Below are 57671 nucleotides of genomic sequence, written 5' to 3'. Positions count from 1 at the left end.
GCGCTTGGCGAGGCGCTTGACCTCGGTTCCGCGCATCGACTACCCCGAGCTCATCCTGGAGGTCGCCGAGCGTACCGGCATGTTCGAGGAGTTCAGCCACGTCCCCGGCCTGGACGCCCGCCCCGACGACCTCGACTGCCCTCGCGGCGGTACTCGTTGCGTACTTCTCGGCGACCAAGCGACGCACTGGCGCGACCTGCCTCAACGTCGTCTCCGACAAGGTCATGAGCCTGCAGTACAGACCAGAACCCGTGCAGTCCTTAGCGTTCTATCCAGCAGCATTTCCGGCGGGACCCCCTGATCGTCAAGTGCCGTTGCTGCAGGGGGAAAGAACGGGGGCGTCAGCGCATGCCGCCGGAAGCGAGGATGACATCCCCGGTGATCCAGCGTGCGTCGTCGGAAGCCAGGAAGGCCACAAGCGGGCCGTAGTCGTCGGGGGTGCCTGTACGACCCAGGGGGGTGGCGGCGATCGCCTGCGCTTCCTGATCCGACCCGGCGTATCCCATGGTCCTGGTGCCCTCGGTGTCCGACGGTCCGGGCATGATCGCGTTGACACGGATGCCGCGCGGGCCCAGTTCCTTGGCCGCAACGATGGTGAAGGCGTTGACAGCGCTCTTGGACGCAACCTAAAGCGAGGCGTATGGAGGGTGGCTGACCGTGCCAGCCGTCGAGACGTTGATGATCGACGCGGCGTCAATGTCGTCTTGCGCGGCAAGGGCCTGCGTAGTCAGGATCGCGCCCAGAAGGTTCGTGGTCATCTCGCGCTGGAACTCGTCCTCGGTGATGCTCGACAGTGGCGCGAATGTGAAGACGGCCGCATTGTTCACGAGCACGTCGACCGGGCCGTACACCTCGCGCGCCCGGTCGAAGAGACGGCGCACGTCGTCGCTGTTGGCCACGTCCGCCTGGACGGCGATCGCCCGGCCGCCCTTGGCGGTGATGCCCGCGACGACCCGCTCGGCGCGAGAATCTCCATGCGCATCTTCGTCACCGGCGCTTCCGGCTGGATCGGCTCGGCCGTCTTCCCCGAAATCATCAGTGCCAGCTGTCAATGGCGGCTGAGTTCAACCGCCGCTGACGACCAGCCCTTGCCGACAAGTAGCCGTGCTACTCGGTAGTTCGCACCTCGTCCGACCGGCCAGCGGCGGCCGGCCAGCGGTCTCGGATCAGATCTACGTTCGCCGTGAATGCCGCGGCGCTGGCCTCACGTGAGGCCAGCAGGGTTTCGAGCGTGCTGACCTCGGCCTCGACGCTGGCCATGGTGTAGTCGGTTGTGTAGCCGAGCTGGGTGTTGACGCGGATCATGTGGAGGTTTTCGGTCGCCGTCACTGTGCGCACCTGTTCCAGTTGGGGCAGGTCGGCGGTGAGCCACCGCATCATCGAGGCCTTCATGGCCCGGCCGAGCCCGAGTCCGCGGAATTCTGGCAGCACGGCCGTGTCCCCCTGGTCGCAGTGGCTCAATTGTCCGGGGACGATCGCGATCTCGGTGAAGCCCGCCACCGCCCCGCTGAGCTGGTCCACAGCGATGACGTACCGCTGTGACTTCCCGACCGCGAGCATCTCGGCCTCGTGTTGCCGCACTCGCTCCACATTCCAGGTGGGGTGCCGATAGCTCGACTCGCCGATCGGCTGGTCGGCCATGGCATTGCGTGCCCGGGCAAATCCCTGCACCAGGTCGTCTGGTGCGGTGTCAATCCACTGGTGGAGCCGGAACCCGGGCGTCGGCTCCACCTGCCACCGGGCCGGGTCCACGCTCTTGATGTCCAGGTGGTGTGAGGAGAGTCGCAGGACCGTCTGGAAGCCGAGGGCGCGGGTCCACCTCTCACCGTCCGTACCGGCCTTGACCTCACCAGAGATCGTCCGGCGGCTGCGTTCGTGGACCTGCGGTAGCACTGCCCGGAGCAGCTGTGTCCCGACACCGCCTCTGCGGTCCTGGGCCGGCACGCGCACTGCGATGAAGACGTCCTCGCTGTTCTCGTCCGTCGGGAAGAAGGCGCTCACTGTGCCGAGCAGCCGCCCGTTGTCGCGTGCGTCCCACCGCAGCCCGGGGGACGACGTGGTCGTACACAGCTGCTGCACGAAGTAGTCGTACGGCGGCACCGGGTTGGCCGGGAAGTCCGCGACGGATACCGCGACGAAAACCTCGTACCAGGCGCGCAACTCGTCCGGCGATGCGAGTTCCGGTGCGAACGGTGCCGTTTCCAGGCTCACGACGACGTCCTTTTTCTAGACCTCGATGGCAGGGACTTCTGCCGAGTATGGTCACAAGTCGAACGGACGGCCGGCATGTCGGCACAGGCGGCCAGCACGAGGGCGACCCAACCGACCAAGGTTGCCGCGGTGACCCGGGCCGCAACGACCGGTAGGTCGTCTTGCTTGTCACGAACAAGCACGGTGGCCCGACAGGAGAACTCTCCCGCTGCAGGTCAGCCTGCAGCCGCATTCGAGCGGTATGCCGAACAGTGGTTCCGCTATCCGGTGTCACACCGGCAAGGCCTGTAGGGCCGTGGTTCTCGTGGCGGCTTCATTCCAGGCCTTGGGCCGGTCCGTCACCATAGAGCGTGGCGAGGTCGATCAGGAGCAGGTCGGTGCGTCGGGCGGCGGCCTGTTGGACGTCGGGATGGAAGCCGTGGAGGGAGCACAGGGCCAGGGCAGTGTCCCCGGTGTGGTGGCCCAGGTCGGCCAGGCGGGTGCGGATGTGTTCGAGGCGTTCCACGTCGTGCAGGCCGCGCGGCTGGATGGTGACCTTGGCCTCGCCCGATCAGGGAGATCCGGGCGTGGGCCGACTGGGGGCGCTCCCCCGGCGCGAGCACCAGGACGTCGACCTCGTGCTTGGTCCGCCCGGCCGGGTCGGGCACCTCGGTGGAGCCCTCTGCACCGATGCGAAGCGAGGTCTCCTCAGGGGCGAAGACGCGGGTCCAGTGGCGGGCCAGTTCCTCGAAGTGCGGTCCGAGGATCTTGGAGTGGAACGTCGGGCGGGACTCCTGCCAGGGCGGTGCGGCATTGCCCGCGACGCTGCCCCCACGTGCCGGTCGGCCTTAGCCGCCCTCTGTGAACAGGGCCGCGTACCGCGTCAGGTACAGCGGCCAGCCTTCGTCGTGGGCTACGCCGTCGCTGACGGCCTGCCAGCCGGGGCCGTGCCGGTCGATATGGCGGTGCTCCAGCTCCACCCTGGTGCGGTGCGGGGTCTCGGCGACGAACGTGACCTCGACCTCGCTGGTGTTGTCCGGGTCGGTCTCGATCTGCCATTGCGGGCTGATGTCCCAGCTGAAGACGACCCGATCCGGCGGTTCGAAGGCCAGGACGCGCGCCCAGCGGCACTCGCTGCCGTCGACGCCCCGGTCGTAGATGTGACCGCCGACCTTTGGTTCGAACACTGTCTCGGCGATCGCGACGCCGAGCAGGTTGTGCTCCGGCGGTTTGAAGTCGCCGAACCGCTCGGTGAACACGGTGAAGGCCCGCTCGATCGGCGCCTCGACGACGATCTCCCTGCGAACAACGGCAGCCCCTGCTTGGTTCATGACTTCTCCTCGGTCTGTTGGTCCACGACGTCCTGGTAGCTGTCCAGTGCGCGGTTCCAGAACGTCTCGAGCTGATCACGCAGCGCGGCCACGCCCGCCGGATTGAGCCGATAGACCCGACGGGTGCCGACCGCACGGTCGGTGACCAACCCGGCGTCCTTGAGCACCTTCAGGTGCTGGGATACCGCCGGCCGACTGATCGGCAGCTCGTCCGCCAGCTCACCCACGGCGTACGGCCGCCCGGCCAGGCACGCGACTATGGAGCGCCTGGTGGGATCCCCCAAAGCGTCAAAACCATCGTCAGCTCGGTAAGTATCCACGAACGGAAAGCTACGACTTACGGATGCTCGAGTCAAGATCCGGCGGTGTGGACACCGGTAAATTTGTCGATGGCCGTGAAGTTCTCCCCGTAGTGTCCTTGCGCGGCGCTGCACAGGCCCACTGGCGATCGAGCATTGCCGTGGGCATCTCGTCGCACGGATTCTGTGCGCTGCGTCAATCAGTTCGTCGACGGGGCGTGCCACCCGACGAAGTCGACCAGGGGCTGTGGGAGGTGTCATATGACCCGGCACCCGGGCGCGCGATAAGGGAGAGGCACGCTGGTACCCGACGGCGCCGCAGCGGAACGGCTTGTGGAGCGGGATGGCCACGCCGCCGTGATCGACGCGGCGGGGAGTCCGCCGGCGAAACGCTGGGTGCCGGCGGCACAGGGGCCGAATGGCGGTGGCGCCGACGGCGAAGCAACGTGATCATCAAGCGAGGCGGCGGCAGTGCAGCCGGAGAGGAGCCGCACGGTGAGAGCTGACGGCGAACGCGCAGAGGAGTCCGCATCGGCGCACCGAGCCGCCGTGCCGGACGCGGATCGTTTCCTCCGAGGTCGTCCGAGCCCCGTACCGCCAGGGCGGTCCGCGGTGAAGACGCCGCCTGCACTGCCGATCCGGCAGGTGCTCGGTCGTGCCGACAGCCGGGCCGCCACCGACGCGCTGCTCACAGTCCTCCACCGCGACGGCTGGGCCCGGTTTCTGATCGCTGCCGGGCAGCGGTCGGCGTATCAGGCCGCTTGCCGCCCAGGTGCGTTGCTGGAAGTCACCGCGCTGCACGGGCTGATGCTCGGACGGACCCCGGGCCGAAGGAAGGCGTGGGTCGCGGCCAGCTGGATCTTGTGTGCGACGCATCTCGGGCTGCTGGAGGAGCGGCGGCACCTCAGCGTCGCGGATTTGATCACACTGTGCCGGGGCAATCTTCCAGCGCTGTTCCCGAAGGCCGGCAGGTGGGTCGTCGTAGGTGCTGTCCTTTCCGATTGCGCGGATGGCCGTCTTGCCCGGCGCCTGGGCACGGTGTCGCCCTTCGGCGCGTACGCGGACACGTTCGCGGACGCCGCGTTCTGGACCCGGCTGGCCCTGCGCCACGAACCGGACCCGCGTTGGCGGCGCGCGGCCCTGGTGGCCTGGGCGGCGCCGGTGGCGGCGGTCGCCGCGGCGAGCATGGCGCGCGGGCGCATGCTGGATGCCCCGCACCCCGTCGTGGTGCGGCCCGCGGCCGCGATGCAGGTCGTGCTGGCGGTGCGGCGCTGGCGCTCCGCGAGTCGCGGCAACGGTTTACCGGAAGTGTGAGCGCGGACACCGAAGCCCAGGCCGGGCGCGGCCTACCCTCGAAGCCGAGGGGAACCAGCGAGGGAGCAGTCATGACGCGTGCCGTATGGAACGGTGTGGTGCTGGCCGAGTCGGAGCACACCGTGGTCGTCGAGGGGAACCACTACTTCCCGCCCGAGACTCTGCACCGCGAACTCTTCGCTGACAGCGGTTCACGGTCACTGTGCCCGTGGAAGGGCGTGGCCCATTACTACGACGTGACCGTCGCCGGGCAGACCAACCGGGACGCGGCCTGGTACTACCCCAGGCCCAGCCCGCTGGCCCGGAAGATCAAGAATCATGTGGCGTTCTGGCACGGCGTGGTCGTCGAGGAGAGCAGCGTCTGCGCCGCGGAACGGCGGGGCTGAGGCGTGGGCTGGCCGCTGCGGATTGGCCTGGGCACGGTCGCCTCACTGGGCGTCGCCGCCGCCGGCTACTGGGGACTGGTGAGCGGAGCGCTGCCGGTCGACGTGGGCGCCGGACGGCGCCTGCGTCCGCTGGGCCCGCAGGCGATGGAGATCGCCGCACCGCGGGAGTTGGTCTTCGACATCCTCGCGCAGCCCTACCTCGGGCGGGCCACCCGCGCGCAGCGCGAGAAGGTGCGCGTGCTGGAGCGCGGCAGCGATCTCGTGCTGGCGGCCCACACCACCGAGGTGGCGGGCGGTCGGCTGAGCGCGGTGACGGTGGAGACGGTCCGGTTCACCCGCCCGGCGCGGATTGACTTCCGCCTGGTGCGCGGCCCGGTCCCGCATGTGGTCGAGTCCTTCACCCTGACCGAGCGGGACGGCGGCCGAACGCGGCTGGAGTACGCGGGCGAGCTGGGTACCGACCTGTGGGGGCTGGGCGAGCAGTGGGGCCGACTGGTGGCCGCCCGCTGGGAGGCCACTGTCGCCGCCTCTCTCGCCTCGGTCAAGGCCGAAGCCGAACGCCGCACCCGCCCGCGCGACTGAGCATGACCACCCATGCGGTCACTGGCCGGCTCAGGGATGTGCTGGGCGCGCCGGATCGCGGCCGACGAACGCCAGCGCCTCCCGCGCCAGGGCCTGCCAGTCCAGTTCCGAGTCTCCGGCGAGGGACAGCCACTCCCGCATGGGGCGGTCCCGACCCGCGTCGAAACGCTCACCCTCGGCGGCGTCCACCAGCTCGTCCACCCGGCCGCGGGGTAGTTTGACCACGAGACGGCCGCGCACCAGCATCGCGAAGATCCTGCCGTTGATCTTCAGCGCGGCGCGGCCGAATCGGCCCTCGCGCCCCGGCTCGTCCACCGGCTCGGTCACGCCGTCGAGGCCGCTGAAGGCATCAACGAGGTCGGCGAACCGCTGCTCCACGGGGACAGGGTTATCCATCGACCCGCACCTCCTTGCATCCGAAGGGCGCCAGGGCGCGCACCCTCCTGCCAGGAAACCAGCTCTCGGGCGGACCTGCCCTGCTGTCCGCGTAGATGGGCGCGCTTGCAGACGCCCGCCACCGCACGCGCTTACGGTGGCGTCATGGTGGTCCTACGGATCGTTCTCGGCCGCGGTGGTCTCGGCGATGGGCCTGGGGCAGTCGCTCACTGGCCCGGATGCCCGCCATCCTGGCCGCCTACAGCCTGGTCCAGGGAGCGGCGGCCGCGACCGCTGCCGGGGCCCTGATCGCGGGCGAGGTGGGGTGAGCGCTGTGGTTCCTGGCCCGGTCCCGCTCCCGCGCCGCCGCACCGGTTCGGGTGTAGCGCTGTCTCCGTGACCTGGACCGCCCTGGCGGTTCAGGCGTACGTGCACGGGCTGGCGTTGCTGGACTTCACGAGCAGGGAGTTGCGATGACTGTGGACGAGACCGCGTCGACGACACCGGCCACACCGGTCAAGCGCGACCGGGAGGAGGTGTTCGTGGAGTTCACCAAGTCGGTCTGCCCGCTGTGCAAGACCGTCGTGGACGCCCAGGTCAACATCCGCGACCAGAAGGTGTACCTGCGCAAACGCTGCCCGGAGCACGGCTGGTTCGAGGCCCTGGTCTACGGCGACGCCCAGGAGTACCTGGACTCGGCCCGGTTCAACAAGCCCGGCACCATCCCGCTGGTCTTCCAGACCGAGGTCAAGGACGGCTGCCCCAGCGACTGCGGCCTGTGCCCGGAGCACAAGCAACACGCCTGCCTGGGCATCATCGAGGTCAACACCGGCTGCAACCTGGACTGCCCGGTCTGCTTCGCCGACTCCGGCCACCAGAGCGACGGCTACGCCATCACCGTCGAGCAGTGCGCGACCATGCTCGACGCGTTCGTCGCCTCCGAGGGTGAGGCGGAGGTGGTGATGTTCTCCGGCGGCGAGCCCAGCATCCACAAGCACATCCTGGACTTCATCGACCTCGCCCAGGCCCGTCCGATCCGCAACGTCAACCTCAACACCAACGGCATCCGCCTCGCCGCCGACACGAACTTCGTCGCCGAACTCGGCAAACGCAACCGGGTGCCCGGACGGTCGGTCAACATCTACCTCCAGTTCGACGGCCTGACCGAGCGCACCCACCGCGAGCTGCGCGGCCGGGACCTGCGCACCCTCAAGCAGCGTGCCCTGGACAACTGCGCCGCACACGGACTGACGGTCACCCTGGTCGCCGCGGTCGAGCGTGGCCTGAACGAGCACGAACTCGGCGCGATCATCACCTTCGGCCTGGACCACCCCGCAGTGCGCTCCGTGGCATTCCAGCCGGTCACCCACTCCGGACGCCACATCCCCTTCGACCCGCTGAACCGGCTCACCAACCCCGACGTCATCAAGCTCATCAACCAGCAGCTGCCGCAGTGGTTCCAGCCCGGCGACTTCTTCCCGGTCCCCTGCTGCTTTCCCACCTGCCGCTCCATCACCTACCTGCTCACAGCCGGCGAACCGGGCCACCGCACCGTCGTCCCCATCCCTCGCCTACTCCAAGTCGAGGACTACCTCGACTACGTCTCCAACCGGGTCATGCCCGACCCCGCGATCCGCGAGGCCCTGGAGAAGCTCTGGTCCGCCTCCGCGTTCATGGGCACCGCCACCACGGACGACAAGCTGCGCACCGCCGTCGAGGCGCTGGACTGCGCCGACGCCTGCGGTGTCGACCTGCCCGCGGCGGTCAAGGACCTCGGCGAGCACGCGTTCATGATCGTGGTCCAGGACTTCCAGGACCCCTACACCCTCAACGTCAAGCAGCTGATGAAGTGCTGCGTCGAAGAGATCACCCCCGACGGGCGCCTCATCCCCTTCTGCGCCTACAACTCCGCCGGCTACCGCGAACAGGTCCGCGCACAGATGTCCGGCATCCCCGTCGCCCCGGTCGCCCCCAACGCCCTGCCGCTCACCGACCGGCTCACCGCCACCCGCTACGGCTCCAAGACCCTCGCCGACGGAGAACCGGTATGACGGACGACCGCGACCCGAACGACGTGAAAGCCTGCTGCGCCGCCGCGTACTCCACCGATGTGGTCGTGCTGCTGCTCGGCGACACCTACCACCCCGGCGGGGTCGCACTGACCCGCCACCTCGCCGCCTCCCTCGCCCTCACCCCGGGCGCCCGAGTGCTCGACGTGGCCAGCGGCCGCGGCACCACCGCCCTCCTCCTCGCGGACGCCTACGAGACACAGGTGGATGGCATCGACTACGCGGACGCCAACACCGCCCTGGCCCTGGGCTCGGCCCAGCGGCTCGGCCTCGCCGACCGGACCCGCTTCACCACCGGCGATGCCGAACAACTGCCCTACCCCGATGCCTCCTTCGACGCCGCCGTGTGTGAGTGCGCACTGTGCACCTTCCCCGACAAACCCCGCGCCGCCTCCGAGCTCACCCGCGTGCTGCGCCCCGGAGCGCGCCTGGGCATCACCGACGTCACCGCCGACCCCGACAGGTTGCCCGGCGAACTGCGCGGGCTCGGCGCCCGCATCGCCTGCATCGCCGACGCCCGCCCCCTGGACGCCTATGCGGCCCTGCTCGAACACGCCGGCCTGCGCGTGCTGCGCACCGAACGCCACGACCACGCCCTGCTCCGCATGATCGACCAGATCCAGGCCCGCCTCGACCTGCTCCGCATGACCGCTCCCGACGCACTCGCCAAGACCGGACTCGACACCGACACCGCCCCCACCGTCCTCGCCGCCGCCCGTACCGCCATCAACGACGGGCACCTGGGCTACACCCTCATCCTCGCCGAGAAGCCGCGGCACAAGCCCGCCAGCAAGTCAGCGCGCTCACACATACCCAGGCACGACACCGCCTGACCCACCGGCAGATCGCGGCCCGCTGGACCGTGCACTGGACCCCGCCGTCCGTCGGCCAGGTACTGCTCGGCGGATGCGGTGTCCACTCCCCCGACCGGGACCAGCGGAAGCTGAGGGAAGAGGCCGCGCAGGTCCCGCAGGTAGCGGGGGCCGCCCAAGGCGGTGGTGGGGAAGACCTTGAAGGCGGTGGCTCCCAGCCGTCACGCTTGAATGATCTCGGTGGGAGTCATCGCTCCGGCCAGGACAGCCAGTCCGAGCTCGCGAGCTGTGGGGATCGCATCCGAGACGGCCGGGCCGACGATCAAGTCCGCCCCGGCCCGGTGTGCGGCTCGCGCGTCCTGTGCGGACAGCACGGTGCCCGCGCCGAGCGGGGCGTCCGGCCCGAGCTCGGCGCGGACCCGGGAGGTGACGCCGAGGGCCTCGCTTCCGGACAAGGACACCTCGATCAGGGGGATCCCTGCCTCGGCCAGGGCCAGGGCCGCCGCCACCGCCCCGTCGGGGGAGGCGCTGCGAACGATGGCAAGGATGCGGTGGGCGCGCAACACGGCCGGCAGGTCCATCAGCCTTCCTTGCCGAAGGGGCTGGTCAGGAACGAGGTCACGGGCGGCGCCTGCCCGTGATGGTCAGACGCCAGCGCACTTGTCCGCTCGCCGGAACTCGGGCGGCGTCGTCGTGGCCGGCTCCGGCCAGGTCGAAGACGCGCCCGAGCATCGGCTCCACGCCGACCGACCGGTAGGGCGCTTGCTGCGGGAAGCCGTGGAGGTTGCGCCACAGCGCGACAGAGGTGGGCTGCTGGTGGGCCTCGAGCTCCAGCAGCAGCTCGTCCTGCCGGTCGACGACCGTGACCCGGGAGGTGGCGATGACGGCGCCGACCGCGGTGCCGTCCTCGGGCTGCAGGCGGTCCAGGGCGTGGCCCTCCAGGAGGGGCCAGCGGCCGGGAATCCAGTCGGCACCCTCGTCCGGGTAGAGACGGGTGGGAGTCCCGTCGCGGATTTCGATCCGGGCGCTCGGGGAGAGGTCCAGTAGGGCGTGAGCGGCCCACAGGAACCGGTAGCCGGGGTCGGCAGCCAACGTGTAGTCCACCGTCGCGGTCGAGCCGCTGGTGCGGATGCGGCGGGTGAGGTGGAACTGCGGGCACTCCACGCTCTCTTGGCCGTTGCCGCGCTGCCAGGGCCTGGACCAGGCGTCTCCGTGGTCCGGTCGGCCGCGAACGGTCGGCAGGCACTCCTCCAGACCTCCGGCGTCGGCGAAGTCGTCCGCAGGGCGGACAGTGGCGCGGCGCGGGTTCGTCGCGGTGCCACAGCCATTCGCGGCCATGGGCGTGCAGTGAGGTCCAACGGCCCCCATGGTCAGGATCGGTGCAGATGCGCATGCCGCGGTCCGGTGTGGCGTCGGTGGGGCTCACCACTCGGCGAAGGAGCCGTCGGCGTGGCGCCACACCGGGTTGCGCCAGACATGGGCGCTGCGGTCCGCAGCGCGGACAGCCTGCTCGTCCACGGTGATGCCGAGGCCGGGCAGGCTGGTGCGGTGGGCGTGGCCGTCGGTGAAGCGGAACGGTTCGGCGTCCACCAGGTAGGACAGCAGGTCGGCGTCCTTGTTGTAGTGGATGCCCCGGCTCTGCTCCTGGATGAGGAAGTTCGGTGTGCTGAACGCGACTTGGAGACTTGCGGCCAGGGCGATCGGTCCGAGCGGGCAGTGCGGTGCCAGGTGTGCGCCGAATGTCTCGGCGAGGGACGCGATGCGGGTCACCTCGGAGATGCCTCCGGCGTGGGAGAGGTCGGGCTGCGCGACCGCGATGCCGGCCGTGAGCGCGGGCAGGAAGTCGGTGCGCGAGTACAGCCGCTCACCTGTGGCCAGGGGTACGGGCGTGGCGTTGACCAGGTCGGCGAGCAGGTGGGACTGCTCGGGCAGCACTGGCTCCTCGACGAACAGCGGGTGCAACGGTACGAGTTCGTGCAGAACCCGGCGGGCGTTGGCGGCGCTGAAGCGCCCGTGGAAGTCGATCGCCACGTCGCGGTGCGGTCCGAGGACCTCGCGAACGGCAGCGACTCGATCGACGACCGCGGTGGTCTGCGCGGGCGTGGTGATCGGCGCGGTACGACCGGCGCCGTTCATCTTCACCGCGGTGAAACCAGCCTCGACCTGGGCCTCGACCTGTTCGCGCAGCTCTGCGGGTTCGTCCCCGCCGACCCACGCGTAGACCCGCACCCGGTCACGGACCGGGCCGCCGAGGAGTTGGTGGACGGGCACGCCGAGGGTCTTGCCGGCGATGTCCCAGAGCGCCTGGTCGATGCCGGCTACGGCGCTGGACAGAATGGGGCCGCCTCGGTAGAAGCCACCCTTGGTCAGCACCTGCCAGTGGTCCTGGATTCGCAGCGGGTCCTGGCCGATCAGGTACTCGCTGAGGACGTCGACCGCGCTGCGGACCACTTCGGCGCGGCCCTCGACGACCGGTTCGCCCCAGCCGACGACGCCGTCGTCGGTCTCGATGCGGCAGAACAGCCAACGGGGCGGGACGAGGAACGTGTCGATGCGAGCGATCTTCACTGGTCCTGGGTGTCCTTGTCGTCGGAGCTGCCGTGGATCTTGTCCAGATCGCGCATGGCCTGCGCGAGCAGAGATTTCATGGCCTGTTCGGCGGCGTCGGGGTCACCGGCGCGGACCGCGTCCAGGACCGCCTGGTGGCTGGGCACCGGGTCCTCGCTGTGCGGGGCGCTGTGCACGATCTGGTCGCGGTGTGCCAGCCCGGACTCGATGACCATCTCCATGCGCTCCAGCAACTCGTTGTGAGTGGCTGTGAGCAGCGCGCGGTGGAACGCGAGGTCGGCTTCGATCGCGTGAGCGGCATCGCCCTCGCGTCCCATCGCCTCCAGGGCGGTCGCGAGGGCCTGGAGGTCGGCGTCGGTGCGGCGTTCGGCGGCGAGCCGGACTGCGGCCGGCTCCACGATGCCGCGGACCTCGCCGAGGTTGCGCAGCAGCGCGACATCGACGGCAGAGCCGGTGCTGCTGGCGAACTGCCAGCGCAACACGTCGGCGTCGAGCAGGTTCCATTGGGCGCGGGGGCGTACGAACGTGCCGCGCTTCTGCCGGGCGTCGACCATGCCCTTTGCGGCGAGCACCTTGAGTGACTCGCGCAGCGCGGTCAGGCTGACGTCCATTTCTTGCTGCAGGGCGGGCATGTCGAGCGTGGCTCCCTGGGGGAGCGATCCGCTGAGGATCTTTCGGGCCAGGGTTTCGACGGTCTGACCGTGCACTCCGCGGCGTGCGTATGGCTGCATCTGTCTGCCTTTCTCGGGATCGGGTCGGAGGTGGTGCGGTCAGGCCGAGGCTTTGACGACGCTCCAGCCGCCGTCCACGAGCAGGCTGGATCCGGTGATGTAGGAGGCCTCGCCGCTGGCGAGGAACGCGATCGCGGCAGCGACCTCCTCGGGGGTACCGAAGCGGCGTGCCGCGGTCTCGGCCACGCTGCGGGCACGGTCCTCCTCGGACACCCGGTCCCAGGCGGCGGTCAGGATCGGTCCGGGCAGTATCGCGTTCACACGCACCCGGGGCCCGTATTCGACAGCGAGTTGCCCGCACAGCGACAGCAGCGCGCCTTTGCTGGCCGCGTAGGCGGGGTGTCCCGGGATGCCCTTGTGCGCGTGCACCGAGGAGGTGAGCACCACCGCTCCGTCGTGCCCGGCGAGGTCGGGCAGGGCGGCTTTGAAGCCGAGGAAAGCCCCGGTGAGGTTGACCGCGAGCTGCTGCTGCCAGGAGGCGAGGGACGTGGCGTGGGCCGGGGCGACGTGCACCGTGTAGGCGTTGCTGACCAGGACTCCGATAGGCCCGAACCCGTGGGCAACTTCCACCACGCGCTCCCAGTCCCTCTCCTGGGAGACGTCGGCCCGAACGAAGCAGGCCCGGCCGCCGTCCTTGCGAATGCCGGCGGCGGCGTCCTCGCCGCGATCGGCGTCGATGTCGGCCAGGACGACCGACGCGCCCTCGGCGGCCAGACGCGCGGCGCCGGCCGCGCCGATGCCGGATGCGGCACCGGTGACGACGGCGACGCGGTCGGTGAAGCGGGCCGCGATGTTCATGGGAGTCGGGTCTCCTTCGGGAGCGGGTGATCCGGGCGAGTTGACGAAGGGTCATTGTGTCCGTGCAGCTATGTACGTACCAGGACCGTCAGCTCCGCGTCGCGGTCGGCGGTCCATGCGTAGGGCAGGCCGGCGTGCATGAGGTGGGCTCCGCTGAACCGGGTTCCGCTCTCCTGGTCCAGGTAGGTGGCCGAGGGGTCCAGGTCGCGCAACCGCAGCCGGGCCGGTCGCCCCGGAACCAGCGGAGCGCCGTCCAGGACGCCGGTGCTCCAGGCGGTGACCACGACGCGGTCCCCGGCCGACGTGTGGAACTGAAGCCCGCAGGTGGGGTCGGCGGGGCTGTTCAGCAGGTGTACCTCGCCGTGGTGGACGATGTCCCGCACCTGCTTGTAGCGGGCGATCCATCCGGTCGCCTCGTCGCGCTGCTGCTTGGTCCAGGCGCGGATGTCGGCGCCGATGCCGAGCACGCCGGCGATCGAGGTCACGAAGCGGAAGGCGAGGGAGCGGGGTCTGGGATCGAACAGGCCGGGCGCGTCGGTGACCCACGAGCTCATCGTGTGGGCGGCGTGGGCGTGCAGGTAGCCGTACTGGATCCGCAGCCGGTCCATGGGCCCGGTGTTGTCGCTGGGCCAGGCCACGTCGGTGCGGGCGAGGGTGGCGTGCTCGACGCGGCCACCGCCGCCGGCGCAGCCTTCCACGGTCACGTGCGGGTACACGGTGCGCAGATGGTCCAGGACGCGCAGATAGCCGGCGACGTGGGCTGCGTCCAGGTCCTGGTATTCGACGTCCTCGGGTGGTGCCTGGCCGGGGCGGCCGCGTTCGGTGGGCGGCCGGTTCATGTCCCACTTGAGGTAACTGATGTCGTGGCTGTGCAGCAGCCTGTCCAGGGTGGCCAGGACGAACTCCTGTACGTCGGCGCGGCCGAGATCGAGCAGCAACTGGTTGCGGACGAGCGTGGCCGGCCGACCGTCGATGCGGTACACCCAGTCCGGGTGCTCGGCGTACAGCCGCGAGGCCGGGCTGACCGCCTCCGGTTCCACCCACAGTCCGAAGTCCAGTCCCAGGGACCGGACTTCGTCGATGAAGTGGTCGAATCCTGCCGGGAACTTCTCCGGATCCGGATACCAGTCGCCCAGGCCGCCGGTGTCGTCGTGCCGACCCAGGAACCAGCCGTCGTCCACGACGAACAGCTCCGCTCCCAACTCGGCTGCGATGCGCGCGAGTTCGAGCTGGCTGGCGGCCTGGACGTCGAAGCCGGTGGCCTCCCAGGAGTTGTAGAGGACCTTGCGAGGGTGCAGCAGGCGCTCCCCCGCCAGGATGCGCTCGTACCGGTGCCACACCCGGGCCAGACCGTCCAGTCCGTCGGGGCTGAACGCGCAGGCCAGCACGGGTGTGGTCAGCGAAGCTCCCGGAACCAGACGGACCGCGCCCTCATGGGGAAGCCGACCGGCGCGCACCCGTAGTGCGCCCCCGGGTTCGGCGTCGGCGCTGATGCGCCAGTTTCCCGGCCAGGCCAGGGCGATCCCGTACGTCGCGGTGGGACCGTGGGCGGGCAGGGCGGCGTCCTGGACGGCGAGCCAGGGCGCGTACGCGTGGCCGGGAACGCCTTGTGTGCTCGTCATCTCGAAGCGTCCTCGCGCCAGTTCCACCTGGGTGAGCTGGAACTCCTGCGACCACTGGCCCGCAAGGTACGTCAGCCGCGCCTGACTGACGGGGACGTTCACGGCTGCCGAATCGAAGCGCTCCAGGCGCACCTCCCGACTTCCGGTGCAGGACAGTTCGATCCACCGCTGGATGACGTCGGTGCCGGCGACGACCCGGTAGTGCAAGGTGGTGCGCAGCCCGAGCAACTCGTCGTCGAAGTGCAGTTGCAGGGCCCGGTCGCGCTCCAGGTCGGCGCCGCCGAACTCGCACCAGCTGCCCCGGGTGTCGCCGGGGTGGTGGGCGATCAGGTCGCCGCCGGTGAAGGCCCGCAGCCCTTGGGGCAGGTACTCGGCCGGCGCTGCGTCGGCGGGGGTGAGGAAGTGCGTGCGGCGGGACCAGTACATAGGTGATGGACCTGCCTCGATGCCGTGCGGCCCCCAGGCGAACAGCTCGGCCCAGCGGCCGCTCTGGTCCAACACGACTGCGTAGGTGGTGTGTTCGGTGCGCAGGATCCATGGATCGGGGGGACTCATTTGACGGATCCCAGGTTGAGACCGGCGACGAAGTGGCGCTGGAAGCGAAGGAACACGGCGACGGTGGGGGCGGCGGCGATCACAGATCCGGCGGCGATGACATTCCACAGGGAGACGTACTGGCCCTGCAGACCGATCAGCGACGCTGTGATCGGCATTTTGCTGTCGGTGCGCAGCACCGTGATCGCCCACAGCAGATCGTTGAAGATCCAGGTGAACGACAGGGCGGACAGGGCTGCCAGCGCGGGCCGGGCCAGGGGCAGGATGATTCGGGAGTAGATCTGCCAGGGTCCGGCGCCGTCGATGACGGCGGCCTCCTGGATCTCGGAGGGGATGGCACGCATGAAACCGTGGAGCACGAAGACGTAGAAGCCGACGCCGAAGCCCACCTGTACGCCGATCAGGGCATCCAACTGGTCGTAGATGCCGACTACTTCGCTCAGCTTGGAGACCGGGATCAGCAGGATCTGCGGTGGCAGCAGGTTCCCTGAGAGCATCACCAGCAGCAGGGTGCGTCGCAGTGGCAGGTCGTAGCGGCTGAGCCCGAATGCGGCCATGGAGGCCAGCAGCAGCGACAGCAGCACTGTAGGCACGGTCACGATCAGGCTGTTGACCATGGCATGGCCCTGGCCGCCCTCGTTCCACGCCTGCCCGAAGTTGGCCAGGGTGAACGAGCGGGGCCAACTGCCCATGCCGTGAGCGGCGATGTCGTCGAACGACCGGGTGCTGGTGACCAGCACCAGTGCGATGGGCAGCAGCCACAGCACCGACAGCAGGCCTGCCGTCAGATGGAAACCCGTGGTGCGGGCTCTGCGGGTGCGCACCGCGCGGGCGTTCGCGTCCGACGGCGGATTGGTCCCCGTCGGGCCGCCAGTCGTTCGGGACGGGGCCTGGGTGGCGGCCATCAGGTTGCCTCCTTGAAGGCCCGGACCAGATAGGTGGCGATCACGCCGAAGGCCAGCACGAAGATCACAGCTGCCAAGGCGGAGCCGTAGCCCAGCCGCAGCGACTGGAACGCGGTGGAGTACATGTAGGTGCTCAGCAGTTCCGAGGAGTGGTACGGGCCGCCGCGGGTGAGAGCCCACACGACGTCGAAGGAGCGCAGCGAGTCGATCACGATGACGGAGAGCACCACGGCGTTGACACTGGCGAGCTGAGGCAGTGTGACGTGGCGGAACTGCTGCCATCGCGAGGCCCCGTCGACGCGTGCGGCCTCGTACAGCTGTGGGTCGACGCCCTTGAGCCCGGCCAGGTACAGCACCATGACGTAGCCGATCTCCCGCCATAGTGCGGGCACGATCACGGCGTAGAAGGCGGTGCTCTGGTCGGCGAGCCAGGCGTGCCGCCAGCTGCCGAGACCGATCGCCTGCAGAGTCTGGTTGATCAGGCCGTCGGGCTGGTACATGCCCTGCCACACGAGCGCGGTGGCCACCAGTGAGAAGACCACCGGGAGGAACAGTGCGGCCCGGTAGAAGCCGATCCCGCGGCGCTCCTGCTGGAGCAGCAAAGCGGTGCCCAGGCCGAGCACGGCGGACAGGCCGCCGAACAGCAGCAGCCACAGCACGGTGTTCCACAGGGCGGTGCGGAACACGGGGTCGTGCACCATCGTCGTGAAGTTGCCGAGGCCCACCGACCTCGGGGCGGACAGGCCGTCCCAGGAGGTGAACGCCAGATAGAAGCCCTGCAGCGCGGGCCAGAACACCCACGCCGCCTCCACCAGCAGCGGCACCAGGACGAAGGCCAGGACCAGCGGCGGCACCCGGGTCGCCCCGGAGCGCCGCCGGGGCATGGTCAGCACCGCCACGTCACTTGCTCCAGATCTGCTGTGCGTCACGCTGCCACGTGGTGAGGATCGTGTTGACCTCTTTGGGCTTGGACAGGAAGTGCACGAGCGCGGTATCGGCGGTCGGTTGCAGGGCGTCGCTGGAGTCCCGGTTGAAGAACTGGGTGATCTGCGCCGCGGAGGCGATGAGCTTGCGTCCCTTGACCACCAGGGGCGTCCCGTTGTCCTTGGCATCGGGGTGGGTGGGCAGGACGGTGCCGGAGGAGTTCTTGATGTACAACTCCTGCGCCTCGGCGGTTGCGAAGTAACCGAGAAGACTCTTCACCCCGGCGGCGTGCGCGCTCCGGGAGCTGGCGAAGAAGCCGTCAGCGGGCGCTTCCTCGGCCAGCGGAACCTTCGGGTCGATCACGGGGAAGCGGAAGAAGTCGAGGTCGCCGAGCGCGTCCTTGGGAGCGGCGTCGGCGAAGAACGTGCCGATCAGCATCATGCCGGTACGGCCCTCCAGCAGCGAGGTGGTGGCGTCCTGGAACGCCAGCGCGGTGCCGTTGGGGTCGAAGAACGGCAGCGCCTGTCCCCAGTAGTCGAAGACCTTGTGAACCTGCGGGTCGTTGAAGCTGTGCTTGCCGGCCAGCAGCTCGCGATGGTAAGTCGCGCCGTTGACACGGATGTTGAGGTAGTCGAACCATGCGGAGGCGACCCAGGCGGTGCCACCGCCTGCTCCGAGGCCGATCGGCGCGACGCTCTTGCTCTTGAGGGTCTGGCACAGGGCCAGGAACTCGTTCCAGGTCGTCGGCTCCTGCACGCCCCACTTGGCGAAGTTGGACTTCCGGTAGAAGAAGCCCCACCAGTAGTAGTCGGTGGGAACGAAGTCCTGCTTGCCGGTCGAGGCCGAGGTGCAGAGGTCTCGCATCGCGCTCGAGTACCGGGACAGGTCCGGCCCCTGCCACAGGTCGCTCAGATCCAGCAGCAGGCCCTGCTTGGCGTACGCCTCCGCGACCGAGCCCGGGTACCAGGTGTAGGCGTCCGGCGGGTTGGCGGAGGTGAGGTAGGTCGGCAGCTGAGTGCGGAACGTCTCCGACGCCACGGTGTTGAGCTGCGCCCGGGAACCGCCCTTCTTGTCGTATGCGGCGATGACGGCCTCCAAGGCCGCCTTGGCCTGCGGGGACGAGAGGTTGGACTGGAGGGTGACCGGTCCGCTGCTGGACTGGCTGGTGGGTGAGCTGCTCGAGCTCTGGGTGACGCATGCGCTGAGCAGAGCGCCGGCACCCACGGCGCCGACGCCGGCGAGGAAGTGGCGGCGGTCGGTAGAGAAGGGGGTCATCTTCGATCTCCTTGGTTGCGCCCGCGAAACGGAGGGGCGGCGGCCCTTGGCGGCCCGGTCCCGCGGCGGCAGGCACAGCCTGTCGCAACGGCCACCGGACCGTCAAGATTAATTCCTAATTTATTATCTAGAGGATGTGCTGCGGTCTGAGAGCTCGCCCGGTCACAGCGCGGTCTGGAAGACGCGGCCGTCGACGCCGCGGAACGCGGCAAGCACACTGCCGCCCGGCCCTGAGACCGCACCCAGCGCCCCGGAGAACGCGTTGCTGGCGAACCCGGCGTGCGGAGTCCAGCCCTGCCACCCGCCGACGGCGGTGTAGCTGCGCTGCCAGAGCGTGTAGTCGCCGGCCCGGGCATACAGGTGCACCGTGTCCGCGGAGGCGACCAGGGTGGGGCTGCCGCTGATCGTGCCGCCCAGCGAGGTCCAGTCCGACCAGGAGCCGGAGGTGTCACGCAGGCGCCACCACACCGAGTCGTCCGGCGTACGCACAGCCATGTGAAGGTTGCCCGCACTGTCGACGACGGCCGAGGGCCGCCCGTAGATCGACTGGTCCACAGGGGCGCCGAGCGACGTCCAGGCCCGCTGGGGTCCGCGCGACCACACGCTGCCGTCGGCGCCGCGGGCGAACAGTGTCCACTGGTCGGCCCCGGAGAACGCCACGGTCGGCGCGTCGGTCAACGAGCCTCCCAGGTCCTCCCAGCCGCCCCAGTGGCCACCGGTGAGCACGCGCCGGTAGGCCCGGTTGTCGGTACCCCGAACGAACAGGTCAATCCGTCCGGCCGCCGAACCGTAGGCGGCGGGCTGACCCAGGAACCGGCCGCCGGTCGGACCGCCCAGGTCCCGAGCCGCGGACCAGGCGCCGTGCTGTCCGGTCCGCGCCAGTAGAGAGCCGTTCTTGCTGCGTGTGAAGACGGTGAACGTGGTGCCGTCGGCGACCAGGGCGGGGCTGGCCGTCGACTGACCGGGCAGTTCGGTTCCGGTAGCCGTGTCCGTACCGCTGAGGCGCAGGAATGCGGTGCCGTGCGCGGGCACCTCCACCGTGTAGGAGTCGGTGAACCCTCCGCGGTCGGCGCGGGCCCGCAGGTCCCGCACTGCTACCTTCCCGGTCAGACCCGCGTCCGCGAAGCGGATGGTGCGCTGTTGGGGCTGGTCGGAGCGGTTGAGCAGGACCACCGCGCGCTGGCCCGAGCCCTGGAGGACCTTGCTGTAAACGTCGCCGACCGAGTCGGTGGCAACCCGCACGCCCTGGATGTCGAGCGGGTCCTGGTCCACCGCGACGATTTCGGGGTTGCGCAGTGTGTCGAGCATCGACTGCGGCAGCGTCCGCGGATCGCTTCCGAGTATCAACGGTGAGGCCATCTCCGCCCACATCACGAACTGGGTGGTGGACTCCTCCTCGGACAGCTCCAAACCGCCACCCGCCAGCTGGCGCATGGGAATGAGGTAGTCCGGGTCGTTGTAGTGTCCCGGCCCCTGCGCTTCGGGGTGCCAGGCGTTGGCGTCCATGTTGCGCAGTATGTTCGGCCACTCGCCCGCTGTCGGGGTACCCCAGGCGATGTCGGTCCCGGTACGCCACGAGTCGGCCGTGGTCGGTCCGTAGACGTAGGCGTTGTGGGCGTCCTGCGCCGGAGTGTGCGGCAGCCCCCAGTCGTCGGTCAACGGATTGCACAGGTTCAGCAGCATGGGGCGCCCGGACTTGGCGACCGCGGCGCTGAACTGCTTGAACGCAGCCCCCGGGTCCAGCTTCTCGGCGATCCCGCAGAGGAAGTCCACCTTGACCGCGTCGATCTTCCAGTCAGCGAACTGCTCGGCATCCTGGGCGTAGTGGCCACCACTGCCAAGCCCGCAGTCCTTCCCGTCGTACACGCCGGCGTCGGTGTAGATCCCCGCCCGCAGGCCGCGCTGGTGCAGGTAGTTCACCAGCGCCGGGATCCCGGACGGGAACCGGGTCGGGTTGGCCACCAACTGCCCAGTGACCGGGTCCCGTGGCGTGTCGGCCTGCCAGCCGCCGTCCAGCCACACGATGTCGTAGCCGCTGTCGCGTAGTCCGCTGCTTACCAGGTAGTCGGCAACTCCCCTGACCTGGGCCTCAGTTGGCGCTCCCAGACCGTAGTAGGTGTTCCAACCCATGTACGGGGTCGGAGCCAGACCGCTGTTGTAGAACTGCGGCGCACCCTGGTCGTCCGCGGCGTGAGCCTGCGGCACTCCCAGAGCCACCAGCACAGCAGCACCGAGCAGTGCCGCTGCCCGCCGCCCTCGTGTCGTCCCAGCACGATTTGAAGTCACGTATGCCTCCCGTGAGTTGAGGTCTCTCGACGCCGCATCCACACCGAAGGTCGGCGGCGGCGTCACGGCGAAGACTGTGACTGGACCGCCCAAGCTGTCAATATTTATTGCTAATTAACTTAAACTTCCGAGGGCAGACGTCTCGACTCCGACCCCGGGGCGCTCTCCACCGCTCGGAAAGTCATCGCATCCGGTGAGCAGTGGGGTTCATGGCTGCCCGCGATGGCTGGGATGCTGTTGTGATGACCGTCTCCGACCCGGCCCTCGGGGCCGACCCGGCGCTTCCCGTCACCGGGCCTCGACCTACCGGCCCGTTGGCCTCCCGGATGCGAGCAGTGTTACATAGGCGTATGGGCCGGTTCTGGGGCCGCTCCCGGGCCCCTGCGGGACCCGGTTCCACCGGTGGAAACCCGAGGGACCCGGCCCGCCCGCGCCCCGGGCGGGATCAGGAGAGCGACGGGCGCCCGGACCGGAGACTTCCGCCGGAGCGACGCCGCCGGGCGATCCTTGGCATGCGCAGCGTCGCCGGGCAGGTGTTCGTCCTGCAGGTCGTGATCATCCTGGTGCTGGTGGTGGCCGCGGGCATCGAGGTCTTCGTCCAGGCCCGGCACGACACCACGGTGGAGGCCGGCAACCGCTCGCTCGCGGTGGCCCAGACCTTCGCCAACTCGCCCGGGATCGTCGCCGCGATGGAGTCGGCGCACCCGACCGCGCTCCTCCAGCCGCGCGCCGAGGCCACCCGCCTGGCGACCGGGGTCGACTTCGTCGTGGTCACCGACGACCACGGGATCCGTTACACCCACCCCATCCCCAACCGGATCGGCAAGAAGTTCGTCGGCGACATCGGCCCTGCGCTGGCCGGGCAGACGGTCACCGAGACCATCAAGGGCACCATCGGGCCCCTGGTGCAGGCGATCGTGCCGGTCTTCGACAGTCGCCACAGGGTGATCGGCGCTGTCTCCGCGGGCATCACACTCAAGAAGATCAGCAGCACCTCCCAGCATCGGCTGCCGGTCGTCCTCGGGGCGGGCGCCCTCGCTCTGGGGCTCGCCACCGCCGGGACGTGGCTGGTCGTGCGACGCCTGAGACGCCAGACCCACGGCCTCGGCCCGGCCGAGATGACCCGGATGTACGAGCACCATGACGCGGTGCTGCACGCGGTCCGCGAAGGCGTGCTCATCATCGGGGACGACAGCCGGGTGCTGCTCGCCAACGACGAGGCCTGCCGACTGCTCGACCTGCCCCTCGGCGAGTGGGACAACCGGCTCGTCGCCGACCTGGGCCTGGACCAGTGGCTGACCGACCTGCTGACCTCCGGACGGGCCGTCACCGACGAGGTGGTCAGCGCCGGCGACCGACTGATCGCGGTCAACATCCGGACCACCGACCGCAACGGCGGCCCGCCCGGCGTCGTCGCGACGCTGCGCGACTCCACCGAACTGCGCGCCCTGTCCGGCAAGGCCGACCAGGCCCGCAAGCGCCTCAAGCTGCTCTACGAGGCCAGCGCCGCCATCGGCACCACGCTTGACATCACCCGCACCGCCGAGGAGCTGACCGAGGCGGTCGTCCCGAGATTCGCCGACTTCGCCAGCGTCGATCTGGCGGAACAGCTGCTGCACGGCGACGAACCCGTCCCGGGCCGGGTGGTGAACCTACGCCGCGCCGCGCTCCACGGTGCCCGGCTGGACACGCCGTTCTACCCGGTCGGAACGTCGATCCCCTTGGCGTCCGGCACGCCGCAGGCCGAAGCCCTCGAAGGGCACTCGGTCCTCGAGGCAGACCTGTCCAACCCGGCGTCCAACTGGCTGCTGACCGACCCGGCACGAGCCGAGCGGATCGTGGGGCAGGGCATCCACTCGTTGATCACCGTGCCGCTGCTGGCCCGCGGCATGCTGCTCGGCGTAGCGCACTTCTACCGCTCCGAGAAACCCGAGCCGTTCGACACGGACGACCTGTCGGTCGCCGAGGAACTCGGGGCACGCGCCGCGGTGTGTATCGACAACGCCCGCCGCTTCACTCGTGAGCACCGAATGGCGGTCACCCTGCAGCACAGTCTGCTGCCCGGCGGCCTGCCCGAGCAGAGCGCCCTGGACGTGGCCTACCGCTACCTGCCCGCCCACGCCGGCGTCGGCGGCGACTGGTTCGACGTGATCCCCCTGCCCGGCGCCCGGGTCGCGCTGGTCGTAGGCGACGTGGTCGGCCACGGCCTGCACGCCGCGGCCACCATGGGCCGCCTGCGCACAGCCGTGCACAACTTCTCCACCCTGGACCTGCCGCCGGACGAGCTGCTCGGCCATCTCGACGTCCTGGTCAACCAGATCGACCAGGACCGCGCCGCCACGGACGGCGAGACCTCCATCACGGGCGCGACCTGCCTCTACGCGATCTACGACCCCGTCTCGCGGCGCTGCAGCATGGCCCGGGCCGGGCACCTGCCGCCCGCGCTGGTGCGCCCCGACGGCTCGGTCGAATTCGTCGACCTGCCCGCCGGGCCTCCGCTCGGCCTGGTCGGCCTGCCCTTCGAGACGGTGGAGCTGGAACTACCCGAGGGCAGCCGGCTGGTGCTCTACACCGATGGCCTGGTCGAGGACCGCACCCAGGACATCGACGTCGGCCTCGACCGGCTGCGCACCGCGCTGGCTCAGCCCCACCGCAGCCCGGAGGAGACCTGCCAGGCGGTGCTCGACGCGGTGCTCCCCACCAACCCCACCGACGATGTCGCCCTGCTGGTGGCCCGGACCCGGGCGCTGCCGGCCGACCAGGTCGCGGCCTGGGAGCTCCCGGCCGACCCGGCGGCCGTCGCCCGGGTCCGGGCGGACGTGGCCGAGCAGTTGACCGACTGGGGACTGGACGAACTGGCCTTCACCACCGAACTGATCATCAGCGAGCTGACCACGAACGCGATTCGCTACGCGACCGGGCCAATCCGGGTGCGCCTGCTGCGTGACCGCGGCCTCATCTGCGAGGTCTCCGACGGCAGCAGCACCTCCCCGCACCTGCGATACGCGGCCCCCACCGACGAGGGCGGGCGCGGACTCTTCCTGGTCGCCCAGCTCTCGGAGCGCTGGGGAACCCGGTACACCGCCGACGGCAAGGTGATCTGGGCCGAGCAGCCCTTGCCGTGACGTCGCCGACACCACTGCGAACCCGAGGGGAGCGCGGTGCGGCAGCTGTCGGGGTGTTCGCAGTGGAGCCGACGCGGCGTGCGCGGGCCTGTCAAGGTGTCGGCACGGGATGGCGCGGGTAGCGTCTGCGGGGTGATGCGCCTCGCCGATGGGCGAACCCACCAGCGCCGGGAGCTGCGGCCCGCGCGCGGCAGCCTGCTGCGGTCATGCGTCCACCTGACCTGCGACGGCGGGACGGTCGCGGCGACCGACCTGCGCGTACTGCTGGTCGGGGATGTGTTGGTGCGCGCCTTTGAGGCCGAGGGAGTGCAGGTACTGCACTCCGCGGCCATCCCGGAACTGCCGCCCGAGCAGATCAAGACCCTGGACCGGGCCGTGACGGTGCTCGGAATCCATCCTCCCGAGGCCGACCCCGGAGCGGTAGCGCAGGTGCATGTGTTCGGTGGCGCGCGCCGCGACGCCGAGTCAGGGCTGTGGGTGGAGGTCGGACCGGTGCGGGAGGAGTCCGTACCCCTGCCCGTGCTGCACGAGGAAGACGGCCGTGAGACGGAGCCGCTGGCGTTCCGCCTTGCACTGCTGTCAACTCCCTACCAAGAGCCGGTCCGGCTGACGGCCTCCGAACTGGCCGATGCCGAGCGCACGCTACGCGACTGGCGCCGGCGGACGGCCGTGTGGGCGCTGGCGCCGTCCCGTCCGGTCCCCGCCGAAATCCACGGGCGGCTTCGCGCCGCGCTCGCGGAGGATCTGGGAACAGTCGCTCTGCTGGCCGTGCTGCGAGGAGTCGGGGCAGACCCCGGCGTCCCGGACGGTGCCAAGTTCGAGACCTTCGCCTATGCCGACCGGTTCCTGGGCCTGGAGCTGGCCCGCGAAATCGGGCAGGGATAACGCCGCGTCTCCCCACCTACCCAGTTCTGCACCGGCCCAGCAGATCGTGCCGCGGCACGCCGAATCCGCCTGGCCGAAGGTCGCGGACGCGCAACGGCCGCTGGCCGCGCGCGGGCGGCGGGACGCGCCGCGGGTCGGCGCGTTGGCTGCACGCCGCAGGCTTCGTACCGGACCTGGTGCTGCGCTCCGCCGCCCGGCGCACCCGCGAGACCTGGGAGTTGGTCGCACCACCGCTGGGCCGCGCTCCGCAGGTCGTATTCGAGCCCAGGATCTACGGCGCGGACGGGTAGTAGGTGTAGTCAGGGTAGTTGGGAGCGGGCATGGCCTGCATCGGGGTGCCCTGCGGAGGGGAATCCCAGGTGAGGGCACCCCAGTCGGCTGTGCCGTCGAGTGGTTCCGGAGCCGAGAAGGGTAGCGGTGCGGGTGGGTACGGCGTGGCGAACAGCTCGCCGGGGACGGCGAAACCGTTGGGTGGCGTCTCCACCAGCGCAGGATGTGGCCGGCCCTGGCTCTCGCCCACCCACGGCGACGGCACATATGGCGGCTGGTACTGGGGGACGTACTGTGCCACAGGTTCAGGCATGTACTGCGGTTGGTACTGCGGTTGGTACTGCGGTTGGAACTGCGGGCCGGACTCAGCCTCATACGGTTGCGCGTACTGCGGAGCAGGGCGCACCCCGATGGGCACTGCGGAGGTTTGCGCGAACGCCGCGTACGGGATCGCCACGGTGGGTTCGACATTGGGTGCCGCGCTGATCGTCGCACCTGCGCCGGGCTCCACTGCGAGCTCCGCGGAGGTGGCGAGGGGGATCGGCTCCTGTTCGGCGAGGCCTGCTGTCGATGCCGGCGGGGGTTCGTATGCCTGGAGTCCCTGTTCGGTCCGCCGCTGGGCGGAACTGCGTCCGGCCGCGGTGAGCAGGCGGACCAGCAGCGCCAGCGCGATCAGGGCGGCGCACAGTCCGTAGCCCCACAGCACGTAGGGCGCCGCTTTCCGTCCGTCCGTCAGTCCGTGGACCACGGCGATCGGCCAGCAGACGTACGCGCCGCTGTGCAGCAGCCGCCACAGCCGGGGGCGGGGGCTGCTCACGAATCGTCCGCGTACCGCACCGGTCGCCGCCGTCAGCACCAGCAGGTCCGAGGCGATCGTGCCCAGTCCCAGGGCGAAGCTCGTGCCGCCGCCGAAGGGGAACACCACGGCGAGCGGGCCGGCGTGCTGCTCGGCGACCTTGACGGCTATGTGCGTGACCAGGAATCCGAGCGCCGCCACGGATGTGGCCCGGTGTGCGGTCTGCATCGCGACCCGCTGACGAATCGTCAGCACCAGCCGGTCGGTCGCGGCGAGCCCGCAGACCACGGCCGCGGTCAGCGACAGCAGGGTGAAGACGCCGGCGAAGTAGTCGAGGAACGCCATCAATCGCCCCGCCGTACCGGTGAACGCAACGCCCGAGGAGGGGGCTGCGGTGCCGGTGAGCGCGCGGAAGGACGTGGCACCGATGGTCACCGCGGCGCCGACCACTACCAGGAGCAGCACTAACGGTATGGATGACGCACGGGCGGTGCGGTTGTTACGGGCAGTCATCGTACGGCCTCCGACTCGTGATGCGGTCGTGCAGGGCCCCCGAATCGTGATCTGGCCGTGATGCTAGCGAAGCACGCCAACGGTCCGGCGGGTGCCGCGAGAGACCGTAGGAGGCTGAGTGCCGTTGCCCGGCGTGCGCTCACCCGGCCCACTGGTATGCCCGTCCGGTGATCTACCCGCCGTGAGCTTGGCGCCATGCCGCGCATGCGGGTGAACCGCTGGGCGGGCGGTTCGCCGCTGCGCCCTCGTGCAGGGGGCCTCTTGCCGCCATCAACGTCCAGAACCGCCGACTGCTGCACACCGGCGTTCTCGGAGGAGCGATCAACGAGTACCGCATCAACGAGTACCGTTATGCCGCTTGAGCTGCTGCGATGAATATATGAGCCCTACAGGCTCGCTGAGATCCTCCCCACCCGAACGTGCACGCCGGGGATTCGAGCGACCAATCGCTCGCCGAGAGAAATGCACTCATTTGCGAGGGCAAAAGCCCAGGGCGCGGGTTTTCCTGACGCGGAAGGGGCTCCATTACCACTGTCTTACGCAAGGCTCCCGGGGCGGACTCTCAGGCTTGCGGCAGGGCAGTCTGTATCTCGCCCAAGCGAAAAGGAGCAGAAATGCCCGGGATGCGAATCAAAGTCAGGGATCGTGCGGCGCGGCGCAAGCGCCGACTCGTGATCGGTATCCCGCTGGCGCTGGCAGTCGCCGCGGCTGGCGGGCTGGCCTTCGCGGATGTCACGCCGCAGTCGACTCCGGTCAACGGGACCATGTCCAACACGTCGGGTCCGACCAACGGGGCAACCCTTGCCCCGGCCTCCGCGGCCATCACCGCGCCCAACATGATGAACAGCAGCGCCCTCACGACGAACATCTCCGTCACGACGGTCAAACTCGGCTCTGCCTTCAGCTACCTGTCCCCGTCCACCAACGGCATCCCGACCTGGACGCGTACCGTCACCGCGGTCGCGCCCAACGGCACCCTTGAGGTGGCCTGGCAGGCGTCCAACTCGATCCACGTCACGCCCGTCAACCGGGACCTGCAGCGGCGTGGCCCGGACGTGGTGATCAACGGCGCCTGGGAGATCGGCGGCCTGGTCGCCTTCAACAACGGCTTCACCCTGCTCACCCGCGTCGCCGATCACAACAGGTACGGCGAGACCGCCACAGCATTGATCCGGGTCGCCAACAACCACGTGGTCTTCTTCGTCAGGCTGACCGGTTCCTCCAGCCACGACACCTCACCGGCGCTCAACGGCCAACTCGCCTGGAACGGCAGCCAGTACACGACGTACTTCACCGTGCACGGCACCAGCGGCTCCAACGCCGGGCAGTGGGGCGACAAGATGGTCCCGGTCAGCGGTTCCGGGCGCATCCTCTCGGGGGGCTGGGAATGGGGCTGCCGGGGCGACGTCGGACGCTCCCTCTCCTCGGGCTCCAGCTCGTCCTACGCGACCTGCTACGACGACGGCAGCTCCGGGTCCTCGAAGAGCAGCAACGTCGACCAGATGAGGACCGCCAACGGCAACCAGGTGGTCGCCCTCTCCGCGCGCGGCCCCGTCACGTACAAGAAGAACAACCTCACCTGGAGCGTGAGCCCGCGCTGGAAGACCAACCAGGTCGTCATCGTCTTCCTCAGCGGCAGCCACTGGAAGAAGGCGAACTCGGTCTTCATGACCAGCGATCAGTCCACCCAGCACCTCAACGTCCACATCGCGCCCTACGGCCAGAGCGCAATGCTGGTCACCTGGGACTCGTACCGCAACGGGCAGTACACGGGCACGCACTTCCGGCTGATCGACTCCCAGGGGAGGTTCCTGACGGCGGATCTCGTCCTGACGATCCATGTCTCCGGCAACATCGTGGTGCTCGGCAACGGGGACTTGGCCTGGGCGTTCGTCCAGCAGACCCCGGCCTTCTACCACCGCGGCGGCAGCTGGCCGACCACCACGCACCTCTTCCTGGCCCGTCTGCGGGTCAGCTTCTCGGGCTCGTCCTCCTCGCCGACGTCCACACCGGGTATGTCCGCTTCACCGACACCTTCGCTGATGACGGGCGGGGCGCCGACCACCACACCCTGGCCCACCTCCTCCGCCACCAACAACGCCGGCTCCCACTGGTGACCTACTGATCAGTGGTAAGTAGCAGCACAGGACAAGGCACCGGGTCCCTCGAGCAGACGCTCGAGGGACCCGGTGCCTTTGTCACGAGCCGGCGGTCGGGGAAGGCAGGTGCGCGGCAGAACAGTGCGCACTGATAATTCACCTCCATATGAGTGGGAAATAACGTAGGACGCTCAGTTCCATCATGCCTCGTTCAACAGAATCCGCACCGAATTGACATCCCACGCCTTGATCGTCGGATGCAAGGCTGATCTAAAATTTGGTCAAAGCTTTGAAGCTGTATACGTACTGGCATTTGCAGCCGAAGCCGTTCGCACCGCGCAGCACAACCGCTGACCGGACGCCTTCTCTGGTACGTGCAGTTGCAGCGCGGTGGAGGTCTGGGCACGAAACTGAGCTGGATCGGGAATGACGTCGCGGTGACATCGGCACTGCGGTCGTCCCTGTCCTCCGAGCGCCGTCGAAGTGGACACAGCCGGAGCGTTGTTGACGACGGCAGCGCTCCTCTGGAAGCCGTCGGACCAACTGCTCGTGGCGCTGGAGGCGAGCGACCGTGCCCGGGCTGACTCTCATTGGGCTGAGACCACGCAACGGTGCCGCAAGCTCATCGAGCCTGCGGCACCGTTCATGCGGTGAGGACGGGTTGGATCACATGTGGTGGTGATGGTGCTTCATCCCGCGACCACCGCCGAAGGTGGCGGTCGGCATGGAGGTTGCCTGGGTGGTCGCACCGCCGCTGTTGCCGGCTGCTGGGGCGGAGGCGGCAGCGGTGCAGGTGCTGGTTGCCGACGCGGTGGCGGCACCGGCTGCCGACGCGCCGGTACCAACTGCCGCAGACGTGGTGGCGGCGCCCGCCGCTGCCGCCGACGTCGCGGTACCAATCCCCGCCGACGCCGTGGCAGCACCCGCTGCTGACGGGGCGCCACCAACTGCCGCAGACGTGGTAGCGGCACCCGCCGCTGCCGCAGACGTGGTGGCGGCGCCCGCCGCTGCCGCCGACGTCGCGGTACCAATCCCCGCCGACGCCGTGGCAGCGCCCGCTGCTGACGGGGCGCCACCAACTGCCGCAGACGTGGTAGCGGCACCCGCCGCTGCCGCCGACGTCGCCGCGGTACCAACTGCCGCAGGTGTGGTGGCGGCGCCCGCCGCTGCGGCCGGCGTGGTGGCGGCACCCGCCGCTGCCGCCGACGTCGCGGTACCAACTGCCGCCGGTGTGGTGGCGGCGCCCGCCGCTGCGGCCGGCGTGGTGGCGGCTGCGGCCAGCGTGCAGGTGGCGGCTGCGGTCGGTGTCTGGCCGAGCGGGGTGAAGGTCGCCGCGGTGACGACGCCGTTGCCGTTCATGGTCAGCGTGATCGGGTTGGCCACGTTGAGCAGGCCGCCGCAACCCAGGTTGGTGAAGCTCTGATTCGCCCGCATGGCCAGGAAGGTGAAGAGGTTGGTCGCCATCGCCGCGTCCACCGAGGGGGCGTTCTGGAAGATCGCCTGATCCTTGAAGACTCGCTGGATGCCGTTCGGGGAGCCGAAGAAGTTCTGGCAGTACGTGGTACCGCTGCCGGCGTCGGCACCGCCGATCGCGGCCTGGTCCACGCCCTGGCGGTAGAGGTTGGCCTTGTTCGGGTCCTGGTTGTTGTTGTTGAGGACCATCGGGTCGTTCAGCGGCACCATGGCGATCGGCGCCTGCTGGTTGGCCGCGGCCGAGAGCTCGTCCAGCGGAAGTGCCGCGGACGCCGCGCCGTCGCTCGACTGGTCGGGGCGCGTCCATGGCGTGCAGCCCAGGGCCGGGTCGATGAACTGGGTGAGCAGCAGGTTGTCACTGCCGTTCGCCAGGTCGACGAGGTTCTGGTTCTGCAGGGCGGCCTTGCTGGCGGCGTTGTTCTGCGCGATCGTGCCGTTGCCCGTTGCGACGTAGTGGGTCACCACGTTGTCGCTCTGGTCCTGGTCGACCACGGAGAAGTCACGCACGGTTGGGCAGGCCTGCCCGTCCTTGGCCGTTCCGGTGGCCGGGACCTGCAGCATGTTCGCCTGGATCTCCTGATTGGCCGTCTGGAAGAACGACGGCGCATTGCAGTAGGAGAACTGGCCGAATATGGAGCCTTGGGCACCGTTGATGCAGTTGCCCTGCTGGAGGGCGGTCGAGCCGTTGGCCGACTGCAGGGTGAGGTTGGTGCCGTTGAAGCCGAACCAGATGCCCACGGTGGATCCGGCGGGCACCTGCGGGGTGACGGTGGCTGCAGCGGGCTGGGTGCCCTGGTCGATCACCAAAGGGTCGTAGAGCGTCAACTGACCGTTGTTGGTGAGGATCGCCGCCTCGACGAACGCGGACTGGTTGGCGTTGGCCTCGTTGCACGGGCCGCCGGCCGCGCTCGTCGCGGTCAGCTGAAAGGGCGTGGCAAGGCCCTGTGCCGTCAACGGATTGGCCGGAACGATCAGCGAGCAGTTCGGGTTGGGCGCCGCCTGCGCGGCGTTGTTCGCCGCGAGGGCCGTGGCCAACCCGCCGGCCACCACGGTAAGCACCACCGTCAAGACCGCCCACAAGGAGCGCCTCTTACGTTGTTTGCTTCGCTGTTGCCGTGACCGGCGTGTGCGCGGGGGCTCCATGCGTAGGGATTGCGAGCGCCTGTGTAGTGATCGGTGGCCGTTCATCGAACCAACTCCTATCCGACTGCCGTGTCCTGCTGCATTCGCGGTCCGCACTCGGGGACGGCAGTTCCTCTCCTTACGGGTGGCGCCGCTCTGGTGGCCGATAGTTGCAGAACCGGAGTCCGGTGTTCTAGCGCCGGATATTTCGCCTGTAATCGGATGAAAGTCCGCCGTGCGATCAGCCCTCACTACCGCCCCAGGCGACGCGGCTGCAGTCTCCACAGCACTGAACCCCCTGGTGGGACCGGCCCGTGCACATGCCTCCGAACTCCCGGCAGAGGCCCGTCGGTCCCTGCTCCCGCAGACGCTCAGGGACTCCTTACGAGGTCGTTACAGGTCGCTTCGCCCGGATCCGCAGGCCCCCCGAAACGCGTCCGAAAAGGACCCGTGAGCACCAAGGTGGCACCCAACCTCCGGTCTGATCGCCGGCCTGTTCTCCCGCAACCGGACCGGCAGCGCGACGACGCCGTTGCTGACGAAGGAGGGGACGGCGGTCCACGGCACCGCTCCGGAAAGCGCCAGCGTCCGCTGGTCCGGGTTGGCCGACAGCGCGCAGACGGCGTTGCCGAGCAGGTTGAGGGTCGTGCCGTGGCCGGCCACCAACAGCATCGTCATGGTGCCGACCAGCTCGGCCTCGGAGGTGGTCACCGTCGGCCTCGGCGACCGCGATCAGGGCACTGGTCAGGTCGTTCCCCAGGGCCCTGCGCCGGTCCTGGACCACGGCCGCCATGGTCCCGGCCATGCCGCGCTGGTCCTCCAGGGTCTGTTCGCGGGTGGCGGAGCTGCTGACCAGGCTGCGGGAGTGGGCGTGCAGGGGACCGAGGTGCTGCGGGAGTATGCCTGTGGCGTGTGGCCTACCGGCTGGACCTGACCGAGGGCATCCTGCTCTGGCGGGCTGAACTACGCGGCGGTGTCGTCCCACTCGGCGAGGTGACCCGCGTCCACCGCAGGACACTCGGTTCGAAGACCGTGGCCTTCGAGTTGGGAGCGGCCAACCGCTGCTGGTCATGGCCGGGCCCGGCTTCGCTGAGTTCTGTGAGGAGATCGCTCGCGCGGCCCCCGGAGTGCGAATCGAGTGCCACGGCACATCCGCAGCCAACCGTTGACAAGCGATTCCCGAACCGATCGGCACGTCCCACGCCACCCTCAGCGGACTTCGCCACCAGAGTCAGGGGTAGCGATGGCTTCCAGGGTTGAGTGGTGGCCCGGCCCCGCGAGGATTCGGGCCACCACTGGTTGAGCGGATGTACTACTTCCCGGCAGTGCCGGTGGACCACAGCGCGGTCCCGGTCGCACTGTAGATCACGACGTTGCCGTCGTTCTGCACCTGGAGGTAGGCGCCGCTGTTGCCGCTGGTCTTGCTGGACCACACGGACGTGCCGGCGCTGTTGTAGGCGACGAAGTTGCCGTCTCCCTGCATGATCGCCAGGCTCGCCACCGCGCCGGCGGTACCCGACGACCAGAGCGCGGTGCCGCTCCGGTACAGCACGAGGTTGCCGTCGCCCTGCAGGTCGAGGCTGTAGCCGCCGTTGCAGGAGACGAGCGAGTGGCCGGAGTTCAGCTGCTGGTTCGCGGTCAACGTGCCGCAGGCCGGGGCCGTGCCGCCGCAACTGGCGGGCGCGGCGGTGCCCGACGGTACGGCTCCGGCCACGACCGACCACTTGGTCAGCGAGGCAGCCGTGAGGCTGGCCGCGGCGCAGATGCCGCCGGCGACGGCCTTCTGCGGAATCACGGTGCCGCCGGCGTTGACCAGGTGGTAGTTGCCAGCAGCGAGGCCCAGTCCGACCGGGTCGATGGTGATCGCGTTGTCGTAACCGGTGCTGGAGTTGATGTTGGCGATGGTGAGCTGCGCGCTCGTCTTTGCGGCGGAGACGACTGGGACGATCTGCACGATGCCGCTGTTGGCCAGGGTCGCGTAGGCGGGGGCGTGCTGGGAGAGCTGCGAGACGGCCGTCAGCAGGCTGCCGCCGGCGTTCTTGTACGCGGTCAGGTTCGCGTCCACGCCGTTGATCGGCAGGACCGCCTGGTACTGCGAGAGCTTGACGATCCCGGTGTTCACCTCCTCACTGGTGACCACGCTGAAGCCGCCCTGGTACTGGTGCCATGCGGCGGCGATGTTGTCCTCCGGCGCGCCCAGGCCGCCTCCGGCGGTGTTGCCGAAGGCCAGGGAGTCGTCCAGGTAGACGGCGACCGGCTGCTGCGGGTAGGACCCCGACAGGCTCTTGAGGTTGGGCAGCCAGTTGGTGTAGATCGGGTAGACGACCGTGTCCTTCTGTGTGCCGTCGTGGATGAAGAAGTCGGTGCCGCCGCCTTGGGGCAGCATCATCCCGTAGTTGTCGATCCACTGCACGCCCTGCGCCGCCAGTTGCGTACTGTCGGTCGGCGCGGTCCACTCCGTGGCGACGTTGACCCCGTAGGCATGGCCGAGGCTGCCGAAGAGGAGGTCGATGCCCGAGGATCCCGAACAGTCCTGGATGATGGTGACGTTGTACTGCTTGGCGAGGGCGAACAGCACCTCAGGTACGTTCTCGTAGTTCGCGAAGTTGCCCACGTGACCGCCGAAGTAGTAGTAGAGCGGCGTGCTGGCGGTGACCGCGCGCACGTCGGCGGCCAACTGCCCGTAGACCTGCTGCACGCTCCACAGGCGGAACAGCTGGTAGACGCTCGCCAGGGCCTGGCCCGGCCTGGCCGCCGGCACCTGTGAGAACGAGGTGTACGAGGTCTTGTGCGCGGTGTTGAACGCGCTGATGCTGCTGTAGGTCCGCGGCAGGTAGACGTTGTGGAACTCGTTGATGTCGGCCTGCGCCCAGCCGTCGACGTTGCCGCTGACGGTGCTGTCCCAGAACGAGTCCAGTCGTCCGTAGTCCAGGATGCTGCCGCCGTATCCCGCCGAACCCGCTACGTGCTTGACGGTGTCGGTGACATAGGTGAGGTAGGCCGGCTCGTCGGTGGGGTCCCACCAGGCGGGGGTGGCGCTCTGCGCGCCGGTGTTGGTGACCTCGTGGCTGGTGGCCCAGGACGCGGGGCTGCCTCCCCACCCGGAATACCAGAAGATGGGCACCAGGCGGATGCCTGCGGCGGCGGCGTTGGTCATCTCCTGGTCGAGTTCCGTGAAGTTGAACTTCCCGATCGCCGGTTCGACGGTGTTCCACGGCATGTCGATCGCGGCGGTGGTCAGGCCGCGTGCCTTGAGCGCGGCGAAGCTGGCCTGCGACCAGGCGGCGCCGTTGTTGTCCCACTTGAGCTGGGTGGACCACATCGGGGTGGACGCCGCTGCCTGCGTCGCGGCGCCCGCCGTAAGGAAGGGGGCCGTGATCAGGGCGCCGACCACGGCGAGGGCCGCGATGACCGCAGCCGGAATCGGGATCGGATACTTGCGCGCCCGGCGCCCGCCCGAGGACCGCGCCTGGCCCGGCGCGGGCTGCTGCGCGTGGGCCCGTTTCGCCCTTTTATTGAATATCATCGCGTTCCGTCTCTCATGGCAGACCGTAGGGCGCTGCAATAGTGCATGCGCCGACCTGATGGGCAGGCGAGGAATTGCTTTGCATGTTCTAGCACACTCACCCGCTCGCGGGCATACTTCGTGCTTTCTTCAGTAATGGACCCGCAAGGCCCAGGGCGTCGGTGCGGTGGGCGGCCATGTTCCTGGTGGCCTGCGCGATGGTGTCCCAGCCGGCCAGTCGCAGCGGGCTGATCGCCAGTGGGCGCATCATCTGAACTTGAGGTTCCGTTAAGGAACGTGCCGCCAGCCGCAAACGACCAGGGACCGCCTGGTCACGGCGCTGGAGTCGATGAGCTCGTACGAGGACGCGGGAGACGGGGACCCGGCTGACGTTGAACAGCTCGGCGCGGTGCTGCTGCCGGCGGGTGGTCAGCCTGGGCTGGCGCGGGCGCGGGCATGGACACAATTGGGGTTGACGTTTTCCAGGCAGCAGAGAAAGGGCCACCCATTCAACCTGGGCACATGCCACCCCCTCGCTTACGATTGCCATCATTTCGGTCTCCATTTGTCAAAAAAGTAGCTTGCCGAATTCTCGAGGGTATTTTTTAGAAGTCCCCGTCGGCTAAGCTCGCCCTACACCCAGTTGACGAGCGGAAGGCGAACCGCGGCGATGACCCCTGCCCCGTACCGAGCAGCCGAGACGCGTTATGACGGCACCATGGAGTACCGCAGGAGCGGGCGGAGCGGTCTCAAGCTGCCCGCGATCTCGCTCGGCCTGTGGCACAACTTCGGTGACGACAAGCCCTTCGAGACCCAGCGGGCGATCTTGCGCGGGGCCTTCGACCACGGGGTGACGCACTTCGACCTGGCCAACAACTACGGCCCACCGGGCGGCGCCGCGGAGGCCAACTTCGGCCGCCACTTCGCCCAGGACTTCCGTCCGTACCGTGACGAGCTGGTGATCTCGACCAAGGCCGGGCACCCCATGTGGCCGGGCCCGTACGGCGAGAGAGGCTCGCGCAAGTACATGCTGGCCAGCCTGGACCAGTCGCTGACGCGGATGGGCCTGGACTACGTCGACATCTACTACTCGCACACCCCGGACCCGGAGACCCCGCTGGAGGAGACCATGGGCGCGCTGGCCTCCGCGGTGCGGCAGGGCAAGGCGCTGTACGTCGGCATCTCCTCCTACACCGCCTCGCAGACCCGGGAGGCGGCGCGGCTGCTGCGCGAGATGGGCGCACCGCTGCTGATCCACCAGCCCTCCTACTCGATGGTGGACCGCTGGATCGAGGAGGACGGCCTGCTGGACACCCTGGAGGAGGCGGGCGCCGGCTGCATCGGCTTCACTCCGCTGGCCCAGGGTCTGCTGACTGACCGTTACCTGAATGGCATGCCCGCCGACTCGCGGGCGGCGGCCGGCAAGTCGCTCAAGCCGGGTTTGCTCACCGAGGACAATCTGGCCCGGCTGCGCGCGCTCAACGAGATCGCACGCCGCCGCGGACAGTCGCTGGCCCAGCTCGCGCTGACCTGGCTGTTGCGCGATCCGAGATTGACTTCCGCGCTGATCGGCGCCTCCTCGGTGGCGCAGCTCGTGGAGAATCTGGAGGCGGTGCACGGGGCTCCGCTGTCGGCGGAGGAGCTGGCCGAGATCGACAAGTACACGGTGGCCGAGGGCAAGTTCAACATCTGGGGCTGAGCCCGCCACACCTTGAGACCGCCGCCGACTGGTCAAGACCAGTCGGCGGCGGTCTGCGTCCGGACCAGGCAGGGAGGTGCGTGGTGGTGTCGGTGATCGATTTGCTGGAGTGTCGTGAGGCACGGGCTTGAGTCCTGGCTGGAGGCAGAATGCGGGAGGCCGAGAAGCACGCTGCTGCGGCCTGGCAGCGTGTGGACCACGCGCGGATCGCTCGTGAGCTGGCGTGTCCACGACGGCACGGGTGTCAGGTGCCGGGCAGAGCACGCATGACTCGTTCCACCAAGGTTGGTTCGAGGAGTCGGTCCGGTGCGTCGACCAGTTGGATCACCCGCAACAGCGCGGCGCCGACATCGGCGTCCGTGGATGCGGCCTGGTAGACGTGCCGTAGGTAGGCGTTGAACTGCTTGGCCTCCTCGGTCGGCGGCGCGCCGGCCTCCGGGAATCGCAGATCGGCGTTCACGGTGATCGCCCAGGGAATGTCGATGATCTCGGTCGCGCCGGCGAAGAACCGCTCCGCGAGTCGCGCGCGGTCTGCCCTGAGCAGGTCGCGCAACAGCACGGCCTCGGCCGCGGCGACCGACATTCCCTGCCCGTACACGGGATTGAAGCTGCACACCGCGTCGCCGACGACGAGGTATCCCTCCGGGAAGTCGGCCAGATGCTCGTAGTGGGCCCGGATGCTGGCGGGGAAACGAGTTCTGACGGGCTCGGTGATCTGCTCGGCGGTTTTGAGGAAGTCCGCGAAGTCACGCGAGGCGAAACCCTCCACGTATGCGGGCAGGTCCGCGTCGTTCATCGGCGGTTCCTGTCCGTAGACGGCGCCGGCCGTGAACATGAAGGTGTTGTCCTCCATCGCGAGCAGGGTCCCACCGTGGAGCGAGCCGGGGAAGACACCGACGGATGTACCGACCCGGCCGTCGAGGTGGTGCTGTTCGCGGCGGTACTGGCGGGTCACATAGGTGATGTCGACCTGGACGCGAGTCACCTCCGGGGCCGCGAAGCCCAGTTCGGTGACCCACTGAGGGCTCCGCGACGCCCGACCGGACGCATCCACCACCAGGTCCGCGCGGACTTCGGTGGCCGCGGCGCCGTCGGCTCGTCGGGAGAGCCGCACGCCGGTGACCGTCCGTCGGTCGGCGGTCGTGGTCAGGTCGAGAACGTCCCAGCCGTCACGGATGTGTACCCGCGGGAGTGCCCGCACCCGCGTTCGGACGATGTGCTCCAGCAACCGCCGACTCGACGCGTATCCGATGAGGCCCGAAGGTTCCGGCTTCACCAGGCAGCCGTCGAGGTACCAGTGGATGTCGGACTGCACGTCCGTCCGGACGGCGCCGGCGTTCGCCAGATCGTCCTCGAAGCCGGGAAACAGATCGCTGAGCGAGCGCAGACCTCCTGCCTGCAGGCCGTGCAGGTGCTTTCCCTGGGGCACGCCGCGCCTGTCGACCGGCCCTACCAGGACGTCCCGTTCGATCACGGTCACCTCGTCGAAGCTGTCAGCAAGCGCGGCAGCCGCGAAGAGACCCGCCATGCTCGCGCCGACGACGACCGCCCGTGTCCTATTCGTCATGGGCGCGATGGTGCCCGGACGAGGTGCTCACTTCCCAGGTCATTCACTGGTCATCCGCGGTCCGGTCCGGTCACCCGGCAGGCCGGCCAGCGCGGACACAGCGGTGAGTATCCGATGTCCGGGACCACGGGATCGGATGAACGTGCAGGTCATGGCATCCCGTTGGGCGCACGGCCCTCAAAAGCCCTACCGTGGGACGGCATGGAGAGGAATACCAGCCAGGACGGCCACCGCCTGGGGGAACGCCTTCGGTCGGCCCGTGAGCGTGCCTTCGTCGGCCGGATCGCCGAGCGGGCCCTGTTCCGGTCGGCCATCGCCTCCGACGTCGACGCGTTCTCGGTGCTTTTCGTCCACGGTCCGGGCGGAATCGGCAAATCGGCGCTGCTTTCCCGATTCGCGGACGACGCCCGGAATGCGGGGCGATGTGTGGTGCTGGTCGACGGTCGCACGGTCGACCCGTCATCCGAGGCGTTCGCGGCCGAAGCGGCCGAAGCGCTCGACACCCCGGGGGCCGTACTGCTCGTCGACACGTTCGAGCGGTGCCAGCCGGTCGAGGTCTGGTTCCGGCGCGAGTTCCTTCCGCAACTCCCGGACAGCACCGTAGTGGTCGTGGCGAGCCGGCTGGCGCCCGGTCCGGAATGGCGGGGCGAACTCGGCGGCACCGAGGTCCTCCGTACGGTTTCCCTGCGCAACCTGCCCCCAGACGACGCAACTGAGTTGCTGGATCGGCGCGGCGTACCCATCGCGCTCCGGGAAGCCGTGCTGGCCTTCGCCGGAGGCCATCCGCTGGCACTGTCGCTCGCCGCGGAAGTGGCCGCCGCAGACGTCACCGCGAGACTGCCGTGGGCGCCAGGCCAGGACGTCATCGAGACCCTGCTGTCCGAGTTGGTCGGCGCGGTGCCGTCAGCGGCCCACCGGCATGCGCTGGAAGTGTGCGCGCACGCCTACACGACAACACAGGAGTTGCTGGCGGCCGTCCTGGCCGCGGAAGCGGATGCGGATCCCGTGGAACTGTTCGCCTGGCTGCGCGGACTGCCGTTCATCGAATCAGGGCCCGCCGGCCTCTTTCCGCACGACGTGGTCCGCGACGCGCTCGACGCGGACCTGCGGTGGCGTGATCCCCTGGGCTATGAAGCCATGCACCGGGGAATCCGCGACCATCTTCTCGACCGCGCACGCACCGCTCGTGGCCCGATGGCCACGCGGGCGCTTCGAGCACTGAGTTTCCTGCACCGGCACGGCGGAGTGATGCCGGACTTCGTGACGTGGCGAGGCGAGGGTGAGGTGGTGGAGACTCCGCTCTCCGGCGCGGACACCTGCGCCGTGCGCGCGCTGGCGGCCGAGGCCGAGGGCGAGGAGTCGGCCGGCATCGTGGAGTTCTGGGCGGGCCGCCAACCCGACGCCTTCGTCGTCTACCGGCGGCCCGCGTCGGGCGAACCGGTCGGCTTCATGGCGTGGCTGCGCCTGGACTCGCTGGCGGAGGACGAGGTCGCGATCGACCCGGTGGTCGCGGCCGCCTGGGCGCACAGCCGGTCAGCGGCGCCGGTGCGATCCGGCGAGTACCTGGCCCTGGCCAGGTTCATGGTGTACCCGGCCGTGTACCAGCGTCCGTCACCGGTCAGCGATCTCATCGCGATGCGCATCCTGTCCGAGTGGCTGCGCGCGCAGCGGCTCGCCTGGTCCTACATGGTGATCGCCGACGAGAAGTTCTGGAAGCCGCAGATGGACTACCTCGAGCAGCGGCCCATCGACCAGGCTCCCGTCGTCGGGGGCAGGCCCTACACGCTGTTCACGCACGACTGGCGGGCCGTTCCGGTCGACGCCTGGCTGGACCGGCGGGTCCCGCAGGAGCTCTTCGGCGCGCAGGCGAGTCCCCCCGCGCCGGAACCCGAACTGACCGTGCTGTCACGGGAGGAGTTCGACGCCGCCGTCCGCGACGTCCTGCGGTCGTGGTCAAGGGACGATGTGCTCGCGGCGAGTCCACTCGTCGCCAGCAGGCTCGTGGTCGATCATCACGGCGCCGATGCGGTCCAGGTGCTGCGAGACCTGCTTGTGGCGGCGGTGGACACGCTGGCGCAGGACGCCCGCTCGGCTCACCTGCACCGCGTCGCGGCGGTGACGTTCTTCCAGGACGTGCCCACCCAGGAGGCGGCCGCGGAACGGCTTGACCGTCCTTTCAGCACGTACCGCAGGCACCTGACCCGGGCCGTGGAGCACGTGTGCGAGGTGCTGTGGCACCAGGAACTGTACGGAGCGACCAATCGAACAGGCGCGGCAACAGAATGATCGGGACCCTGCTCTCGCGGGACTCACCCCGTTGGAACAACGGGTGTCCGCAGGCGGCGGGTGAAGTCGAGCCGGGCCCGGTCGGCCACCGCCGTCCGCAGCGGTCCCAGCAGCAGTTCCCCGGCCGCTGCCACTCCGCCACCGGTCACCACGCAGTCCAGATCGCAGAGTGCCGTGGCCACCGCGCCACCATTCCGGACCGGGAAGGCGCGCCAGGCCGGGATGTTGACCGGGCTGACACTGCCGGCGGCAGTGTCGATCGGTCCGGCCGAGGCGATTCCGACACCTGCGGCCGTGCTCGTCGACGATCGCGGCGGCGAACTTGGTGCCCCCCGATATCGACGGCCATCACCCGCTTCGCCGGTGCGCTGGGTTCATTCTTCATCGAACAGCTCCCCGAGAACGAAGTCGTCGCGTCGACCGTCGTCCCAGGCGACGGTCAGGCGGTCGCCGTTCACCTCGACCGTCGAGGGCCCGGGGGCGGGGACGGCCGCCGTGCGGCTCAGGCGGTGCGAAGAGACGAACAGCGTCGGCACGCCCGGCACCACGGCGGCGGTGAGGTACGGAACCGCGCTGTGCTCGCCGAACGCGTTGCCGTCCCGATACCGCGCGACGCCATGCCCGGTCCAGCCGTGCTGGGGGAAGAGATCGACGCTCAGATCGCCGGAGCGCACCGACGTCCGATCAGCGGCCGGCTCCTCCGAACCCGCGAGGGCGAAGGAACCCTCGCGCACCGTCCACCCCGCCGGAGCGGTGACCAGGTGGGCACGCAGTTCAATGCCCTGATGCAGGATCGAGAGTGCGACGACGCGGGCACCGGGCACGTCCGCGGTTCCGACACGGGGCCGGTACCAGGAAGCGGCCCAGCCCTCGCCAGTGACGGTCCCGCGCAGCCCGGCCCGCTGGGTGGCCCGTCCCCATTCGTCGACCAGCGCCAGTCGGCCGTCCACGGCCGCGGTCCACGCGTCACCGACGCCCGGTGCGGTGTGGGTGGAGTAGCCGACGGAGGCGTAGTGCGGGTCGCCGCTCCCCCGGGCCGGGTCGTCGATGTGGTCGCTGGCGTGGTTGGCCATGTGCACCACCCCGTGTCCGGACTGGATCACCCAGCCCACGCCGTGCAGGGTCCGGACGGAGTCCGCGCGCTCGGCGGGCTGTGGCTGCTCCGGCTCGGTCCACAGCGGATGGTCGGCGGGAGCGGCCAGGCCGAGGAAGCCCATGCCCGCGAAGTACGGAGAGCCGGGGCCGCTGTAGACCTGGCACATGGGCAGGAACTCCCCGGCTCCCCTGCCGAGCGAGGGCGCTCCCTCGACGCCCACGCCCAGCGCGGTGAAGTGTCGCAGGACTCCGCTGGCCAGCCGGCGCGTCGCGCCCGCGGCCTCGCCGCCGACACCGGCCAACCCCGCAGCCCACAACCCGCCCAGCACGGCGTGCCGGTAGGTCAACGATCGGCCCTGATGCAGCGGCGAGCCGTCGGCGGCGAACAGCGTCGCGTAGGAGTCGGCGAACTCGCCCAGGCGGCCCAGGAACCGTTCCCGCCGGGCGGCCGGTTGCGCAGTGAGCAGATACCACTGCCACAGGAAGGTCTGGATCACCCAGGAGTTGTAGTGGTCGACCCGGTTGCCGTGCCCCGTCGCCGCGCTGATCGGCCCGTCGTTGTACCAGCCGTCACCGAGGTACCAGGATTCCACCCGATCCACGTCGGCCTGCGCGTGTCCGCCGGGCACGTCATAGCCGCCCGAGTTCAGGAACGCCTCGATGACGGCGGTGAACAACAGCCAGTTGTTGTCCGAGCCGTTCTTGGCGGCGTGGTGGGCCAGCCAGTCGGCGGTCTGGTCGCGCACCTCGTCGTCCAGCCGGTCCCAGACCTGCTCGCGGCAGACGGCGAGGCCGAAGGCGAGGTTGGCGGCCTCGACGATGGGCTGCGGGGTGCCGTTCCACTGCTTGATCTCGTCGACTCCGATGGCGCGGCCCCAGCGGTCGGGACCGTCGGGCGCCATCGCGGCGGCGAGACCGCGCGCGTACCAGCCGGCGTGGTCGTGCGGGTCCTCGGCGCGACCGGCCAGCAGCGGCGCGGCGATCAGGAAGCTGCGGGCGAACCCCTCGATGCCGTCGCTGCGGATGCCCGCCGCCGACGGCCTGCCGGGTGGGGTGATCAGACCGCCGTCGGGTGATGCGTACCGGCGGGCGGTCAGCAGCCAGTGCTCGGCCACCGCCTCCCAATGCGCCCGAGTCCAACCGGTATGAGGGGACAGCTCACGGTCTTCGGGCGGAAGTCGCATATTCGTCATGGAGGACTCCTCAGGGGATGCGGCGCAGCCGCGGAGTGAACGTGGAGTGGAAGATGGTGGACGCCGCGCCGACGGCGACGGCCTCGCTGCTGTTGACGGAGCGCTCGACGCGGACGCGGCGCAGCCGCCGGGCGGTCGGAAACGCGTTGACCGCATGCTCGATCTCGGTGAGGTAGACGTCCGCGACCTCTTCGGTGAAGAAGGGTCCGCCGACCACGACCAGGCCGACGTCCAGTAGATCGATCACGGACAGCACGCCGCTGCCGATGGCCTTCGCGGCCTGCTGGACCGTCAGCCGCGTGTTCCGCTGCGCGGCCGGATGCGACAGCCGGTCCGGCGCGACATAGCTCCCTGGATTGCACTCCTGGAGGATCTTGGGTCGCCCGGAGGTGTCGAACCGCCCCAGCGTCACCGCGCAGAGCTGGCCGAACTCGCCCGCGTTGGCGGTAAGTCCGCGGTAGAGGTCGCCATTGAGGAACAGCCCGGATCCGACGCCGGTGCCGAGGTAGAGGTAGACGAAGTCGCAGGCGCGGCTGTCGCGGCCGATCCAGCGCTCGCCGACGGCCGCGGCCGAGCAGTCTTTCTCGATCACGATCGGGCACGAGAACCGCCGCTCGAGCAGGGTGCGCAGGGGGACGTCGCGCAGCACCGACATCAGCGGCGGGTCCAGCACGGTCCCGGAGACGGTGTCCACAGGTCCCGGGGCGGCCACGCCGATACCGAGGAATCCCTCCTCCCACCGGCCGCGCCCGGCCTGCTCGAGAACCGACTCGCCGAGGTCGGCGATCTGTGTCACCACGGCGCCCGGACGCGGGTCGGACGTGATCGGCTCGGCGCGGCGGGCGACGATCCGGCCGGACAGGTCGACCAGCACCGCCGTCAGCACGTTGGGGTCGATGTGGATGCCGAGCGCGTGCGCGGCGTCGTCGCGCAACCGCACCGGGCTGCTCGGTTTGCCGACGGCCGAGTGCCGCCTCCGCTGCTCGACGAGCAGGCCGCGCTGGATCAGCGAGCGCGTGATGCGGGAAACGGACTGTTGCGTGAGCCGGGTGCGTTCGGCGAGCTCTCCGCGGGTGATCGTGCCCGCGAGACGCACGGTCTCGATCACGACGCACTCGTTGAAGGACCCGAGGTCGATCTGGTTGGCGCCGCCGCCGGCCGCTGGGCCGGACCCGGGGACGGGCGACATGGGCCGGGTGTCGGACGGCGCCGGGAGCGGCTCGCGGATCCAGCGGACTCGGGCGTGTGCGACCCCGCCGGCGTAGCGGGCGAGCGCGGAGGCGAGGTCCAGGAGCAGACGCGTCGAGGACTCCGGGTGCCGGGCCGCGTCCAGGGCCAGCACGGCACGGACGAAGGAGACCTCGCTGGTCCGCTCCGGCCGCTCATGGACCGAGATGCCGAGACGATCGCAGTGCTGCGCGAGGTCGATTTTGTGCACGGCGGTGGGCCGCGCCCGCAGGACGATGGCATGAAGGCCCTGCTGCGGATGGGTGCGGCGCACGGCGTCCAGGAAGAAGGGCGTGCCTTCGGGGTCGGACGTGGACGTTGCGGGCTTGTGCGTCGCGACCCTCGCCGCGGCGGTCATCGCGTCACTGACAGCGGCCAGCGCGTAGGCGTCGACCACCGGATCATGTGGCGGAAGCACCGGCACGGCGGCCGGACGGCTGGCGAGCACCAGCACCGTGTACTCCGGGTCGAGATGGAGACCGACCAGCCACAGGTCGCTCGATTCCAGGGCAGGGCTCACCGGCACCTGGGGGGCGGAGAGCCGGCCGCCCGACAGGTTCCAACGGCGTCGCGCCTCCGCGACGGCGCTGTGCGAGCAGCCGAGGCGGCGGGCCAACTGCCGCGAGGTGCGGCCGTCGGGTGTGGAGGTGAGGATGCTCGCCACGATCTCGCCCTCGTCGACCGTCGTGGGACGGCCGGTGCGCGCACGGTCCAGCAGCCCGTCGACGCCCTCGGTGGCGTAACGCTGCCGCCACGTCGTCACTGTCTGCCGGGATACGCCCAGTTGCCGTGCGATGTCGGCGTTGCGCAGGCCCTCGGCGGCGAGCAGCACGATCGAGGCCCGCAGCGCCTGCTGGTCCTGACCTGCGGCCCACCGACGCAGCACCGCGTGCACGTCGGCACCCGGAGCCGCGCCGGCGGAGGGCAGATCAGGCATTCGCCGTGCCCGGAGTGAGGCGCAGGGTGAGGATCTGGAACGGCCGCAGCGTCAGGTCGAGCGTGCCGTCGTGCAGTTGCGACGGCGCGGTCGGCCGCTCCAGCAGATCCGTCACCGCGGCGCCTGCCACCGGGAACCCGACGGACAGGCGCGTGCTCGCCCGACCGCCGCAGGACTCGTAGAGGCGCACGATCACGTCTCCCGACCGGTCGTCGGCGAGCTTGACGCACTCGACCACCACATTGGGGTTGTCCACGGCGACCAGCGGACGCGCCCCGCCGGCCGCCGGGGCGGGACGCAGCGGAAGGTTGAGCGCGTGGGCCTGGGCAAGCGCCTCGCGGGTGCCGGCTCCGGGGACCACGGCATAGCTGAAGCGGTGCCGCCCGAGGTCGGACTGCGGGTCCGGGGAGTTCGGCGCGCGCAGCAGGGTCAGCCGCAGTGTCGTGGTACTCCCTCCCCCCGGCCGGGTGTGCCGCGAGGCGTCGTAGCCATAGGTCGAGTCGGTGATCAGGGAGACGCCCCAGCCGTGCTCGCCGACATGGACCCAGCGATGGGCCCACGCCTCGAAACGGGCCGCGTCCCAGGACGTGTTCTCGTGCGTCGGCCGGGTGACGTGGCCGAACTGGATCTCCGCGGCGGTGTGCTCGGCGTGTACGTCGAACTGCCAGGCCGACTTGAGCACCGCGTCGCGTTCGCGCCAGTCGATGTCGGTGACGACGTCGAGGCGGCGCGAACCCGCCGTCATACGCACCTCCTGAACGACGCGGGAGTCTCCGAAAGCCCTCTCGACGCGGACGACGGCCAGCAGCGGACCCTCGTCGGTAAGGGTGACGGTGGCCGGGGCGCCATCGTCGGCCGTCAGATCCCGGCGGACGTTGCGATAGTGACGCTCGAGGTTCCACGCGGGCCACAGATTGGGCTGGTCGCGGTGCAGCTGGAGCAGGTTGCCCGCGCCGTCCGGAGCGATCGCGTCCCGTCCGGTCGCGAGGTCTCGGACCGAGCGCAGCAGCCCGTCGGCGTCGATGCGGGCTTCGATCACGCCGTTGGCCAGAAGGTGGCCGCCTTCGGGAGATTCGGCCACGACGACCGGTGCGATCCCCTGAAGGTCCGGCAGCAGAGCGCCGCCGCCGAGCGCGGGAGCATCGGCCAGGGCCGCGTGGCGACCGTCGGACAGCAGCTGCGCGGCCGTGCCGGACGCAGGTGCGGACGGAAGCAGGACCACCTCGCGACGGTCGTGCGCCGCCGCATTGAGGACGCCCGGGGCTCCGCCGTGGGCGAGAGCCGCGCCGGCTCGGGCGATCAGCGTCTCGAGCTGCTCGTGGATGCGACCGTAGACCGCCTCGGCCTCTCGGTGGACCCAGGCGATGGAGGTGCCGGGCAGGATGTCATGGAACTGATGCAGCAGCACCTGCTGCCACAGATCGTCGAGCTCCTCGTGCGGATAGGCCGCGCCGTTGCGCACGGCGGCCGTCGCCGACCACAGCTCGGCCTCCCGGAGCAGGGCTTCTGAGCAACGGTTGCCGCGCTTGGTCCGCGCCTGGCTGGTGTACACGCCGCGGTGGTACTCGAGGTACAGCTCGCCGCGCCACACCGGGGCATCGGGATACTCCTCGCCCGCCTGACGGAAGAAGGTCGACGGGGCCTGGATGTCCACGCGCGGCGAACCTTCCAGGTCGCGCAGCCGCCGGGCCCGCTCCAGCATCTCGCGGGTGGGGCCGCCGCCGCCGTCGCCGTGCCCGAAGGGCGCGAGCGAAACCGTGGCGGCGCCCTTGTCCCGGAAGTTGTCCTGCGCGTGAGCGAGCTGCTTCCCGGTGAGCTCGGCGTTGTAGCTGTCGATCGGCGGGAAGTGCGTCAGAATGCGCGTGCCGTCGATGCCCTCCCACGCGAAGGTGTGGTGCGGCAGCTCGTTGGTCTCGCTCCAGTGCAGCTTCTGCGACAGGAACCACTCGGCGCCGGCCAGCCGGGCCAGCTGCGGGTAGGCGGCCGTGTAGCCGAAGGAGTCGGGCAGCCACACGCCGTCCTGCTCGATACCGAACTCCTCGGCGAAGAACCGCCGCCCGTATATGAGTTGACGGGCCAGCGCTTCGCCGCCGGGCATGTTGCCGTCAGCCTCCACCCACATGCCGCCGACAGGGACGAACACCCCCTCGCCGACCGCTTTGCGGATGCGCTCGAACAGCTCGGGCCGATGCCGCTTGACCCAGGCGTACTGCTGCGCCGAGGAGCAGGCGAAGATCAGCTCGGGGTACTCCTCGGCGAGCGACAGCACGTTCGCGAAGGTGCGCACGCACTTGCGGACCGTCTCGCGCTGCGGCCACAGCCAGGCCGAGTCGATGTGCGCGTGCCCGACCGCGCTGATCCGGTGCGCCGAGGCGTGTGCGGGACGCGAGAGGACATCGGCGAGCTCCGCACGCGCGGCGGCAGCTGTACCGGACACGTCCCGCGGATCGGTGGCGTCCGCGGCGCGTGCCAGGGCACGCATGATCTCGTGGCGGCGCGGGCTTTCCACAGGCAGCTCGCGCATCAGCTGATCCAGCACCTCCACGTCGTGGATCAGGTGCCAGACGTTCTCGTCGCGGACCGCGAGGTCGGCGGAGACCAACCGGTACAGCGGAGCGTCCCCGGCGGTCGCCCGGTCGCCGAAGTGCGTGTTGCGTCCGTGCGCGCTCTCGATGCCAGGATTGGCTGCGGCCTCGACGAGGAACTCCACCGTCGTGCCGCCCTCGGCGTTCGCACTGATCAGGACGTTGCGGTTCATCGGGTGCAGGCCGTGCAGGGCGCGGCCGTCCGGCGTGTGGACCAGGCCCTCGGCCTGACCGCCGGGGCCGCGGTCGGGGTCGAATCCGAGGTCGATCACGGCCTCTACGCGCGCGCCGGCCCAATCGGCCGGGATCTGCCCGGAGAACCGGAACCACGTGGTGGACCAGGGACCGCCCCACGTCCCACCGATCGCGAACGGCCGGTAGTCGGCGTCCGGGACGGCGAGGGCCTCCGCCACCGGAACGGGTTCGCCGGGGACGTGCCACGCGCTGACGGTCAGTGCGGCGCGCGCGGTGTGGAGGGCGGGACGGAGGACGTGGCTGAGGTACCGTGTAATGCGGTCTTCTACCAGTTGGCGATCGTCGTGCACGGTAGGGCGGTCCCTTCGAAGCAGCGGTGCGTCAGATTCGTGGTGCGTCAGTTGCCGGTGGTGGAGAGGGTGACGCCGCCGATGTACAGCGGCTGGGTCGGATCGGTGACAGCCAGGCGCAGGTCGGCCGAAAGGTTCTGCAGTTCGTTGAGCTGCACGTTGGTCAGCGTCACGGTCGCGGTCTGCCAGCTGCCCGTCCCGCTGCCGACCACGGTGGGACCGCCGAGGTACGGGTTGCCGGGCGCGTCGTACTGCACCTGGAAGCCCTGGCCCGCGACCGACCAGTAGGTGACGTTCATCGTCACCACGGACGCCTTGGCCACCTGGCTGGACGGGTCGACCTGGAGGTAGACGTTGGCCGCGCCGGCGCCGCTCTGCTTGCTGGTCCAGGTGGCGTAGGCGGCGCCTCCGCCCTGGGAAACGGCAGTGAGGTTGCCGTCAGCGCCCTGACCGGTGGCACCGACGTTCAGGAACACCACGCCGCCGCCGCTCTGTCCGGCGGTCGCGCTGACGGACGTTGCGCCGCCGTTGGTGACCGGGCAGGTCGCGGGGACGGGAGTGCCGGCCGGCGCGGCGCCGGGCAGCAGCTGCCACTGGTCGAGCTGCGCCGAGGCCATCGCGACCGGGACGCACACGCTGCCGTCGGGCAGTGCCTTCTGCGCCGGTGCTGTGCCGGTGAGCCGGTCCACCACGTGGTACGTGCCGCTGACGAGGTTGAGGCCGTTCGGGTGCAGAGTGACAGAACCCGTGTATCCGAAGTACGGGTTGACTTCGGCGACGGTGATCGAGGCGCTGTGGTGGTTCTTGGCCGTGGCCGGGACGACCTGTAGCGTGTGCTGGCTGGTCAGGTCGGCGTAGGTCGGAGCGTACTGGCTCAGCTGGGAGCCGGCAGTGAGCAGCGTCCCACCGCGCTTCTGGTAGGCCGTCAGGTTGGCGTCCACGCCGTTCATCGGCAGCACGGCGCGGTAGCGGGACAGGCTGTCGGCGTGGTTCGCGATCTCCTCACTGGTGACGACCGCGAAGCCGGCCTGGTAGCCGTCCCACAGCGCGGTGATGTTGTTCTCGACGCCGGTCAGGCTGCCGCCGCCGGTGTTGCCGCGGGCCTGCGAGTCGTCGATGTAGACGGCGACCGGCTGGGTCGGGTACGAGCCGGAGAGGCTCTGGAGCACGGGCAGCCAGTGGGTGTAGATCGGGAAGCCGATGACGTCTTTGCTGGTGCCGTCGTGGATGAAGAAGTCCTCGCCGCCGCCGTCGGGCAGGGTCATGGCGTAGTCGGACAGCCACTGGGCCGCCTGCGCCGGCATCACGGCGTCAGTGGTCACCGTCCACTCCTGGGCGACCGGGACGTGGTAGGCGCGGCCCAGGCTGCCGAACAGGAGGCTGAGGCCGGCCGAGTTGGCGGCGTCTTCCACCACCGTGACGTTGTACTTGCGGGCGAGGTGGAAGAAGACGTCGGGCAGATTGCCGAGCTGGGGCGCGTTGGAGATGTGCCCGCCGAAGTAGTAGTACAGCGGGCCTTTGGTGACCTTGCGGGCGGCTGCGGTGAGCCGGTTGTAGGTGTCCTGCACACTCCACTGGCGGAAGGCCTGGTAGACGCCGGCCAGCGGGGTGCCGGGAACGGCGGCCGGGACCTGGCTGAAGGACGAGTACGTCGTGCTGTTCCTCGCGTTGAAGGCGCCGATGTTTCGGTAGGTGGCCGGAAGCCAGTTCGTGTGGAAGTACTCGATGTCCGCCGGCGCCCAACCGCCCTCGCCGGGGCTGTCCAGCCACTGGGCGTCCAGGTGGCCGTAGTCCATGAACGCGCCGCCGTACCCCCGTTGGTGCGCGATGTGCCTCAAGGTGCTGGTGACGTAGGTGAAGTAGTCGTTCTGCTCGGTGAGGTCCCACCAGGCCAGGGCGACGCCGGTCGCGCCGGTGCTGGTCACCTCGTGGTCGGTCTCCCACGTCACGGGGCTGCCGCGCCAGCCGGACTGCCAGAAGATCGGCACCAGTTGGACGCCGGCAGCGGCGGCGGCGGCGAGTTCCTGGTCGAGCTCGGTGAAGGCGAAGGCGCCGCGGGTCGGCTCGAGCTTCGACCACGGCATGTTGATCTCGGCGCGGTTGATGCCCTTGGCCTTGAGCGCCGCGAAGTCCGCAGTGGTCCATGGCGTGCCGTTGTTGTCGAACTGGAACTGGGTCGCCCAGTAGCCGGGCCTGTGGTGCTGGGCGGTCGCGGGCTGGGCGGTCGCGGGCTGGGCGGTCGCGGGCTGGGTGTTCCCGGGCTGGGCGGTCGCGGATTTCGACGTCGCGGGATGCGCGGGGTTGGCGGTCGCGTACTGGGTGACGGCCACGGTGGCGGCAATGCAGCAGAGCAGTGGGATCGCTCCGCGTCGGACCGTGCGCAGCATCGATTTCCCTTTCCAGGGGTTCGGATTGCGGATGGGTTCGACTCCAGGACGCCGTCGGCGGCGTGAGGGGTATGTAACTCCAAAAGTGTTACCTGGACTAGACCTCTCGCTGAAATTTCATTTTGGATCGCAGCGACCTGCAACGATGACCCTCAGAGGCAGTGACTTACCTATCGCGCCTGTCAAAAAAGTCATTGGACGTGCACTGCCCTTGACCGGTCCGCGTGCCGGAACGGATGCTTCGGGGACTCCAGAACTGCGGTAGCGCACCTTGCGCCCGTGCCGTCGGCCGTGACCACACACTGTTCCCAAGAGGAGCCGTCATGGCCAGAATTACCCGTTCCCGTCGCCTCTTCGCGGTATCGGCTGCCTGTCTGCCGCTCGCCGCCGGCCTCACCGCCTGCGGCGGCAGCAGCAGTAGCAGTTCGTCGGAGACGCTCGTCATCGCCGAGTGGACGAACCCCGCCTCCGTCGCGCAGACGGAGAAGGTGGACGCCCTGTTCGAAAAGCAGCACCCCGGCGTCACGATCAGGCTGCAGAGCGCGCCGACGGCTGCCAACGCCTGGCCGACCCTGCAGAACAGCCTGCTGGCGTCCAAGAGCGTCGACCTGCTGGCCCAGTTCCCGCCGACGCCGAAGGCCTTCCCGCCGGCTTCGATCGGCATCAAGCCCACGGGCACCGCTGCGCTCATCGCGGCCGGCCAGTTCCTCGACCTGTCGAAGCAGCCGTTCATGCAGCGGTTCGACCCGGTCGCGCAGAAGTACGCGAACGGCTACAACGGTGGCGTATACGCCGTGATGACCGCCGAGTACGTGAACAGCAGCGGCCTGTTCTACAAGAAGGACCTACTGGCCAAGTACGGCATCCCGATCCCGACCACCTTCGGCGAGTTCATCGGCGACCTGCAGACCCTCAAGTCGAAGGGGATCACACCGGTCTACGTGGCCGGGAAGGACGACTACCAGAACAACGTGTGGGCCGGCATCGTCAACCAACTGATGATGCAGGACAAACCGGCCTCCGACGCGGCCTCGGTCTACCAGCAGCGCGCCCAGGACTTCTGGAGCGGCACACAGAGCTGGGACGGCCCGCTGTACCAGGAAGCCGCCAAGCGCTACGAGCAGGTCATGGCGTACATCGAGCCCAGCGCGGGCGGCGTCCCGGCCCAGACGGCGCCGGGCAACTGGGCCGTCCAGGGCAACGACTTCCCGTTCTTTGTGGACGGCTCCTACGACGGCAACACCATCGCCAAGGCCGATCCACAGCTGAAGTTCGGCTTCATGGCGATCCCGGGAACCGACACCGCGGCCTGGAACCGTCCCGTCCTCGCCCCCGACCTGTCCTGGGCCGTGCCGGTGTGGTCCAAGCACCAGCAGCTCGCGCTGGAGTGGCTCGACCTGTTCACCCAACAGGGCAACTACGCGGACTGGTTGAAGGCCACGGGCTCGCTGTCGGCGGAACCCGCGGTACCGACCCCCTCGCTGTCCTGGACGAACTGGCTGTCCTCGCATGTCGCCGAGGGCTACCCCAGCGCCTCCCAGCCCTGGGTCCCCAGCAGCTTCCCCAAGATCGCGGGCGGCCCGGACCTGACCAAGATGCAGCCGATCGGGCCGCAGTCCACGACCGACGCGCTCAAGCAGTCCGCTGACGCGTACCGCTCTGCTCCGAGGAGCTGAACCTCGCCGATGGCCACCATTCCCTTCGGCACCAGGCGGACCCGGCGATGGATCCCCTGGCTGTCCATCTCCGTGCCGGCGATCGGCTGGCTGGTGTTCGGCCTCTATCCGTCGCTCGCCACAGTCGTCTACTCCTTCACCCAGTACTCGGGGTTGCCGGGCACTCCGCTGAACTGGTGCGGCCTGTGCAACTACCGCAACGCGTTCCACGGCTCCTCCGCCGACTTCTCCGCCGCCATCGTCACGACGCTGAAGTACGTAGCCGGCGTCGCCGTGCTGCAGATCGGGGCCGGGCTCGGCCTCGCGCTGCTGCTTCGGCACCGGCGGCGCGGGTTCGGCCTGTACCGCGCGCTGATCTTCATGCCGCAGATCTTCTCGGTGACGATCGTCGGCGTACTGTTCTCGCTGATCCTCGACCCGCAGACCGGGCCGGCCGAGAAGGTCTACAAGGCGCTGTCCGGCGGGACCAACGCGTTCCTGGGCAGCCCCACCTGGGCCCTGCCGCTGGTCGTCCTGATCAACGTCTGGATGTTCAGCGGGTACACCATGCTGGTGTACATCGCCGCGCTGCGCCGCATCCCGCCCGAACTGTACGAGGCGGCGTCGCTCGACGGGGCCGGACGGGTGCGACTGTTCCGGCACATCACCTGGCCGCTGCTCGCCTCGGCCACCACGGTCAACGTCTTCCTCACCATCGTCGGAAGCATCGGCGAGTACTCGCTCATCCTCGTCCTGACCGACGGCAACTTCAACACAAAGACGATCGGCCTCTACATGTTCGACACCGCGTTCGGACAGAACCCGTCCCTGGGCTACGGCTCGATGCTGGCCATGGCGCAGTTCTTCATCACCCTGGTCATCGGCGGCGGACTGCTGTTCTTCCTGCGCAGGCGGGAGGTGACCCTGTGAGCCTCCGCATACGCAGCGCCCTGCGGACCGGCGGGCTGCACCTCGTCTGCCTGCTCATCTCGGCCGGCCTGTTCGCCCTGCCCCTGATCTACCTGGCGCTCCAGGCGTTCAAGACGTACACAGGGTTCCTGCAGGACCCGACCGGCATACCGCATCCGTGGACGGCCTCGAACTTCAGCCAGGCCTGGAGCCAGGGCGACTTCTCCACCGAGATGGTCAACAGCCTGCTGTACGCGGTCGTCCCGGACATCGCCACCCTGATTCTCGGGGTCTTCCTCGCCTTCCCGATCTCTCGCGGCTACTTCCGGCGCTCGAACGCGCTGTACGCCTTCTTCGTGTTCTCCGGATTCCTGCCCGCCGGCCTGATCCCGCTGTTCATCGAGGCACAGAAGCTCGGAACGTACAACAACCGGTTCGGCTACCTGGTGATGACGTCGCTGGCCGGCGCGGGGTTCTTCTTCTTCGTCGGCTACATCAAGACCATCCCAACCGAGATCGACGAGGCAGCGGCACTGGACGGCTGCGGCTACGTCCGCTTCATCTTCACCATCATCATCCCGCAGATGAAACCGGCTCTGGCCACGTTCGGCGTGTTCGGCTTCGTGGCCAGCTGGAACAACCTGATCCTGCCCCTGGTCATGCTCAGCGACCCCGGCCTTTGGCCGGTGACCCGCGGCCTGTTCTCCTTCTTCGGCCAGTACTCGTCGCAGTGGCCGATGGTCGCGGCGGCGACGGCAATCGTGGCGGCCCCGATCGTGGTGGTCTTCGTGGTCCTGCAGCGGTACCTCGTCGAAGGCGTCGCCGGCGGCGCCACCGGCACCCAGGGCGTCGGCCAGGCCCCGCCGGTGGCAGCCGTCGCCGACGCGGAGTGACGGCGGACGGCGTGACGGCGGACGCCGTGATCGACGCACCGACATCAATGCCCGGCGGGACCTCCCCGCCGGGAACTCATCGGAGAGAACCCGCATGACAGAGCAAGAACATCGGCCGCCGAAGGCCCCGCACGCGCTGATCGTCCGCGGCGGATGGGACGGCCATGTACCGGTCGCCGCCACCGACCGGTACGCGGCCGCGCTCAAGGAGGACGGCTACGAGGTGACAGTCAGCGACAGCCTGGACAGCTACCTCGACGACGGACTGCTGGCCGACACCGACCTGATCGTCCAGTGCTGGACGATGGGGCAGATCACCGGCGAGCAGGTCGCCGGCCTCTCGCGCGCCGTGCGCGCGGGAACCGGATTCGCCGGCTGGCACGGCGGCATCATCGACTCCTTCCGCAAGGAGACCGGCTACCAGCTGATGACAGGCGGCCAGTTCGTCCATCACCCACGCGAGTTCACCACCTACACGGTGCGCCCGCGGCCCGAGCGCGCCGACCACCCGGTGATGGCCGGCATCGGCCCGTTCACCGTCACCACCGAGCAGTACTACCTGCACATGGACCCGGCGGTCGACGTCCTCGCCGTCACCGACTACGAGCCGGACCCCGACAACCCCGAACTCACGGGCATCGTCGTGCCCGTCGCCTGGACCCGGCACTGGGGCGCGGGCCGGATCTTCGCCACGGCGATCGGCCACAACCTCGCCGACCTCGACGTACCCGAAGTGGACTCGATGATCAGGAAGGGCATGGCATGGGCCACCCGATGACGGACCAGCAGATCCTGCGCGTGGGCGTGGTCGGCGCGGGGAACATCAGCGGCGCGTACCTCGACACGTTCCCCCGGCTGACGAACCTGCGGGTGACCGCGATCGCCGACCTGGACCCGGCCCGCGCCACCCTCGCGGCGAAGGAGGTCCCCGGCGCGCGCGCCCTGACCCCCGAGGAGCTCTACGCCGCCCAGGACGTCGACCTCGTCCTCAACCTGACCCTACCCGCGGCACACGCCCAGGTCGCGCACGCCGCCATCGCCGCCGGCAAGCACGTCTACGGCGAGAAGCCGCTGGCCGCCACCACCGCCGAAGCCCACGCGCTGCTGGAGGCGGCCGACGCCGCCGGGGTCCGCATCGGCTGCGCCCCCGACACCGTACTCGGGACGGGGGTGCAGACCGCGCGCGCCGTCCTGGACGCCGGCTGGATCGGCTCACCCGTCGCCGCGACCGGCTTCATGGTCACCCCAGGACACGAACGCTGGCACCCGGCACCGGAGTTCTACTACCGACCCGGCGGTGGCCCACTGCTCGACATGGGCCCGTACTACCTCACCGCGCTGATCACCCTGCTCGGCCCGGTACGCCGGGTGGTCGGCATGTCCGCCACCCCCCGCGCCACCCGCAGCATCGGCAGCGGACCGCGGGCCGGTACCGAGTTCCCGGTCGAGGTGGCCACCCACGTCACCGGCGTGCTGGAGCACGAGAACGGGGCGCTGTCCACGCTGCTGATGAGCTTCGACGTGTGGGCCGGCGCACTGCCCCGGATCGAGGTCTACGGGACCGGCGGCTCGCTGTCGGTACCGGACCCCAACGGCTTCGACGGCGAGGTACGGCTGTTCCGCGCCGAGGCCAAGGAATGGGAGCCGGTCCCGGACCGCGGCGGGTACCCCGGCGCCTCCCGCGGCTACGGCGTCGCCGACCTGGCACGCGCGCTCGCCGACGGCGGCCCGCACCGCGCCGACGGCCGAGTGGCGTACCACATCCTGGACGTCATGGAGTCGCTGCTCGCCGCCGCCCGCAGCGGCGAGTCGGTGACCGTCACCAGCACCTGCGAACGCCCGGCGGCGGTCCCCGCCAGTGCTCGGCCCGAAGAGCAGTAGACCGAGAGGCCCGCCCCGACCGCATCCGCACCCAACGCACCCGCACGCTGCGCACCCCGCCCGCACCGTCGCGGCGGGCGACGCCGCCCGCCCCCGGCCGTCGCCCGCCGCGTCGTCGACCCCACTCCCCGCACGGAAAACGACGCCTGATTCACCGTTGCCGCATCCATGGAGTCCGAGCCATGACCGACCGACCTACCGCACTGTTCGTGATGGCCCCCGAGAACCTGTCCCGGCTCTTCCCACCACAGCTGATGAACCGGCTCTGCGACCTGCTGGACATCGACCGCCGCCTCGTCGTCGCACGCTTCGACTGCCCCGAGGCGGCCGACGCCCTCGCCAAGGCCGAAATTCTGATCACCAGCTGGGGCTGCCCCCCGATCGACCAGCAGGTCCTCGACGCAGCACCCCGGCTGCGGGCCGTCCTGCACGCGGCCGGCACCGTACGCGACCTCATCTCACAATCATGCTGGGACCGCGACCTGTTGGTCTCCTCCGCCGCAGCCGCCAACGCCGTCCCGGTCGCCGAATACACGCTGGCCGCGATCCTGCTGTCCGGCAAGACCGCCTTCGCCCTCCGGGACGCCCTCAGACACGAACGGCCCAACCCTCACGCCGACCGGACACTCGGCAACTACCGCCGCCGCATCGGCGTCATCGGCGCCTCCCGGGTGGGACGGCGGCTCCTGGAACTGCTGCGCCCGCTCGACCTCGTCGCCACCCTGGCTGACCCCTACCTGGAACCCGCCGAGGCCGCGGAGATGGGAGCTACCCTCCTGCCGCTGGACGACCTGCTGCGTGGGAGCGACATCGTCAGTCTGCACGCGCCTGACCTCCCGCAGACCTACCGGATGCTGGACCGCCGCCGCCTCGCGCTGATCCCCGACGGCGCCACCTTGATCAACACCTCGCGGGGAGCGCTCATCGACCCCGACGCACTCACCGACGAACTCGTCTCCGGGCGACTCAGCGCGGTGCTCGACGTCACCGAGCCCGAACCGCTGCCTGTGGACTCGCCGCTGCACCGGCTGCCCAACGTCTTCCTCACCCCCCACATCGCCGGCTCACTCGGCAACGAACTGGAACGCCTCGGCAGCGCGGTCGTGGAAGAGGTCGAGCGTCTGGTCGATGGTCTCCCGCTCAAACACCCGGTACTGCAGTCGGATCTCGACCGGGTCGCCTGACCCGGAACGTCCACGGGCCGCGAGGTCGGTGCGAACACTCGCGCCGACCTCGCGCAGGGGCGGCCGCAGTGGCGGCGGAACGCCGGGTCTGCATAGGCATCGTCGGTGTGCCCAGGGGCGGTGCAGAAGGACCGGCCGCCGCCGAAGTCGCGGCACCGGGCCAGCGGGTGGACAGCACCCATGGTGCCGCCCACCTGCCGGCGTTCGTCGACGGCGTGCAGGATCCGCGCCGATGTCGGCGGCTGGCTGCGGAAGTTGTACCACTCGTCGTCGAGGGTCCAGCGCGGGCCCAGGTGCGCGGTGGCGTCGTGATCGCGGTCCGCGACGTCGACGGTCGCCCCGCTGAGGGATGCCCGGCGAAGCGGGCGCCGATCAGGTCCCCGTAGTAGGGCCAGTCGTACTCGGTACCGCTGGCCGAGTGGACGCCCATCCAGCCGCCGCCGTGCGACAGATAGTCCCGCAGGGCCTCCCGGCCCCGATCGTCCAAGACTTCTCCGGTGGTGGACAGGACCACGACCGCCTGATAGCGGCGAAGCCCGCCGGGGTGAAGGCTGACGACTCCTCGGTGGCCAGGGCGGTGAGGCCGAGGCCGCCCGCGAGTTCGGCAAGAATAGCGGCGGTTGCAGCCGATCTCACCGGTCCTTGGTGGACCAAGCGGCGCGGACCCGCTCAGCGGTTGCGGCGGCTTGCCTGATACCGGCCTCTCTGGCCGGCTGCCAGGCCGCCCAGTCGCCCAGGTCGGGGCCGAAGGCGTCCAGCGCCGCCTGGTCGGGGTTGATCGTGACAACCGTGCCTGCGCCGGCCGCGGCGAGTTCCCG

At 69.7% G+C, this 57671-nt stretch carries 42 protein-coding genes and 3 pseudogenes (1 of these 45 only partly in view); 17 read left to right on the top strand and 28 right to left on the bottom strand.

The features are described 5' to 3' along the window. Positions 1-341: 341 nt before the first annotated feature. The 5 genes and pseudogenes from ABIA33_RS02545 to ABIA33_RS02525 form a co-directional block, all read right to left on the bottom strand. A pseudogene (locus ABIA33_RS02545) lies at positions 342-1052 on the bottom strand (SDR family NAD(P)-dependent oxidoreductase). A gap of 55 nt (positions 1053-1107) precedes the next feature. Next, on the bottom strand, positions 1108-2211 hold the full coding sequence (locus tag ABIA33_RS02540) for a GNAT family N-acetyltransferase (RefSeq protein WP_370076412.1): 1104 nt from the start codon (positions 2209-2211) through the stop codon (positions 1108-1110). A gap of 313 nt (positions 2212-2524) precedes the next feature. Continuing rightward, positions 2525-2716: a hypothetical protein gene (locus ABIA33_RS02535; protein WP_370076410.1), complete on the bottom strand. Its 192-nt coding sequence runs from the start codon at positions 2714-2716 to the stop codon at positions 2525-2527. Positions 2717-3038: 322 nt separating this feature from the next. Next, on the bottom strand, positions 3039-3521 hold the full coding sequence (locus tag ABIA33_RS02530; protein ID WP_370076408.1) for an SRPBCC family protein: 483 nt from the start codon (positions 3519-3521) through the stop codon (positions 3039-3041). Next, positions 3518-3841: an ArsR/SmtB family transcription factor gene (locus ABIA33_RS02525; protein ID WP_370076407.1), complete on the bottom strand. Its 324-nt coding sequence runs from the start codon at positions 3839-3841 to the stop codon at positions 3518-3520. The genes ABIA33_RS02530 and ABIA33_RS02525 overlap by 4 nt, the downstream gene beginning before the upstream one ends. Positions 3842-4432: 591 nt before the next feature. On the opposite strand from ABIA33_RS02525, the gene ABIA33_RS02520 reads away from it, so the two are divergent. From ABIA33_RS02520 to ABIA33_RS02510, 3 genes are all read left to right on the top strand, one after another. After that, positions 4433-5134, top strand: a complete 702-nt coding sequence (locus ABIA33_RS02520) for a CDP-alcohol phosphatidyltransferase family protein (RefSeq protein WP_370076405.1) — start codon at positions 4433-4435, stop codon at positions 5132-5134. A 71-nt stretch (positions 5135-5205) separates the two neighbouring features. Next, positions 5206-5520 (top strand): DUF427 domain-containing protein, encoded by a 315-nt coding sequence (locus tag ABIA33_RS02515; protein ID WP_370076403.1) that lies wholly within the window; start codon positions 5206-5208, stop codon positions 5518-5520. Between the two features lie 3 nt (positions 5521-5523). After that, positions 5524-6102, top strand: coding sequence for an SRPBCC family protein (locus tag ABIA33_RS02510; protein ID WP_370076401.1), 579 nt, complete (start codon positions 5524-5526; stop codon positions 6100-6102). A 30-nt stretch (positions 6103-6132) separates the two neighbouring features. Here the strand turns inward: ABIA33_RS02510 and ABIA33_RS02505 are convergent, their stop codons facing one another. Further along, complete coding sequence (locus ABIA33_RS02505) at positions 6133-6498, bottom strand: hypothetical protein (protein WP_370076399.1); 366 nt, start codon at positions 6496-6498, stop codon at positions 6133-6135. A 452-nt stretch (positions 6499-6950) separates the two neighbouring features. On the opposite strand from ABIA33_RS02505, the gene ABIA33_RS02500 reads away from it, so the two are divergent. Both ABIA33_RS02500 and ABIA33_RS02495 read left to right on the top strand, forming a co-directional pair. Next, positions 6951-8528 (top strand): radical SAM protein, encoded by a 1578-nt coding sequence (locus ABIA33_RS02500; RefSeq protein WP_370076397.1) that lies wholly within the window; start codon positions 6951-6953, stop codon positions 8526-8528. Continuing rightward, positions 8525-9379: a methyltransferase domain-containing protein gene (locus ABIA33_RS02495; protein WP_370076395.1), complete on the top strand. Its 855-nt coding sequence runs from the start codon at positions 8525-8527 to the stop codon at positions 9377-9379. Before ABIA33_RS02500 ends, ABIA33_RS02495 begins: the two co-directional genes overlap by 4 nt. Here the strand turns inward: ABIA33_RS02495 and ABIA33_RS02490 are convergent. The 10 genes and pseudogenes from ABIA33_RS02490 to ABIA33_RS02445 form a co-directional block, all read right to left on the bottom strand. Continuing rightward, positions 9292-9939: pseudogene (locus ABIA33_RS02490) on the bottom strand (bifunctional 4-hydroxy-2-oxoglutarate aldolase/2-dehydro-3-deoxy-phosphogluconate aldolase). The gene ABIA33_RS02495 and the pseudogene ABIA33_RS02490 sit on opposite strands and share 88 nt — an antisense overlap. A gap of 37 nt (positions 9940-9976) precedes the next feature. Further along, positions 9977-10696: a hypothetical protein gene (locus tag ABIA33_RS02485; protein WP_370076393.1), complete on the bottom strand. Its 720-nt coding sequence runs from the start codon at positions 10694-10696 to the stop codon at positions 9977-9979. An 84-nt stretch (positions 10697-10780) separates the two neighbouring features. Further along, positions 10781-11926 (bottom strand): galactonate dehydratase, encoded by a 1146-nt coding sequence (dgoD, locus tag ABIA33_RS02480; protein ID WP_370076391.1) that lies wholly within the window; start codon positions 11924-11926, stop codon positions 10781-10783. After that, positions 11923-12657, bottom strand: coding sequence for a FadR/GntR family transcriptional regulator (locus tag ABIA33_RS02475; RefSeq protein WP_370076389.1), 735 nt, complete (start codon positions 12655-12657; stop codon positions 11923-11925). The genes dgoD and ABIA33_RS02475 overlap by 4 nt, the downstream gene beginning before the upstream one ends. 39 nt (positions 12658-12696) lie before the next feature. Then, positions 12697-13455: an SDR family NAD(P)-dependent oxidoreductase gene (locus tag ABIA33_RS02470; RefSeq protein WP_370076387.1), complete on the bottom strand. Its 759-nt coding sequence runs from the start codon at positions 13453-13455 to the stop codon at positions 12697-12699. A 68-nt stretch (positions 13456-13523) separates the two neighbouring features. Continuing rightward, positions 13524-15632, bottom strand: coding sequence for an alpha-galactosidase (locus tag ABIA33_RS02465; protein ID WP_370076386.1), 2109 nt, complete (start codon positions 15630-15632; stop codon positions 13524-13526). Further along, positions 15629-16537, bottom strand: a complete 909-nt coding sequence (locus ABIA33_RS02460; RefSeq protein ID WP_370076384.1) for a carbohydrate ABC transporter permease — start codon at positions 16535-16537, stop codon at positions 15629-15631. The genes ABIA33_RS02465 and ABIA33_RS02460 overlap by 4 nt, the downstream gene beginning before the upstream one ends. Next, the gene (locus tag ABIA33_RS02455; RefSeq protein WP_370076382.1) at positions 16537-17436 is read right to left on the bottom strand and encodes a carbohydrate ABC transporter permease; all 900 of its coding nucleotides are present in this window, start codon (positions 17434-17436) and stop codon (positions 16537-16539) included. Before ABIA33_RS02455 ends, ABIA33_RS02460 begins: the two co-directional genes overlap by 1 nt. Before the next feature lies 1 nt (position 17437). Then, entirely contained in the window at positions 17438-18736 is a 1299-nt protein-coding gene (locus ABIA33_RS02450; RefSeq protein ID WP_370076380.1) for an ABC transporter substrate-binding protein, read from the bottom strand. A 162-nt stretch (positions 18737-18898) separates the two neighbouring features. Next, positions 18899-21022, bottom strand: a complete 2124-nt coding sequence (locus ABIA33_RS02445; RefSeq protein WP_370076378.1) for a glycoside hydrolase family 27 protein — start codon at positions 21020-21022, stop codon at positions 18899-18901. A gap of 350 nt (positions 21023-21372) precedes the next feature. Between ABIA33_RS02445 and ABIA33_RS02440 the strand changes: the two genes are divergently transcribed. Both ABIA33_RS02440 and ABIA33_RS02435 read left to right on the top strand, forming a co-directional pair. After that, entirely contained in the window at positions 21373-24147 is a 2775-nt protein-coding gene (locus ABIA33_RS02440; RefSeq protein WP_370076376.1) for a SpoIIE family protein phosphatase, read from the top strand. A 135-nt stretch (positions 24148-24282) separates the two neighbouring features. Then, complete coding sequence (locus ABIA33_RS02435; RefSeq protein WP_370076374.1) at positions 24283-25032, top strand: hypothetical protein; 750 nt, start codon at positions 24283-24285, stop codon at positions 25030-25032. Positions 25033-25303: 271 nt separating this feature from the next. Here ABIA33_RS02435 and ABIA33_RS02430 read toward each other — a convergent pair whose 3' ends face one another. Next, a complete protein-coding gene (locus tag ABIA33_RS02430; protein WP_370076372.1) occupies positions 25304-26563 on the bottom strand; it encodes a hypothetical protein in 1260 nt (419 codons plus the stop codon). Positions 26564-27225: 662 nt separating this feature from the next. On the opposite strand from ABIA33_RS02430, the gene ABIA33_RS02425 reads away from it, so the two are divergent. Then, positions 27226-28728 (top strand): hypothetical protein, encoded by a 1503-nt coding sequence (locus ABIA33_RS02425; RefSeq protein ID WP_370076370.1) that lies wholly within the window; start codon positions 27226-27228, stop codon positions 28726-28728. Positions 28729-29376: 648 nt separating this feature from the next. Here the strand turns inward: ABIA33_RS02425 and ABIA33_RS02420 are convergent. Further along, positions 29377-31251 carry a hypothetical protein gene (locus tag ABIA33_RS02420; protein ID WP_370076368.1) on the bottom strand — a complete coding sequence of 625 codons (1875 nt, stop codon included), beginning with the start codon at positions 31249-31251 and terminating at the stop codon, positions 29377-29379. 586 nt (positions 31252-31837) lie between these two features. Here ABIA33_RS02420 and ABIA33_RS02415 point away from each other — a divergent pair. Next, positions 31838-32239, top strand: a complete 402-nt coding sequence (locus ABIA33_RS02415) for a hypothetical protein (RefSeq protein WP_370076366.1) — start codon at positions 31838-31840, stop codon at positions 32237-32239. 378 nt (positions 32240-32617) lie between these two features. Here ABIA33_RS02415 and ABIA33_RS02410 read toward each other — a convergent pair whose 3' ends face one another. Together ABIA33_RS02410 and ABIA33_RS02405 are read right to left on the bottom strand one after the other, a co-directional pair. After that, positions 32618-34831, bottom strand: a complete 2214-nt coding sequence (locus ABIA33_RS02410; RefSeq protein WP_370076364.1) for a beta-galactosidase — start codon at positions 34829-34831, stop codon at positions 32618-32620. 97 nt (positions 34832-34928) lie between these two features. Then, positions 34929-35081: a hypothetical protein gene (locus ABIA33_RS02405; protein WP_370076362.1), complete on the bottom strand. Its 153-nt coding sequence runs from the start codon at positions 35079-35081 to the stop codon at positions 34929-34931. A gap of 399 nt (positions 35082-35480) precedes the next feature. On the opposite strand from ABIA33_RS02405, the gene mgrA reads away from it, so the two are divergent. Then, entirely contained in the window at positions 35481-36509 is a 1029-nt protein-coding gene (mgrA, locus tag ABIA33_RS02400) for an L-glyceraldehyde 3-phosphate reductase (protein ID WP_370076360.1), read from the top strand. Between the two features lie 244 nt (positions 36510-36753). Here the strand turns inward: mgrA and ABIA33_RS02395 are convergent, their stop codons facing one another. Continuing rightward, on the bottom strand, positions 36754-38076 hold the full coding sequence (locus ABIA33_RS02395) for an NAD(P)/FAD-dependent oxidoreductase (RefSeq protein WP_370076358.1): 1323 nt from the start codon (positions 38074-38076) through the stop codon (positions 36754-36756). 201 nt (positions 38077-38277) lie between these two features. On the opposite strand from ABIA33_RS02395, the gene ABIA33_RS02390 reads away from it, so the two are divergent. Then, positions 38278-40362 (top strand): ATP-binding protein, encoded by a 2085-nt coding sequence (locus ABIA33_RS02390; protein ID WP_370076356.1) that lies wholly within the window; start codon positions 38278-38280, stop codon positions 40360-40362. A 23-nt stretch (positions 40363-40385) separates the two neighbouring features. On the opposite strand, the gene ABIA33_RS02385 is transcribed toward ABIA33_RS02390, so the two are convergent. The 5 genes from ABIA33_RS02385 to ABIA33_RS02365 form a co-directional block, all read right to left on the bottom strand. Next, positions 40386-40544: a hypothetical protein gene (locus ABIA33_RS02385; RefSeq protein WP_370076354.1), complete on the bottom strand. Its 159-nt coding sequence runs from the start codon at positions 40542-40544 to the stop codon at positions 40386-40388. A 192-nt stretch (positions 40545-40736) separates the two neighbouring features. Beyond that, on the bottom strand, positions 40737-42650 hold the full coding sequence (locus tag ABIA33_RS02380) for a DUF2264 domain-containing protein (protein WP_370076352.1): 1914 nt from the start codon (positions 42648-42650) through the stop codon (positions 40737-40739). A 10-nt stretch (positions 42651-42660) separates the two neighbouring features. After that, complete coding sequence (locus tag ABIA33_RS02375) at positions 42661-44814, bottom strand: ROK family protein (protein WP_370076350.1); 2154 nt, start codon at positions 44812-44814, stop codon at positions 42661-42663. After that, positions 44807-47944 carry an alpha-mannosidase gene (locus tag ABIA33_RS02370; RefSeq protein ID WP_370076348.1) on the bottom strand — a complete coding sequence of 1046 codons (3138 nt, stop codon included), beginning with the start codon at positions 47942-47944 and terminating at the stop codon, positions 44807-44809. Before ABIA33_RS02370 ends, ABIA33_RS02375 begins: the two co-directional genes overlap by 8 nt. 47 nt (positions 47945-47991) lie before the next feature. After that, complete coding sequence (locus ABIA33_RS02365; RefSeq protein WP_370076346.1) at positions 47992-50331, bottom strand: hypothetical protein; 2340 nt, start codon at positions 50329-50331, stop codon at positions 47992-47994. A 323-nt stretch (positions 50332-50654) separates the two neighbouring features. Here ABIA33_RS02365 and ABIA33_RS02360 point away from each other — a divergent pair, with 323 nt between their 5' ends. The 6 genes from ABIA33_RS02360 to ABIA33_RS02335 all read left to right on the top strand — a co-directional run bounded on the left by ABIA33_RS02360 (position 50655) and on the right by ABIA33_RS02335 (position 56853). After that, on the top strand, positions 50655-52007 hold the full coding sequence (locus ABIA33_RS02360; protein WP_370076344.1) for an ABC transporter substrate-binding protein: 1353 nt from the start codon (positions 50655-50657) through the stop codon (positions 52005-52007). A 9-nt stretch (positions 52008-52016) separates the two neighbouring features. Next, positions 52017-52916, top strand: coding sequence for a carbohydrate ABC transporter permease (locus ABIA33_RS02355; protein ID WP_370076342.1), 900 nt, complete (start codon positions 52017-52019; stop codon positions 52914-52916). Next, positions 52913-53788 carry a carbohydrate ABC transporter permease gene (locus tag ABIA33_RS02350; RefSeq protein WP_370076340.1) on the top strand — a complete coding sequence of 292 codons (876 nt, stop codon included), beginning with the start codon at positions 52913-52915 and terminating at the stop codon, positions 53786-53788. Before ABIA33_RS02355 ends, ABIA33_RS02350 begins: the two co-directional genes overlap by 4 nt. A gap of 94 nt (positions 53789-53882) precedes the next feature. Continuing rightward, positions 53883-54566 carry a ThuA domain-containing protein gene (locus ABIA33_RS02345; protein ID WP_370076338.1) on the top strand — a complete coding sequence of 228 codons (684 nt, stop codon included), beginning with the start codon at positions 53883-53885 and terminating at the stop codon, positions 54564-54566. After that, a complete protein-coding gene (locus ABIA33_RS02340; RefSeq protein ID WP_370076336.1) occupies positions 54551-55669 on the top strand; it encodes a Gfo/Idh/MocA family protein in 1119 nt (372 codons plus the stop codon). The genes ABIA33_RS02345 and ABIA33_RS02340 overlap by 16 nt, the downstream gene beginning before the upstream one ends. Before the next feature lie 182 nt (positions 55670-55851). After that, complete coding sequence (locus ABIA33_RS02335; protein ID WP_370076334.1) at positions 55852-56853, top strand: hydroxyacid dehydrogenase; 1002 nt, start codon at positions 55852-55854, stop codon at positions 56851-56853. Between the two features lie 77 nt (positions 56854-56930). Here ABIA33_RS02335 and ABIA33_RS02330 read toward each other — a convergent pair. Both ABIA33_RS02330 and ABIA33_RS02325 read right to left on the bottom strand, forming a co-directional pair. Further along, positions 56931-57484 (bottom strand): annotated as a pseudogene (locus ABIA33_RS02330) (ThuA domain-containing protein); the annotation flags it as partial. A 1-nt stretch (position 57485) separates the two neighbouring features. Continuing rightward, positions 57486-57671, bottom strand: the 3' end of a protein-coding gene (locus ABIA33_RS02325) for a patatin-like phospholipase family protein (RefSeq protein WP_370076332.1). It continues 657 nt past the right edge of the window; 186 of the gene's 843 nt are visible here — the last part of the coding sequence; the start codon falls outside the window, past its right edge; the stop codon is at positions 57486-57488.

The sequence above is a fragment of the Streptacidiphilus sp. MAP12-16 genome (assembly GCF_041262165.1).
GTDB lineage: Bacteria > Actinomycetota > Actinomycetes > Streptomycetales > Streptomycetaceae > Streptacidiphilus.
This window is presented reverse-complemented; position numbering and strand designations above follow the sequence as displayed.

Bases quoted from the DNA above. Each gene is read 5' to 3' on its own strand.
- ABIA33_RS02365 (WP_370076346.1), bottom strand. From the start codon at position 50,331: ATGCTGCGCACGGTCCGACGCGGAGCGATCCCACTGCTCTGCTGCATT.
- ABIA33_RS02460 (WP_370076384.1), bottom strand. From the start codon at position 16,537: ATGGCCGCCACCCAGGCCCCGTCCCGAACGACTGGCGGCCCGACGGGG.
- ABIA33_RS02475 (WP_370076389.1), bottom strand. From the start codon at position 12,657: ATGCAGCCATACGCACGCCGCGGAGTGCACGGTCAGACCGTCGAAACC.
- ABIA33_RS02530 (WP_370076408.1), bottom strand. From the start codon at position 3,521: ATGAACCAAGCAGGGGCTGCCGTTGTTCGCAGGGAGATCGTCGTCGAG.
- ABIA33_RS02410 (WP_370076364.1), bottom strand. From the start codon at position 34,831: ATGATATTCAATAAAAGGGCGAAACGGGCCCACGCGCAGCAGCCCGCG.
- ABIA33_RS02395 (WP_370076358.1), bottom strand. From the start codon at position 38,076: ATGACGAATAGGACACGGGCGGTCGTCGTCGGCGCGAGCATGGCGGGT.
- ABIA33_RS02335 (WP_370076334.1), top strand. From the start codon at position 55,852: ATGACCGACCGACCTACCGCACTGTTCGTGATGGCCCCCGAGAACCTG.
- ABIA33_RS02515 (WP_370076403.1), top strand. From the start codon at position 5,206: ATGACGCGTGCCGTATGGAACGGTGTGGTGCTGGCCGAGTCGGAGCAC.
- ABIA33_RS02425 (WP_370076370.1), top strand. From the start codon at position 27,226: ATGCCCGGGATGCGAATCAAAGTCAGGGATCGTGCGGCGCGGCGCAAG.
- ABIA33_RS02340 (WP_370076336.1), top strand. From the start codon at position 54,551: ATGGGCCACCCGATGACGGACCAGCAGATCCTGCGCGTGGGCGTGGTC.
- ABIA33_RS02485 (WP_370076393.1), bottom strand. From the start codon at position 10,696: ATGGCCGCGAATGGCTGTGGCACCGCGACGAACCCGCGCCGCGCCACT.
- ABIA33_RS02405 (WP_370076362.1), bottom strand. From the start codon at position 35,081: ATGATGCGCCCACTGGCGATCAGCCCGCTGCGACTGGCCGGCTGGGAC.
- ABIA33_RS02505 (WP_370076399.1), bottom strand. From the start codon at position 6,498: ATGGATAACCCTGTCCCCGTGGAGCAGCGGTTCGCCGACCTCGTTGAT.
- ABIA33_RS02345 (WP_370076338.1), top strand. From the start codon at position 53,883: ATGACAGAGCAAGAACATCGGCCGCCGAAGGCCCCGCACGCGCTGATC.
- ABIA33_RS02465 (WP_370076386.1), bottom strand. From the start codon at position 15,632: ATGAGTCCCCCCGATCCATGGATCCTGCGCACCGAACACACCACCTAC.
- ABIA33_RS02355 (WP_370076342.1), top strand. From the start codon at position 52,017: ATGGCCACCATTCCCTTCGGCACCAGGCGGACCCGGCGATGGATCCCC.
- ABIA33_RS02390 (WP_370076356.1), top strand. From the start codon at position 38,278: ATGGAGAGGAATACCAGCCAGGACGGCCACCGCCTGGGGGAACGCCTT.
- ABIA33_RS02500 (WP_370076397.1), top strand. From the start codon at position 6,951: ATGACTGTGGACGAGACCGCGTCGACGACACCGGCCACACCGGTCAAG.
- ABIA33_RS02380 (WP_370076352.1), bottom strand. From the start codon at position 42,650: ATGACGAATATGCGACTTCCGCCCGAAGACCGTGAGCTGTCCCCTCAT.
- ABIA33_RS02495 (WP_370076395.1), top strand. From the start codon at position 8,525: ATGACGGACGACCGCGACCCGAACGACGTGAAAGCCTGCTGCGCCGCC.
- ABIA33_RS02450 (WP_370076380.1), bottom strand. From the start codon at position 18,736: ATGACCCCCTTCTCTACCGACCGCCGCCACTTCCTCGCCGGCGTCGGC.
- ABIA33_RS02435 (WP_370076374.1), top strand. From the start codon at position 24,283: ATGCGCCTCGCCGATGGGCGAACCCACCAGCGCCGGGAGCTGCGGCCC.
- ABIA33_RS02375 (WP_370076350.1), bottom strand. From the start codon at position 44,814: ATGCCTGATCTGCCCTCCGCCGGCGCGGCTCCGGGTGCCGACGTGCAC.
- ABIA33_RS02440 (WP_370076376.1), top strand. From the start codon at position 21,373: ATGGGCCGGTTCTGGGGCCGCTCCCGGGCCCCTGCGGGACCCGGTTCC.
- ABIA33_RS02470 (WP_370076387.1), bottom strand. From the start codon at position 13,455: ATGAACATCGCGGCCCGCTTCACCGACCGCGTCGCCGTCGTCACCGGT.
- ABIA33_RS02360 (WP_370076344.1), top strand. From the start codon at position 50,655: ATGGCCAGAATTACCCGTTCCCGTCGCCTCTTCGCGGTATCGGCTGCC.
- mgrA (WP_370076360.1), top strand. From the start codon at position 35,481: ATGACCCCTGCCCCGTACCGAGCAGCCGAGACGCGTTATGACGGCACC.